Origin of the sequence: Salinibacterium sp. NK8237 (genome assembly GCF_015864955.1) — a bacterium.
Lineage (GTDB): Bacteria > Actinomycetota > Actinomycetes > Actinomycetales > Microbacteriaceae > Rhodoglobus.
Window position 1 is genome coordinate 1,251,971 of sequence record NZ_JADYWE010000001.1, and the last position, 57,671, is coordinate 1,309,641.

Genomic DNA, 57,671 nt, shown 5'->3' on the forward strand with positions numbered 1-57,671 from the left:
CCTCAAGATCAGTAATCGCCAGCGACAGCATGCCGAGCATCCCATCGGTGCCGTTAATCAACGCCAAGCCCTCTTTTTCGTGCAAAACGACCGGCGTAATGCCGGCGGCTTTCAGCGCAGCGGATGCCGGCAGCTGCTCCCCCGCAACGCGCACGTCGCCTTCGCCCATCACGGCAAGCGCGCAATGCGCGAGCGGAGCGAGGTCTCCGGAACAGCCGAGGCTGCCGTACTCACCAACGATGGGGGTGATCCCCGCGTTCAGCAGAGCCGCGTAGGTTTCCGCGACGACAGTCCGCACGCCGGTGCGCCCGGTGGCCATCGTAGAGAGTCGCAACAGCATCGTCGCCCGCACCATTTCGTCGGCGATCTCAGCCCCGGAGCTTGCGGCGTGACTGCGCACGAGTGACCGCTGCAGTTGCAGGCGCTGCTCGGGGGCGATGTGCTTCGTCGCCAGCGCACCAAAACCGGTGGAGACACCGTAGTGCGGGCGCACGTCGTCGGCCAACGCTTCAATCACCGCACGCGACGCAACCATCGCGCTCGTCGCTTCGGCCGAGATCGTGACGGGTGCACCGTGGCGCGCGACCGCCACAACATCGGAGATGCTCACGGCGCCGACGCCGATGGTCACTGTCTGGCTGGAGGCTGAGGTCATCATCCCAGTGAACGCGCATCACCCCTCCACCACGAGTGGATAACGCGATATGGTGTCTGAAATACCAGACAGGAGCCGCGTGTCCAACATTCCTGCCGCGCGCAACACCATGGCCGTGCTGCGTCACCTCGCGACCCGCAGAGGGCCTGTGCCCGCCTCCGCTTTGGCGCGCGAGCTAGCGCTCCCCCGGTCATCCGTCTACCAACTGCTCACTGTCATGATCGACGAAGGATTCGTGGTGCATTACCCCGAAGACCGCACCTATGGGTTGAGCTCCCTCGTCTCCGAGATCGGCACGTCTGCGCTGCGTAGCGAAAGACTCTCCACTCTCGCGAGCCCGCTCATGCGGAGCCTCGCGGCTGAAGCCCCGATCCCGGTCGTCGCGCACCTTGCCGTGCTCAGCGGTGCCGATGTCAGTTACGCCGCTCGAGTGCAAGGAACCCGAGCGCCCACCACTGTTTCGGCTGTCGGCGTGAAACTTCCCGCGCATTTGACCGCGACAGGGCGAGCGATGCTCGCGCAGCTCACGGCCCCGCAGGTGCGAGCCCTCTATCCCTCGCGCAGCACCCTCACTCGGCGCCAGACCGCCGGGCCGAACACGCTGGCTGAACTCGACCGGCTACTGGCTGCGACTCGTGAGCGCGGCTGGGCCAGCGAAGTGGGCGACATCACTGCGGAGTACGCCTCGGTGGGCGCTGCGGCGTTCGACCGCAACGGCTATCCTTCGGCAGCGATCGGGCTCACTTTCAGAACGGATGCCGTCGAAGACCAGTGGGACGAGCTCGGCCAGGCCACAATGGCCGCCGCTCGCGCCCTCACCTCGCGGCTCACCGGCCGCGCTGGTTAAACGACGAAGGGCCGAGCCTTTCGGCTCGACCCTCGTCGTAATTAGTTACTGAGCTTACGCCAGAACCTTGGTTACCTTACCGGCACCTACGGTACGTCCACCCTCACGGATGGCGAAGCCGAGGCCCTCTTCCATGGCGATGGGCTGAATAAGCTCAACGGTCATGTCAGTGGTGTCGCCAGGCATAACCATCTCGGTGCCCTCAGGCAACGTGATGACGCCGGTGACGTCGGTGGTGCGGAAGTAGAACTGCGGACGGTAGTTCGCGTAGAACGGGTTGTGACGCCCACCCTCATCCTTTGACAGGATGTATGCGGTTCCCTCGAAGTTCGTGTGAGGAGTAACGGAACCAGGCTTAACAACAACCTGTCCACGCTCAACATCTTCACGCTTGGTTCCACGAAGAAGCAGACCACAGTTCTCGCCAGCCCATGCTTCGTCGAGCTGCTTGTGGAACATCTCGATACCAGTGACCGTGGTCTTCTGGGTCGGACGGATTCCAACAATCTCAACGTCAGAGTTGATCGAAAGCGTTCCACGCTCGGCGCGGCCCGTAACAACGGTTCCACGACCAGTGATCGTGAAGACGTCTTCAACCGGCATCAAGAACGGCTTGTCCTTGTCGCGGATGGGGTCAGGAACGTTCTCGTCAACAGCATCCATGAGGTCGAGGATGGACTGGGTCCACTTCTCGTCGCCCTCAAGAGCCTTGAGACCTGAAACCTGGACAACAGGAACGTTGTCGCCGTCGAAGCCCTGGCTGGAGAGGAGTTCGCGAACCTCGAGCTCAACGAGCTCAAGGATCTCTTCGTCATCTACCATGTCGGACTTGTTCAGTGCAACGAGCAGGTAAGGAACACCAACCTGCTTCGCGAGCAGAACGTGCTCGCGAGTCTGAGCCATCGGTCCGTCGGTCGCTGCAACCACGAGGATTGCACCGTCCATCTGAGCTGCACCGGTGATCATGTTCTTGATGTAGTCAGCGTGGCCCGGAGCGTCTACGTGTGCGTAGTGGCGCTTGGGGGTCTCGTACTCAACGTGCGAGATGTTGATGGTGATACCGCGTTGACGTTCTTCCGGAGCCGAGTCAATCGACGAGAAGTCGCGCTGCACGTTCGTCGCCGAAGGGTACTTGTCAGCAAGTACCTTCGAGATCGCTGCCGTGAGCGTGGTCTTTCCGTGGTCAACGTGACCGATGGTTCCGATGTTTACGTGCGGCTTGGTCCGCTCGAACTTGGCCTTAGCCACTGTGGGTCCTCCTCAGGACTCGGTTGCTCTGCACCCGACGACTTTTCACTGCCGAATGTTTCGCAAGTTGGTGTGTATCTATGTTAGTTGCGCGCTGGTAGTGCGGCGATTACTCGCCCTTGTTCTTTGCAACAATCTCGTCAGCTACCGCGCGGGGAACCTCAGAGTAACTGTCGAACGTCATCGAGTACACCGCACGACCTGAAGTCTTGGACCTCAAGTCACCGACGTAGCCGAACATTTCCGACAGTGGTACGTGGGCGCGAACGACCTTTACGCCGGTCGCGTCCTCCATGGACTGGATCTGTCCGCGGCGACTGTTAAGGTCACCGATGACGTCTCCCATGTACTCCTCGGGAGTACGAACCTCGACCGCCATGAGCGGTTCGAGGAGAACTGGGTCAGCCTTGCGCGCTGCCTCTTTGAATGCCATGGTTCCCGCGATCTTGAACGCCATTTCTGACGAGTCAACATCGTGAGCAGCACCATCGAGGATGATTCCCTTGACGCCGACCATCGGGAATCCTGCGAGGATTCCGACGTTCATCGATGCCTGGAAACCCTGGTCGATTGAGCCAATGTATTCACGAGGAATACGGCCACCGGTGACCTTATTTACGAATTCGTAAATCTTGTCGCCTTCAACCTCCATCGGCTCGAGCGAGATCTGGACCTTAGCGAACTGTCCCGATCCACCCGTCTGCTTCTTGTGGGTGTAGTCGTGCTTGTCCACAATGCGGCGGATGGTCTCGCGGTACGCAACCTGCGGCTTACCAACGTTGGCTTCAACGTTGAATTCGCGCTTCATGCGGTCCACGAGGATGTCGAGGTGAAGTTCACCCATTCCCTTAATTACCGTCTGGCCAGTTTCCTGGTTCTGTTCGGTACGGAACGTGGGGTCTTCTTCAGCGAGCTTCTGAATAGCAATACCAAGCTTCTCTTGGTCAGCCTTCGTCTTCGGCTCGATCGCTACCTCGATCACGGGCTCAGGGAACGTCATCGACTCGAGAACGACCTGGTCGTTCGGGTCACACAGCGTGTCACCAGTCGTGGTGTCCTTGAGGCCAATGACGGCGTAGATGTGTCCAGCGGTGACGCTGTCGACAGGGATTTCCTTGTTAGCAGCCATCTGGAAGATCTTTCCGATGCGCTCCTTCTTGCCCTTGGTGGAGTTAGCTACAGCTCCACCAGAGTCAAGGTGTCCCGAGTACACGCGAATGTACGTGAGGCGACCGAAGAAGGGGTGCACAGCAACCTTGAAGGCCAGAGCCGAGAACGGCTCCGAAGCGTCGGGCTTGCGGATGATGATCTTGTCTTCATCGCGGGGGTCGCGTGCTTCCATGGGAGGCACGTCAACCGGCGAAGGAAGGTAGTCAATAACAGCGTCGAGCATCGGCTGAACGCCACGGTTCTTGAAAGCAGAACCACAGAGAACCGGGTAGATCTCGCTGTTGACGGTGAGCTTACGGATCGCAGCCTTGATCTCAGCAACGCTGATCTCTTCGCCGGCGAAGTAACGCTCCATGATGGCATCGTCGGTCTCAGCGACAACCTCGAGAAGAGCGGTGCGGTATTCCGCAGCCTTCTCCTTGAGGTCTTCGGGGATCTCTTCGATGGCGTACTTGGCGCCCATCTGAACGTCACCCTTGGAGTCGCCGCGCCACGTGAGTGCACGCATCTCAACGAGGTCTACAACACCCTCGAACTCAGACTCGAGTCCGATGGGGAGCTGAATAACGAGGGGACGAGCACCGAGGCGCTTCACGATGGTGTCTACCGTGTAGTAGAAGTCCGCGCCCATCTTGTCCATCTTGTTGACGAAGCAGATGCGGGGAACGTCGTACTTGTCGGCCTGGCGCCAGACAGTCTCTGACTGCGGCTCAACGCCCTCTTTACCGTCGAACACAGCGACTGCACCGTCGAGAACGCGGAGCGAACGCTCCACCTCAACCGTGAAGTCAACGTGGCCGGGGGTGTCGATGATGTTGATCTGGTTTTTGTTCCAGTAACAGGTAACAGCAGCGGACGTGATCGTGATGCCACGTTCCTGCTCCTGCTCCATCCAGTCAGTAGTCGACGCACCATCGTGAGTTTCACCAATTTTGTGGTTTACACCCGTGTAGAACAGGATGCGCTCAGTCGTAGTGGTCTTGCCGGCATCGATGTGAGCCATGATGCCAATGTTGCGGACCTTAGTCAGGTCGGTGAGCACGTCCTGTGCCACAGGTTCCTCCGAAGTTTGTTGGTGAAGCGAGAATCTCAAGAGTGAAGCGAGCCAGACAGCGTCTGACCCGCCTCACTGCGAGGTGCTGACTACCAGCGGTAGTGAGCGAATGCCTTGTTCGACTCGGCCATCTTGTGGGTGTCTTCGCGGCGCTTTACAGCGGCGCCAAGGCCATTCGATGCGTCCAAGATCTCGTTGGTGAGACGCTCAGTCATCGTCTTTTCACGACGACCCTTTGCGTAGCTCGTGAGCCAACGCAATGCGAGCGTGTTTGCGCGGTGCGACTTGACCTCAACAGGAACCTGGTAGGTCGATCCACCGACACGACGCGACTTGACCTCAAGGGTCGGGCGAACGTTGTCGAGAGCCTTCTTGAGAGTGACTACGGCGTCCTGGCCGGTCTTCTCGGTAACGCCTTCGAGTGCTCCGTAAACGATGCGCTCTGCAAGGCCCTTCTTGCCATCAAGAAGAATCTTGTTGACAAGCTGGCTGACAATGGGGGCGCCGTAAACCGGATCCGCGACTACGGGACGCTTTGGTGCTGGTCCTTTACGAGGCATTACTTCTTATCCTTCTTCGCGCCGTAGAGGCTACGAGCCTGCTTACGGTTCTTAACGGCCTGGGTGTCGAGCGCTCCGCGAACGATCTTGTAGCGAACACCGGGGAGGTCCTTTACACGACCACCGCGGATGAGCACCATCGAGTGCTCTTGAAGGTTGTGACCTTCACCGGGAATGTAGGCCGTGACCTCGGTACCGTTAGAAAGCTTGACACGAGCAACCTTGCGAAGAGCCGAGTTCGGCTTCTTCGGAGTTGTTGTGTAGACGCGCGTGCAAACGCCGCGCTGCTGCGGGTTGGACTTAAGGGCGGGAGCCTTGGTCTTTACGACCTTCGGCGTGCGTCCCTTACGCACCAACTGCTGAATGGTGGGCACTAAATTACTCCTTGATTTTGCTGCACGGTGACAGCGTCATGATGGTTAGCATTCGACGTTCTTTTCAGAACATCGAGTTCATCTGGACCCACGCGCCCACCGAACTGATCGGTTGGTTTGCGGGTATGCCGTGGGGGCCAACCGGAAGGTCGAACCCTGTGGTGTGGAGTGACTCGCACCTAAGCCCCGCGTGAACGGGAAACCTCGAGAGGCATGACTTAAGCGCACGACAAAGCGCACACCTCAGAAAGAATAGCCCCCGGGATAGGCCGGGGTCAAATGGTCACAGCCCACACGCAGCCTCCAGAACAGGGCACGCGTGCACGGCAGAGACTTTAGCGCTGAGCAGCAGTTTTCTCTGCGAGCTCGGCTTCCCACTTCGCCCGAGTATCGAGGTTGCGCTGCGTGACCTTGCGGCCACGTCTAGCGACGAGCGCGCCCGTCCACAACGAGACTTCACGGCCCAACAATCCAGCGGCAATAATCAGCGGATCAGCCAGCGCTCTGAGGAACATGGCGTGCGCCTGTTCCGGAGTGTTCTGGATAACGCCGTTGATAAGCAAGAGCGCGCCGACGGTGCCGAAGTACACGACAAGCCCGACGATGATGCTCGAAAAGACGTGTGCCGCCCATCCCGCACGATTGACAATGAGCGCAATCACGATGGCTCCGAGCGCGAAGAATGCGACCGGAACGTAGAACGATGGCGCCTGCACGAAAGCGACCGCGACTCGGCCGGATGCTGCTGCACCGATGATCACGACGGCGATCGCAAAAACAATTGCGAAGGCGAGCGTGGACGCTAGCGCGATGAAAACACCAAATCCACGGTTGCCCGCGACCTTGGGAGGCGTCGGAGCAGTGACGTACACGACGCGAGGCTCGCTGGATGCCGCGGCTCCCGTCGTCTCGGCCACTACAGGCTCGGGCTCGGCGATGATTTCGGGCTCAACAGTAAGGGGGCGCTCGACAACGGGCTCTGCCTCAGCTTCGAGCGTGACGTCGTCGTACACAGCGGACTCCGTGGATGCCGCCGGCGTCGCAGGATCCGCAATCGGATCGACAAGAGGTGTCGCAGGGTCAGACGCTGCGGGGGTCTCGTCGACAACCACAGCATCCTCAATGTTGTCGTCGTTCTCCGGTGAAGAACCACGCTCTACAGATGGATCGGTCATGACTGATGCCTCCTCGTGCACGTGACTGATCCGCCCAGTCTACCGAAGCAACTCTCAGAAACGAGAAGAACGCCACGACCGAAAGGTCGTGGCGTACTTCTCAATATGAATTGGCGTGAACGACTAGTTCACCACTTCGCCGGATACTGAAGCGCTAACAGCGCCAACGTTGCTGCTCAGAACATAGACAGATCCGAGGAGCACCATATCCGCCACCCCATCATCCGAGTCCGCGTCGACCTGGACCGAGCTGACGGAGAATGCGCGTTGATTATTCTGCACGCTTTGGAGGAACTTGTTGACGTCTTCGAATGAGCCGGTGACCTGAATACTCACGTCTAAAGCCACAAGCCCTGCCACTGACGACGTCGTTGGCGTAACAGGAGCCACAGGCTCAGCCACCTCGGTGTCAGCGTCATCAGTTTCAGATTCATCATCAGCGGCTTCCGTCGATGTGTCTACAGCCTCAGTTGGAGCGAGCGCTTCAACTGCAGTGACATACGCAATCGACTCGATCTGGACTCCCGCTGCCGCAGCAAGGCTCTCAAGTTGACTCGCAAATACTGATGAGTTGTGGCCTGAAGGAACGATCTTGTTAAATTCCTCAAGATCGGCAAACAGGCTGTCTGAATCTTCAGCCAACGCTTTAAGAGCGTCGAGTTCGGCCATTTTCACCTGGTTCGTGGCTTCAACAGTGAGGAGTTCATTGTCAGAATCTGACGCTGCCGTCAGTGCTGGCGACACCCCTACAACGTATCCAAGCAACAGAATGAGCAAGACGGCGACAACCGCAACTACATTCCACAATCGCGTCATTGTCATCAGCCAGTCTCCTCTTCGCTCGTAGATTCAGCCGTCTCGGCGTCTTCGGGAATTTCTTCAAACCTGTGAAGCAGCGCCTCGTCGCCGACAAATACTGAGACGATCGCGGCGTACGAACCATCATCTTCGTTTGCCGAAATTTGGGTGACCGAGCCATCTAACAATCCATCGATAGTTGGTGCCTTGCGCAGCCAGACATCGATAGCAGCGAGCGTCGGTGCCGTCACGCTAACCGAAAGCAAGCCGATCGAATCTGGTTCGATCGGTGACAGCGACTCAGCAAAGACCTGCAACGGGTTGGCGGTCTGAAGGCTGTATGCCGTGATCGTCATTCCGCTACTGAGCTGAGCGTCCAGCGCTTTTATCAGTGTTTCGGTTGAGATTTCAGTCGAGGTGATAAACAGCTGAGCTGCCTCTGCTGACTTCAACTGGGCGGAAGCGACACGAACTTCTTCGTACTGCCCCTGCTGTTCAATGAGCGAAAGCGTCAGCGATCGGGCATTTTCGAGTGTCGCCGCTCGCTGGAGTTGGTAGATATTGGCGCCGACGGCCACGAGTACAGCGATTCCCAGAGCGATGAGAGCGACAAATATCGCGCGCCCCCGAGCACTGGCTGCTGCCTTCCGTTCCCCGACCTCGGGAGGAAGCAGAGAAACGAGCGGCGGATAGCCGAAAGGCACCTTGACTTCGCGCCGAGTCACCGGCTTTTTCTCGCTCATGCGGAGACCCCCATAACCAATCCCAGAGCAACAGACATATCTTGAGGTTCGCCGGTTCCCCGAAGACCGCGGCCGACGGTGGTCAGGCTGAACGGATCAGGCTGCGTCGTCGGCAACTTGGTGAACTCGGCGACCGTTTCAGTAAGGCCAAGCAATCGTGATCCGCCGCCGCTCATCACAATGCGATCAATCGCGCGATTGTTGTGGGCGTTTTGGAAGTACTGGATCGTGGCTCGAATTGCCAGCAAAGTTTCGTTCACGAGTTCGAATGAGACCTCGAGTGCGGGACGCTGTTCTGCGGTGGCACGAGCAGCAACAACTCCGACTGAACGCTTAATCGCTTCAGCGTCGCGAGTCGAGATGTCTAGACGCTGCGAAATGCCCTTCGTGATGTCAGCGCCTCCGTTCGGCAACAGCCGAACGAAGTGCGGAACATGGCCGTCGAGCGCGACGAGCGCCGTTGTCGCTGCCCCAATATGAACGAGCAACGTCGTGGCGTTCGCTGTCTCTGGACTTGAGAACAAACGAGTCAATGCGAACGGAGCAAGATCAACGTTCTTCGGCTGGAGTCCCGCCGCGATCGCCGCGTTCACGTTAACGAGTACCGGTGCCTTGATCGCAGCCACCAGCATCCCCTTGAGCATGGGGCCGGTCTCGCCGGCCACTTCTGCGGACGGGTAGAAATCGAGGAGAGCGTCTACAGCAGGAACCGGAAGAAGGTCTTGCACCTGAAAAGGAAGTGACTCGCGCACCTGGTTAAGAGGAAGGCGAGGAACAGTGATGTCCCGAGCAAGAACTTTCGAATTTCCCACTCCGAGCACGACGTCTCGTGTTTTAAACCCTCCGGTCGACCACAGTTTGCGGATCGATGCAGTGACGGTCGCCGAGTCGACGACCTCGCCGGAACGCACTGCCCCCTCAGGCAGTGCCACTTCGCCGTAGCGCACGATCGTTGGTTTCTGAGTGTTTGGATTGTCGACTTCCACAGCACGAATTGCTGTAGAACCGATGTCCAGCCCCACTAATTTCTTTCCCATTTCTCCCCCTAGGACGGTGGTCAGCTAAGACCGACCGCCGCCATATATCCGTTCCAAATTTGCGCACCGAACGCGATGCCGACCCAGGCGCCCGCGATCATCCACGGCCCGAACGGAATCGCCGTTCGTCTGCCGGCTTTCTTCCTGAGCATCAGAATGATGGCAAACAAACCGCCAAGCAAGAATGCGGCGAAGGCTCCGACCGCAACAACTTCCCAACCGAGCCACCCCAAGTAGAGCCCCAGAACGGCGGAGAGTTTGACGTCTCCCATTCCCATTCCCCGCGGCGACACCAGAGCGATAATGAAGTAAAACACGAACAATGCCAGTGCGCCGAGAGCTGCAGTAGCGAGCGCGCTCCAGTTGCCTGTTCCCGCACTCGCAATGCCCAAGAGTACGAATCCAACTATCAACGACGGCAGAACAATCTTGTTCGGAAGCGTCTGGGTATCGAGATCGATGAGCGTGAGCGCGATCGAAATTGCCGCGAGGTATAAGAATGCGGGAAGCGCCCAGACCAGAGCAGTTTCTGCTCCAATTGCTGCAGCCACAACGCCGAATGCCACCGCGGTCCCCGCTTCGACGAGCGGATACCGAGCCGCGATTGGCTCTCCGCAGTCGCGGCAGCGCCCGCGGAGAATGAGCCAGCTCACGACAGGGATGTTGTCGTAAAAGCGAATCGTGTGTTCGCATCGGGGGCACGCGCTCGGCGGCGAACTTAGCTTCTCGCCTCGCGGGAGTCTCCAAATGACGACATTCAAGAACGAGCCAACAGCTAAACCGAGAAGCGCGGCAAATACAGTGACAAAAGTGGTCGCGGTCATGGGGTCGCTACGCCGGCGGAGTCGTAGGCGGAATCCACCTCAATCCACACGTTGATTCCATAAGTTGTCGTCACCGGCGAGAGGAACTTGGGCGGTGCCAAGTAACGGAAGCGGCTGTCATAGTTGTAGTCCTTGATATAGCCGCCACCGTAGCTAATGATTCCACGGAACTTCTGGGCGATCGCGCCGTTGACGGTCAGCACTCCCCTAGCGTCACCGGTTGGGTTTTGTGTTGCGAAGGTGTGAGCCACAGAGAGGATAGCGGCGTTGATCTCGCGCCCCGCGTTCTTATTGCCCAACAACGACTTATTGCTTGAGTTGACTGGATTCCAGACCCACACAGCATCGTTTCCGACGAGACCCAAAATGTCGTCATCGTCATCGTGGTATGTGATATCGCCTGTCACATAGATGTAGTGCTCGGCGGACAGCGTTGTTTGGCCATTGAGCGTGCCTTTGACGAAGAGATCGCCCGAACGGCAGCCGTACGACCCAGCGGCTGCGACCTCGCTGGTCATCGGGTAGCCGATTCCATTGCCATTGCCGTTGGAGTCTTTGCTACCCGACGCTCCGACACACGTCAGCGTCTTTTTGGGGCTCGAGGAGATCGTGGGATACGCGTTGCTCGCCCAGTAGTTGGGGTCTGTACTTACGCTCGGCACGTTCTGAATATAGATCACGTTGTTCGATGGAAGCGTAAAGGTCGCGCCACCGACAGTGTTCATCGCAGCGACATTCCCACATTCCGAGGGCGTCGAACCCGAAGTCGCGGGCGATCCTACGATCTGGGTAACCTTGGTCCAGGGCGAGTACACGGTGATTGTGCCGTTGGAGTTAAGGGTGATCGATGTCGGCCCCGTGTAGAGGCAACCGGGACGGGGAACACCATCACTCGTAAGGTCTGACCGGGTTTCCCGCAGGTGCTCAGAGTTGGTTGCGGGCATCCCAATAACGGGTGCGGTGCGAGGGTAACCGGCGAGATCGAAGGTTTGACCACTGCAATTTTGCGAGTTTGAATTCTGGGCGTTGTACTTGATCGCGGAGGTGTTTGTGGGGGAATACCCCGTGGTCACTTCACCGCGAAAACGCGCATCACAAATGCGAATCGTGTCGTTGGAATGTACCGGTCCGTCGATGTCATCATTTGATCCGAATCCGATCTCACCGCAGTTACTACCACGACCGGCCCACCAATACTTGACGCACGTGCTTGCTGCGTTGGAGAAGGCAGGATCTTGAATTTCGTAGTCAGTGAAGTAGAGGAAATCGATGAAGCCCTCTTGACGAAGATCGGCAACGATGGAACGAGTTTCGTTGCCCACTTTTCCGGTTGACCGGACACGCACAACACCGTTGTCTGCATAATCCGAGTTATCGACCTCGTAGCGATAGGAAGCTTCGCCATCACTGCCCTGAACCGTCGCCCACGGTTCCGTGGATTCCGTGTTGAAAGCCGGGTTCTCCAAGCTGACGTCGGGGAGAACAACGCTGCTGCCGGTGCTGATGGTGTAGTCAGCGTCAGGGTTTCCGTAGCGAATGTACGAAGTGTCCTCTGACAGCCGGCTCTTGTAATCTTCGATGCCGGCATAAGCCGCGCTCATGGCAGCTGACCACTGCTGCGTGGTCGTTGCCTGACGGAACCCAGTCGTCGAGTAGACGACTGCGGTGGTAACCAAGAGACCGAGCACCACTGTGATACCGATCACCATCGGCAAAGCAGCACCGCGATCTCCGCCTAGACGTGCTCTAAGTAGGGTCAGCATGGTCATTGTCCAATTCTCGAGGTGCCCAAGTTAGGGATTCCCACCGTGTTTTCGATCGTCGCGGGACTAGCCCCGCCGGTTGCGTCACTCTGCACTGTCATTACCACTTTTACGGCGGCGATTGACGGAAGCAGCGATGTGGGCACCTTGCCCGACACCGGCAAGATTTCATTGCCCGACACATCGAGATAGGTGAAGAGTGCGCCGGTCGAGGAATCGAGATTGCGTGAAATTGTTCGCTCGCTCGTGGCATAAGAGGGAAAGCTGAAGTAGCCCAAACTCGACTCCGTCGCATCCCAGCGCCGCTCGATGAGCGTGTGAGAGCTCGTTACTTCGAATTCGACTTGAAGGGGTTCAGGATCGAGAGCGTCCGTGTCTAGGTAGGTGCTGAGTCGGGCCAGATTCGGCTTGGCGACAGTGAAGACAGGAACGTTGGTGTCGGTGCCACTCTGGGTGAGCTCGGTGCCGGAACGAATAACACGGGTCAGTTCGTTCATCGCAACGCTCACCGTGTTGGAGTTGTTCGACGTCGCTTGGTCGTCGGAAAACGACCGGGTGAAGGCCACAAAGATTGTCATCACCATCGCCAAAAGCATGGTCATGAGACCCATAGTGACAATCAACTCGCTGAGAGTGACCCCTGCTTCGTCCCGTCGAATTCTTTCGACACGAGCGAAAAGTCTCTTTCGGGCGCCACGAATCATGATGCCACCCGCGGATCTACTGTGACGATGCCGGTTGTAGAGGTTCCGCCGCCGAAGATCGGGTTGAGCACGGCACTCAAGCCCGAGGAAGTCCACCCGGTGAGCGCGCCATACTTTTGAATCTGCCAGGTGCCGTAAGGCAGCGCGATGCTGTTTGTCGTTGAGGAAATAGTGCTGAAGTACAACGTGGTTCGGGCGTCACAGCCCGGATCCCCACTATTTGCGACGGGGGCAGCGGGAACTGCGCGAATCGTCGCGCCACTCATGCCAGAGACTTCAACGAGCCCCATGGGAACGACGGCAGTAACAGTGCCGCCGGGATTAGCGGCGACGGCCTCGGCAGCGGGCGAGGCATACGTGACTGTGCCCACGAGTTTGTCCGGCCACAGCGCCGTGTTCGGCGACAGACACGTTGCTACCGTGCTGGTCGGGTCGGCCGACTCCGGAATATAGGTTCCTGCCATCGACACGTAGCCTGACCGCCATGGGAAGAGCTTGACCGTTCTGCTGAAACTCGTCGAGCTCGTGCTCGTCGTATAAGTGCTGTAGGTGCTCACAAACGACGTTGCCATGTCCTTAGGCATCTGCGCTTTAGACGGTGTCGATGCGCTGACGTACTTGACGGCAAAACTTGCAGCCTCGTCATAGTTGAACGACATCGAGGATGCCGAACCCGCGGTCACCTTGGCGAGCTGGCTTGGCACCGTGGACTGGCCGGCCTCGGTGATGTAGTTCGTTTTGGAAACAGTGACGTTGTAGTTGCCCGGGGTGACCTTGAGAATAAAGGTGCAGCCTTGAACGTCAGTCGCTTTGATGGTGGTGGAAGGCGTTTGGGCTCCGGCAGACGGAGAGGCAGGTGTTGCGCTCACGGTCACTCCCGAGACACCCTCGCCGGTTCCACCCAGAACGGAAACCAAGATAGTGCCCAGGGCGGGATCGTTGATGCGCTCGGACGGAGCGAGAAGGGTGTCCGCGCTCACCGGCGAAGTACCTTCGCGCATGTTGGGCCACGATACTTCTACGTTGATTCTCTTGTAGCGCAGAGCGCCGGTACCAGTGCCACACGCGGCGGAGGCGACGTCTGAGGAGACCCACTCAGTAGTCCGCGTCACGGTGTAGTCGTCGCCGTTGATGGGCACGACGCGAGTGGCATCGAAAAGGTTGAAGACTTCGTCGGCTGCGCGAGCGAGGTCGATTTCTTCTGCAGCCAAGTTGGCGGCAACCACCCGGGCGCGATTGTCGCGCGTGGTGGAAAGAACAGTGGTGAGGGTGTGAAGCACACCCAGTGAAACAACCGCGAAAATGATGATCGCGATTAGCACCTCGAGCAGGCTCATTCCGGCTTCGGAGCTGCGCAGGCGTCGGAGAACCTTGTGCATGATGAGCCCTTTCGTTCGGGTAGTTAAGGGTGGAGCAGTGCGGGTGTTCCGAGAGGAATGGGTTTCCTCGGGAGAGCGATCACTCTCCGGGTGCGAAAACGGGGCGCCGCCGCTTGGCGACGCCCCGTCTCGTGGATTTAATTCAGACTACGGGGTCGGAGCGGTGACGCCGGTTTCGCTGTCGTACGTAAGGCTCAAATCATCGTAGAGATCGTGAGTTCCAACAATCGTGTACCCGTCGTCAGCTCCACCCGAGGCGGAACTCTGCGCGGCGATGACGAGATCTACGTTCTCGGTCGGCTGGTAACCGAAGTCCTGAGCCGTGGTCTCGGTGAGACCGTTGTAAGAGCCACCCTTCGAAATCGCATACGTCTCGGCAGCGATAACTGCGTTGGCGATGTCGGACTTGACCTGAGCTTCCCAAGCGCCCTGGCGCTGGTTCAGGAAGAAGGGGATGGCGATCGCGGCAAGGATGCCGATGATCAGTACAACAACGAGGAGCTCAACAAGGGTGAAGCCCTTCTGGTCGTTCTCGAGGTCGTTGCGCTTGGTGCGCAGTGCTTCATGCATACGTGAAATCATTTGGATTTTCCTGTCTAGTGTTCGGATCTTGGACAGGGGCCCCCAGAAAAAATTAGCTTCTCAGCCCCCCACAAAAAATACTCTCAACATGTGGGCTAGCTGAGAATCCCACAAACGGGGGTGAACTGCCCGTATTCTGCCCCCAGTCTGAGGGGGTACACGCGAGTCGCAGCAGTTTTTGCGCCCACTTCAGGGGTAGATGCCGGCTCGTTAAAGGCCAAACGGGGGCATCACGACTCGGGTCGCGACGCCCCCGCTTGGGGCTGCTAGGTGTCTATTGGCTAGGGACTACTTGATCTGATCGAAGATGGCGAAGATGGGCATATACAGAGCGATAACCATCACACCGACGATCGCACCGATAACGCCGATCATGAGCGGCTCAATGAGCGCTGTGAGCTGTTCTGTAGTTTTCAGCACCTCGTCGTCGTAGAAGTCAGCAATCTTCGAGAGCATGACTTCCATAGAACCGGAGTCTTCACCGACGGAGACCATTTGGGTCACCATCGAAGGGAACACCGACTCCCGCATGAGGGGGGCGGAGACTGATTGGCCTTGACGTACGGCGTCCGCCACGCGTCGCAGGGCTTCCTCAATCACATAGTTTCCCGAGGTCTCGCCCACGATCGAGAGAGCCTGCAGAATTGGAACGCCGGCGCCCAGCATCGTGCCGAAGTTTCGAGTAAATCGAGAGATGGAGACCTTGCGGAAAAGCGGCCCAAACACGGGCATCCGAAGCTTCCACGGGTCAAGGAACTTGCGCACGCGTTCAGTGTGCTTGTTCTTGCCCCACCACACTGAGAACGCTATCCCGCCGACCACCAGCACGGGTGCGATGAACTTCATCGCCGAGGATGCCCACACGAGCATTTGAGTGAGCAGCGGAAGCTCTCCGCCGAGGTCAGCAAACATCTGCTCAAAAACGGGAACGATGAAGAGCAACATGCCGACCACCGCGGCGATCGCCATAATCAACACCACGACCGGGTAGGTCAGTGCCGATTTGATGGTTCCACGGAGCTTCACTTCACTCTCGAAGTTGTTGGCAATCGACTCAAGCGCGTTGTCGAGGAATCCGCCGGTCTCACCCGCCCGCACCAAATGGATCATGATCGGAGGGAACACGGTCGCATGCTTAGCGAAGGCATCCGATAGCGTGCCACCGGTCTCCACCTCTACCCGGATTTCACCCAGCGCTTTGGCTAACGTCGGGTTTTCAGTCTGCTCCGACAAAATCACGAGCGCTCGGATCAACGAAAGACCTGAAGAGATCATCGTCGACATCTGACGGCTCATCACCGCGAGATCGTCAAGCCCCACGCCCTTCTGCAGGAAGGAGATGTTGATCTCCTTGTTAATACCTGTGCCACCGCCAGCCTCGGTCACGGAGATCGGGCTCACACCCATGGAGCGCAGCCGTGTCAGAACCTGGTTCTCGTTAGCGGCGTCAATGCGCCCCTTGACGACCTTGCCGGCTTGATCGCGTGCCTTGTAGTCGAATGACTTCGTCGTGGATGCTGTTGCAGCCATTAGTGACTCACTCCCGAGCTTTCGCCCATCAGGCGGTGCATTCCCTCAGGGTCGTGCGCCTTTGCCATGGCAGCCTCTTCGGTGATTGCACCCGACTTGGCCAAACCAGCGAGATGCTGATCCATGGTGTGCATTCCGGTGCCACGCCCCGCCTGCATTGCGGACGGGATCTGGTAGATCTTGCCCTCACGAATGAGGTTTCCGATAGCCGGCGTCATCGTGAGCACCTCGGTGGCCGCAACACGGCCCTTGCCGCTGGCGCGGCGCACGAGTGTCTGGCAGACGATGCCTTGGAGCACTGCTGCGAGCTGGGTGCGCACCTGGCCCTGCTGGTGCGGCGGGAAGACGTCGATGATGCGGTCAACGGTTTGCGCGGCATCCTGAGTGTGCAGGGTTGCGAACACAAGGTGACCAGTTTCTGCTGCGGTAAGAGCAATAGAGATCGTTTCGAGGTCTCGAAGCTCACCGATCAGAATCACATCGGGGTCTTGACGCAGAACGTGCTTGAGCGCCGCCGTGAACGAGTGGGTGTCACGGCCGACCTCGCGCTGGTTGACCAGCGACTTCTGGTTGCTGTGCAAAAACTCGATCGGGTCTTCGACCGTGACGATGTGGTCGGCGCGGGTGCGGTTCACAAGGTCGATCAGCGCAGCGAGCGTTGTCGACTTTCCCGAACCTGTAGGTCCCGTGACGAGAACGAGTCCACGCGGCAGGCCAGCAAACTGGCCGACCGACTCCTGAATTCCTAGATCTTTCAGTTGCTTGATCTCCGTCGGAATGATTCGGAACGCGGCACCAAGGTTTCCGCGATCCATGTAGAAGTTCACCCGAAAACGAGCAGCCTCAGAGAGTTCGAAAGCAAAGTCGAGCTCGAGCACTTCGAGGAACTGCTCTTCTTGTTTCTTGTCGAGGATGCTGAACAAAGCTTCGCGCGTGCGATCTTTATCCCACTCCCCCATGCCCTTCAGCGGCTGCAGCCCACCATCCAACCGGATCATGGGAACGGCACCGGACGAGATATGAAGGTCAGAAGCGCCGGTGTACACAACCTCTTTGAGAGCATCGAGCAGTTCAAGACTCGATCCTTCGCGTGCGGTGAGCTCCATGTCGGGGCGCACTTCGCGGGCCTCTTCAACGATCTCAGGTACAGCCAGCAGTTGCGACTCCCGAGACTGTTGAGGTTCTGCGGCACCAAAGCCACTCGTGAAGCTCAAGAGCCCCTCGTCAGATCCGGGCGGCGGGAAGTTCAGCGTGCCGTCAGCCTCGGGTGCGACATCAGGAAGATCGAGCAATCCGCCATCGGCGGCCGCCGACTGTGTCGGGAAAGCCATCGTGGGAGCATCCATCGGCATCTCAGGGAGAATCTCGGTGGGATTCTCGCCGGCACTCGACGCATCCTCGGTGAAGTACGGAACTTCTGCCGCGCTCGGCGAAGGGATGGGCGGTGCCTCAGCGACAGGCGCAGCTTCTGGCGCGGGCATCGAAGCACCCGCAGCGGAGGTTGCCGCTGATGTCTGAGACATAGCGCCGGCCGCAGCCTGGCGGAAAAGTTCGTCGAGAGAGTCGATCGAGGTGACGGGTTCGGTTGCCATGCGGCGTGCGCGACGCCCGCCCTCGGCAGCAGCATCCGCTGCTGGCGCAGCTGCGGGCTCAGCCGGAGCCTGCGCCGCGGGTGCAGGTGGTGCTGGCGGTGCCGAAGCGGCAGAAGTGTCGGTGCTCTTGATCGAGCCAGAGGGCGGCGGGATCGTCGGAAGCGGCGATGCCGGCACCGTTGCGGCCGAGGCCGATGGTGCAGCGCCCGTCTGCGCCCACTCAGGGAACGACGATGCTGCTGACGCCTGCGGGCTGCCAACACCGGGAACGCTTGTTCCGGGTGTGGGCGGTGGAGCATCCGTCGGCACACTCTGCGCCGATGGCGCACTCTGCCCCTTCGGTGTGAACAAACTTTCGTCTACTGATTGCGACGGGATGTCATAAATCCGCTTAGCCATAATTCCCCCAGGTACTTCGTCTTATGCGACGACGCGCAAAATCTCTTCGATGGACGTCAAGCCCAGCTGAGCCTTCGCCCAGCCATCCATGCGCAGAGTGCGCATCCCCTGCTCGATCGCGACGCGGCTAATTTCCGCGCTCGACGAACGAGCAACAGCGAGACGTTCGATCTCTTCGGACACTGCCATTACTTCATGCAGTGCAATACGACCGCGGTATCCCGTCTTGGAACACACGGTGCACCCCACGGGTGCGTACAGGGTCGGCATCGGACCTTCTGGGTTGAAGCCGACCTTCAAGTTCACGAGATCCTGCGGGTTATGAACCGCAGGCTGCTTGCAGCGATCGCAGAGGCGTCGCGCAAGTCGCTGAGCGACGACACAGTCGATAGCCGAACCGACCAAGAATGGCTCGATGTCCATCTCGATCAAGCGGGTGATAGCGGCAGGTGCGCCGTTGGTGTGCAGGGTGCTCAGCACGAGGTGGCCGGTGAGGGCGGCTTCGATCGCAATCTGCGCCGTCTCTTGGTCTCGGATCTCACCGATGAGAACAACATCCGGGTCAGAACGCAGAATCGAGCGCAGCGCACTAGCGAACGTGAGCCCCGCCTTCGGGTTCACCTGCACCTGGTTGATGCCCGCCATGCGGTACTCCACCGGGTCTTCGACCGTAATGACGTTGATCTCCGGGCGAGCAACGGCATTAAGGGTTGTGTACAGCGTGGTCGACTTACCGGAACCCGTAGGACCGGTAACGAGGATCATTCCGTAGGGCTTGGAGTACGCCTCTTTGTAGATTGCGGCATTGTGCTCGAGCAAGTACAGCTGGCTCAGATCGAGCGTTGTGTTCGAGTTATCGAGAATACGCATGACGACTTTTTCGCCGTACACGGTCGGCAGCGTCGCGACACGAAGGTCGATCTTCTTTTGACCATGGATGACCGAAATACGGCCATCCTGAGGCTTGCGTCGTTCGGCAATATCCATCTCAGCCATGATCTTCAGTCGCGAGATCACACCGTTCTGGATCTGACGCGGAGCGCGCTGCATCTCGTGAAGAACACCGTCGATGCGGTAGCGAACGCCGAGGTCATGCTCACCGGGTTCGATGTGAATATCCGAGGCCTTGTCTTGGATGCCTTGGCTGATGAGCAGGTTCACGAAGCGAACGATAGGTGCGTCGTCTTCGGTCGGCTCGTTGGTGGAAGCGAGGGCAACATCGGTGGATGTCGCTTCTTGCTCAAGTTCGTTGGAGAGGCTCGAGAGTTCACCGTCTGCGCGGTGGAACCGGTCGAGTGCCGTCTGCAGGTCGCTGCGCTCTGCAACAACGACTCGGATTTGGCGCCCCGTTGCCGAGCGGATGTCATCGAGCGCAAAGATATTGCCGGGATCAACCATGGCCAAGACGAGGTATCCCTCGCTGAAAGCGATGGGCAAAACCTCGTGCCGGCGGCAGATCGCAGCAGGTGCAAGCGCTACGGCTTGGTGGTCGACCGCGAAGTCGACGAGTTCTACGAACGGCACTCCGGCCTGCGCAGCACGCGCGGACGCGAGTTGTGCCGGCGAGATAGTTCCGCTGTCGAGTAGATTTCTGACGAGGGCTTCCTCATCAGAGTGTGAAGTTCCTACAGAATCAATGCTCTCAATCGGCATCATTCCGCGAAGAATCAGTACTTCAGCAAGTGTTGTCACGCGTGCCTCCCCCCAAGGTCCTAGCGGAGTCCAACGCTAATCGACTCACATCAGCATCACTAGACCCACTTGTGAGGGGTAGTCAGGTCGTTTCAGGAAGCCCATTCGCCGCGAGTCGCAGCATTGAGTGCCAAATTGATGTTCTTTTCGATGTAAACAGCCAATCGCGGCAACGCACACTCCGTCATGACGTCGGAGATGTCTTGCGCGTGACGGTGAGCACACGCTTGAACCGTGGATCGCGCAGCGGCAACACAGGTTGAGCACGGCTTTGTCGAACGCGCGTCTACGCCGCGACAGTGACGCTCCTCGTGCAACGAGATAGCGACTTGGAAGGTAACGAGCTCCAACGTCTCCACAAATGAATGGATGAGATCGTGCGGCCACTGACCGCGGCGGTCAATGACAGCGAACTCGGATTCACGGCACGCGACACAACCCGCTTCTGTGCCGGGTGCAGGGCTGCGCCACTCGGACACCATGCGATACCAACGGTGAAGAGAGCAGTCAATGAGATCATTTACAGCGTGGCGGTTCACAAGCCTTCTGCCCCCTAATTAGTCGTACAAACTGATCGTGTCACTGGGTGCCCACTTTCGACAGTCGTCACTATCAATGACACCCGTTTGGGGGACAGACAGAAAGTTCCGGTACATTTGTGCGTGGTAACTGCAATTCTTTTCCAACGAAACGCTTACCCTGATCCGAACGGGGCACCATTGACAACGCAGGACCAATCGCCCCGCACCTACCGTGTCGGGCACGTAGACGACCACGAAACAGTGCAGCTCGGCTTTGCCTCCCTGCTCGCCAACTGCGCGGACATCACCCTCCTCGCCTCCGCTTCACGAGTGGTCGAACTGGAGCCAGTCATAGGCCTACTCGACCTCGTCGTGCTCGACGTGCGCCTCTCCGACGGCAGCAACGTCGAACAGAACGTGGCGTGGCTGCGCGAGCGCGGAGTCAATGTCTTGGTGTTCACCGCAGCAGACAACGCCTCTGAAGTGCGTGCGGCATCCCGAGCGGGCGTGCTTGGCATTGTGCGCAAATCCGAATCACGCGATGCCATTGTGGATGCTGTGCGCGAAGCAGCGCTTGGCAATCCTGTCGTGACTACCGACTGGGCTGCTGCCCTCGACTCTGACCCAGAGCTTCCGGCTGCCGGCTTGAGCCCGAAAGAGCAAGAAGTGCTCGCCCACTACGCCTCCGGCGATAAATCTGTTGCGGTGGCCCACCGCGCTGGACTCTCCACGAGCACCGTTGCTGAATATGTGCGCCGCATCCGCCACAAATACGCGATGGCAGGGCGCCCCGCGCACACCAAAGTCGACCTCTATAAGCGCGCGGTAGAAGACGGCCTGCTGCCTCCTCCTGCTTCATGAACACGAGCAGCCGTGTGAACTTCCGCGTCGGGCCGCCGGCGTCGGTCGAGGGTGCCGAGCTCGGGGTTGTTCGCAGCATGACTACGGTTCTCGCGGCAGCGACCCTGCTGTTCTTGGCGCTCACGGCAAGTTCCTTTTTCGAACAAGCACAGTACGCCTACCCGTATTGGCAGTTCGTCGCGGGACTCGCCGTGTTCGGAACACCCATGCTCATGGCGGCGGTAGCTCCCTGGAGTTCGCTTCACCAACTTCGCATTCTCCACGGGGCATATGCGGTCATCTTCACGGTAGCGGTGCTCAGCTGGGTGCCCGCGTTCATCAACGGACCGATGCCACCCGAGATGGCCCCGTGGACCGTCGGCCTGACCGCGCTCGGCACTGTTCCTGCGGCCATTGCGTGGCGACCGGTCGTAGCGTGGGCTTTTTTGCTCGGCAACTCCTTTGCTATCACGCCCATCCGCATCCTCGCCGACGGCGGCGCCGATGTCTCTCTCGCCGTGCAATTCGCGTTCTTCACGATCACGGTGTGCGCCGCTTTCACCGCGGTGGCTACCGTGGCGATGGGTGCTGGGCGTGAAGTGGATGCCGCAACGGCCGCCGCTCGCACGTCGACCATGCGTGCCGCAGCGCTCACCGCTCGTGGAGAAGAACAGGCTCACCTCGATGCGCTCGTGCACGACGAAGTGATCGCCACAATCTTTGCCGCGGCCGGTGCCGGGCGCAGCGATTCTGCTTCGACCCGGCTTCAGGCGGCGCGCACCATCTCCCGCCTGAGCGAGCTCAAGCACGCCACCGCGAGTGTGCCCGAGCTGATTCATATCGACTATCTCATTCAGGGCCTCACGACATCGATCAATGAGACGACGGATGCCGCCACCTTCGCTGTCGAAGGATCACGACGAGAACCGCTCCCCTCGTCGATCGCGAGTGCGCTCATCGAAGCCACCGTCGAAGCTCTGCGCAATAGCGTTGTTCACGCGGCAGCCGCGGCTGAACCTGTCAGCCGTGCCGTACTCTTGCGACTCGCTGCCGACCGGGTGGAAATCTCCGTTACCGACGATGGCCAAGGATTCGATCCACACAGTGTTCCCGCGAACCGGCTTGGAATCGTGGTCAGCATTCTCGGTCGGGTGCAGGCACTTCCCGGCGCCTACGCCACCGTCGCGTCGCAGCCCGGCGATGGCACGCGCGTGACAGTGGGGTGGACCGAATGAAACAAGACGCGACTCAATCGCGGCGCCTAGAGCTGCCTCAAATCACTGGCCGCGGCGCCCACCTGTTGATCTGGATCTACTTCGTCACGATGTCAGCCCTCGCGCTACTCGCCCTGGATGACGTGCGGTCCCCTGTGCCCGTCTACGTATCAATCGGGATATTCGCCACCATCTGGTTCGTTCTTACGCGAGACACTCAACCCCGGGTGGGCACCGGCGTGAGCGTGTACGTCATTGTCGCGAGCGTCGCCGTTTCTGCCATCTCCTCCGACAACGCCATCACGGGAGGGTTCTCCCAGTGGTACGTGGGCGCCGGGGCCATCGCCATGTTCTACCTCAGCCTGCGCCACCGCGACCTGCTCGCGTGGATCGGCTTCGCCGCGATCGGCGCCACCGTTATCGTGTGGGGTTTTACGACTGACGACCGGCTCATCGAAGCAATCGTGCTCGTTGCCCGCCAAGCACCCTTCGTGCTGGTCGGGTCTCTCTTCTCTCTGGGCATGCGCCGCACTAGTCAGCGTTTAGACGGCATCCATGGGGCGGAAACCGCACGGGCCGCCGCTGAAGCCGCCGCTCTTGCGCGCACCGCAGAACGCTCACGCCGCCTGAGTGCTCTCGACGCCGCGGTGGGGCCCCAACTGCAGCGCATTGCGGATGGCGTCGAGTTGACGACTGCGGAACGCGACGAACTCCTCATCGCGGAAGCTCGCTTGCGAGATAGTTTGCGGGCCCGCCAGCTCGATTTGCCCGAGATCGTGGCGGCAGTGCAGCGCACCCGCCGCCGCGGGATCACCGTGGTACTCCTCGACGACCGCTACCCGCTTCCGCTTCCCTACGGCACGCTGCCCGTGATCACCGAAGCCGCAGTGCGGATTCTTGACGCCGCCACCACCGGCGCGGTCACGATCCGTTTGCTGCCCGCTGGCCGGCCACTGCTCGCCACGCTCGTGGCGGATGACGACGAGTACTCCCGCATCGAGATTCCGTCGCTCTAGCGGCCAACTTCAGTCGCACGACAAAGGGCCCCCGTCGCAATGACGAGGGCCCTTCGTGGTATCACCCTGAGGTGATGCCGAGACTACTTAGTTGTAGGTTCCCGGCGTGGAATCATTCGAGCTGAAGCTGTCGAAGTCGACGAAGCTCAAGTCGCTCTCGGTGAGGCTTGCATCATCAGCGAAGATGCGGTTGGGGTAACGTTCGGCTTTCGCCTCTTCCGTTGCCTCGACCGATACATCGCGGTAGCGCGGCAATCCCGTACCAGCCGGGATGAGCTTACCGATGATGACGTTCTCCTTGAGTCCCATGAGCGGGTCGGACTTGCCTTCCATGGCCGCCTGCGTAAGAACGCGGGTGGTCTCCTGGAACGACGCAGCCGACAGCCACGACTCGGTTGCCAGCGAAGCCTTGGTGATACCCAAGATCTCCTGACGCGCGGATGCCGTTGCCTTGCCCTCGGTGAGAACACCGCGGTTGAGCTCGTTGTACTTCGAACGGTCAACCAGCTCACCCGGAAGGAGTCCGGTGTCACCGTGGTCAACAACAGTCACCTTGCGGAGCATCTGACGAACGATGACCTCAATGTGCTTATCGTGAATCGGTACACCCTGTGAGCGGTAAACGCCCTGGACACCATCGACGAGGTGCTGCTGAACGGCACGGACACCGCGAACTCGTAGAACTTCCTTCGGGTCAACGTTTCCGACGTGCAGCTGCTTGCCGAGTTCTACGTGCTCGCCATCCTCGATGAGGAGGGTTGCGCGACGCAGGATCGGGTAAGCGATGGGCTCGTCACCATTGTCTGGCGTGAGGATCAGCTTGCGACTGCGGTCAGTGTCTTCGATCGTGACGCGACCAGCGGCTTCTGCAATGGGGCTTGCACCCTTAGGGGTACGAGCTTCGAAGAGTTCCGTTACGCGGGGAAGACCCTGCGTAATGTCGTCTGCCGAAGCAACACCACCAGTGTGGAAGGTACGCATGGTCAGCTGGGTACCGGGCTCACCGATCGACTGTGCGGCGATAATTCCGACAGCCTCACCGATGTCAACGAGAAGTCCCGTTGCGAGCGAGCGGCCGTAGCAGACTGCACACACACCAACAGCGGACTCACACGTGAGCACCGAACGAACCTTGATGCTGTGAACACCAGCAGCAACGAGCTTCTCGAGCAGAACGTCTCCGACGTCTGCACCAGCAGCAGCGACTACATCGCCCTTGTCGTTGGTGGCTTCCGCAGCAAGGCTGCGAGCGTAGACCGAGTTCTCAACGTTGTCATCGAGGATCCACTTGCCATCAGCGTTCTGCGCTGCGATCGGCATGTCGAGTCCCTTGCGGGTGCCACAGTCGTTTTCACGAATGATGACATCCTGCGACACGTCAACGAGTCGACGCGTGAGGTATCCCGAGTCTGCAGTACGCAGTGCGGTGTCAGCCAGTCCCTTACGAGCACCGTGAGTCGAGATGAAGTACTCGGCTACGGTCAGGCCCTCCTTGTAGGAGTGGACGATCGGGCGAGGAATGATCTCACCCTTCGGGTTCGATACCAGACCACGCATACCGGCGATCTGACGAACCTGCATCCAGTTACCACGAGCACCAGACGACACCATGCGGTTGATGTTGTTGTCGGTGCGGAAGTTGGACTGCATGGCAGTCGCTACTTCTGCGGTTGCCTTGTTCCAGATCTCGATGAGCTCCTGACGACGCTCGGCGTCGGTCGTGAGTCCCTTCTCGAACTGGCCCTGAACCTTGGCTGCGATCTTCTCGTAGCGGCCAATGATCTCCGGCTTAGTCGGCGGGGTCACGATGTCAGACAGCGCAACAGTTACACCGGAGCGAGTAGCCCAGTGGAATCCAGCATCCTTGATCGCGTCAAGTGCTGATGCAACATCCACCTTCACGTACCGCTCAGCGAGGTCGTTGACGATAGCCGAAATCTGGCCCTTGTCAGCGAGTGCCTCAATGTACGGGTAGTCCTTCGGAAGCGCCTCGTTGAAGAGGGCACGACCGAGGGTCGTCTCCATGAGCTTGGACTGGCCCTGAACGAAGCCCTCAGGGGCATCTTCTTCAGAGAGGTACACGTTGTCGAGACGCAGACGCACCTTGGCGTTGAGGTCAAGCGAGTGCTGATCGAACGCGAAGATCGCTTCAGCAACCGACGAGAACGCACGGCCTTCGCCAGCAACGTCTTCCTTGAGCGTGGTCAGGTGGTGCAGACCAATGATCATGTCCTGTGTGGGCAGAGTCACCGGGCGACCGTCAGACGGCTTGAGGATGTTGTTGCTTGCGAGCATCAGGATGCGAGCTTCGGCTTGTGCTTCAACCGACAGCGGAAGGTGAACAGCCATCTGGTCACCGTCGAAGTCAGCGTTGAACGCAGCACAGACGAGGGGGTGAAGCTGGATAGCCTTACCCTCAACGAGCTGAGGTTCGAATGCCTGGATGCCCAAACGGTGCAGTGTTGGTGCACGGTTCAGCAGCACGGGACGCTCGCGAATGATCTCTTCGAGTACATCCCAAACCTGCGGACGTGCACGCTCAACCATGCGCTTAGCGCTCTTGATGTTCTGGGCGTGGCTCAGGTCGATCAGGCGCTTGATAACAAACGGCTTGAACAGCTCGAGAGCCATCTGCTTCGGAAGACCACACTGGTGCAGTTTGAGCTGCGGTCCAACGATGATCACCGAACGACCGGAGTAGTCAACGCGCTTTCCGAGGAGGTTCTGGCGGAAACGACCCTGCTTACCCTTGAGCATGTCGCTCAGGGACTTGAGGGCACGGTTACCAGTACCGGTGACGGGGCGACCACGACGACCGTTGTCGAACAGTGCGTCAACGGCTTCCTGAAGCATGCGCTTCTCGTTGTTGACGATGATCTCGGGAGCACCGAGGTCAAGGAGTCGACGCAGACGGTTGTTGCGGTTGATCACACGACGGTAGAGGTCGTTGAGGTCGGAGGTCGCAAAACGGCCACCATCCAGCTGAACCATCGGGCGCAGCTCCGGAGGAATAACCGGAACAACGTCGAGCACCATCGCGGCCGGCGAGTTGCCAGTCTGAAGGAACGAGTTGACTACACGCAGGCGCTTGATGGCGCGGATCTTCTTCTGACCCTTGCCGTTAGCGATCTGGTCGTGCAGTTCAACGCTCTCGAGAGCAAGGTCGAAGGCCTGAAGGCGCTTCTTGATTGCCTCGGCACCCATGAATGCTTCGAAGTAGCTACCGAAACGGTCCTGCAGTTCCTGGAAGACAGAGTCTTCAGGCTTCAGGTCACCGATCTTGAGGGTGCGGAAGTCTTCCCACACGCGCTCAAGCTGAGCGATCTGCTCATCGATCGACTTGCGCAGCTGAGACATTTCTTTCTCAGCAGCATCCTTGACACGACGCTTCTGGTCGGCCTTCGCACCCTCTTCTTCAAGAGCGGCGAGGTCTTCCTCGAACTTGGTCAAGCGGTCGGCGATGCGGGAATCGCGCTGGCCCTCAAGCGTCTTGATTTCGAGACGGATCTCGTTCTCAAGCGCAGGCAGGTCAGCGTGACGGCCTTCTTCGTCAACCGAAATGATCATGTATGCAGCGAAGTAGATGACCTTTTCGAGGTCCTTCGGTGCCATGTCAAGCAGGTAACCGAGACGGCTCGGAACACCCTTGAAGTACCAGATGTGGGTAACCGGAGCAGCAAGCTCGATGTGGCCCATGCGCTCACGGCGCACAGCCGACTTGGTTACTTCAACACCACAGCGCTCACAAACGATGCCCTTAAAGCGGACACGCTTGTACTTGCCACAGGAGCACTCCCAGTCGCGCGAAGGTCCGAAGATCTGTTCGCCGAACAGACCATCTTTCTCCGGCTTGAGTGTGCGGTAGTTAATGGTCTCTGGCTTTTTTACTTCACCGTGCGACCAGCGACGAATGTCGTCGGCGGTAGCGAGACCGATTTTGATTTCATCAAACGCGTGAACGTCGAGCAATTTATCTTCTCTCTTCGAAAGTTCTGCAGTCGTGGTCGGTCGAGTTAAATCTCGTCAACAGACGAGGACTCGAACCGCGCGGAAATGTTGATGCCCAACTCTTCAGCGGCACGGAACGCTTCATCGTCCGTGTCGCGCAGGTTGACCGTTGAACCGTCGGCCGAAAGAACTTCGACGTTGAGGCACAGCGACTGCATTTCCTTGATAAGAACCTTGAAGCTCTCGGGGATACCGGGCTCCTGAATGTTCTCGCCCTTAACGATGGCTTCGTATACCTTGACGCGACCGAGGATGTCATCCGACTTGATCGTCAGAAGCTCCTGCAGAGCGTATGCGGCACCATAGGCCTCAAGCGCCCACACTTCCATCTCACCGAAGCGCTGTCCACCGAACTGAGCCTTACCACCGAGTGGCTGCTGAGTAATCATGGAGTACGGACCGGTTGAACGAGCGTGGATCTTGTCGTCAACGAGGTGGTGCAGCTTGAGGATGTACATGTAACCGACCGAAACGGGAGCCGGGAACGGCTCACCCGAACGACCATCGAACAACGGGGTCTTACCCGTGTGGTCGATGAGACGAACGCCGTCACGAGTAGGAGTCGTGGAGTCAAGAAGACCCGCGATTTCCTCCTCGTAAGCACCGTCGAATACAGGGGTAGCAACCTTGGTTCCTGGTGCAGCGCTGAACGCTTCCTCAGGAAGGTTCTTCGCCCACTCCGGCTTGCCTTCAACTTCCCAACCCTGCTTCGCAACCCAACCGAGGTGAGTTTCGAGAACCTGACCGAAGTTCATTCGACCGGGGATACCGAGCGGGTTCAGGATGATGTCGACCGGGGTTCCATCGGCCAAGAACGGCATGTCTTCGACAGGCAGAATCTTGGAGATAACACCCTTGTTGCCGTGACGACCAGCGAGCTTGTCACCTTCAGTGATCTTGCGCTTCTGGGCGATGTACACAACAACACGCTGGTTGACGCCAGAGCCGAGCTCGTCATCGTTGTCTGCGGAGAATTCCTTGACAGCGATGATCGTGCCCTGCTCGCCGTGGGGAACCTTCAGCGAGGTGTCGCGAACTTCGCGGCTCTTCTCGTTGAAGATGGCACGGAGCAGACGCTCTTCAGCCGAAAGCTCAGTCTCACCCTTAGGCGTGACCTTGCCAACGAGGATGTCGCCTGGGCGAACCTCAGCACCGATACGGATGATTCCACGCTCGTCGAGGTCAGCCAAAAGTTCTGGGCTGACGTTCGGCAGATCGCGCGTGATCTCTTCCTTACCGAGCTTGGTGTCGCGAGCATCCACTTCGTATTCTTCGATGTGGATCGACGACAGTACGTCATCCTTGACCAGGTTCTGGCTCAGGATGATCGCGTCCTCGAAGTTGTGACCCTCCCACGGCATGAATGCCACGAGGAGGTTCTTTCCGAGGGCAAGCTCGCCGTTCTCGGTAGCAGGACCATCAGCGATGACCTGACCAACTTCGACGCGCTCTCCGGCGCTAACGATGACACGGTGGTTGTAGCTCGTGCCCTGGTTAGAGCGGTCGAACTTGCGCAGGAAGTATTCCTGCGTTCCGCCCTCATCGAGCTGAACAACAACGACGTCTGCTGAAACCTCAGAGACAACACCAGCCTTGAGCGTGGTGACAACGTCACCAGAGTCAATTGCGGCGAAGGCTTCCATACCGGTTCCAACAAGCGGGCTCTCGCTGCGCAGCAGCGGGACAGCCTGACGCTGCATGTTGGCACCCATGAGTGCGCGGTTTGCATCGTCGTGCTCGAGGAACGGGATGATCGAGGTCGCTACCGACACCATCTGGCGCGGCGAGACATCCATGTAGGCAATGTCTTCAACGGGAACGAGGTCAACCTCGCCACCCTTCTTACGTGCAAGCACGCGAGGCTCAGCGAACTTCATGTCCTTCGTGAGCGGTGCGTTTGCCTGCGCGACGATGTAGTCGTCTTCGTCGCTTGCAGTCAGGTAGTCGATGGTCGTCGAAACAACGCCGTCAATGAGGCGACGGTACGGGGTCTCGATGAAACCGAATGCGTTAATACGTGCGAACGATGCGAGCGAACCAATCAGACCAATGTTGGGGCCTTCAGGAGTCTCAATCGGGCACATACGGCCGTAGTGAGAAGGGTGAACGTCTCGAACTTCAACACCAGCGCGCTCACGGCTCAAACCACCTGGGCCCAGCGCCGAAAGGCGACGCTTGTGGGTCAGTCCCGCGAGCGGGTTGTTCTGGTCCATGAACTGCGAGAGCTGCGACGTTCCGAAGAACTCCTTGATCGCGGCGACGACGGGGCGCACGTTGATCAGGGTCTGCGGGGTGATCGCTTCGATGTCCTGTGTGGTCATGCGCTCGCGAACAACACGCTCCATACGGCTGAGGCCGGTACGAACCTGGTTCTGGATGAGCTCACCAACAGCACGGATACGACGGTTGCCGAAGTGGTCGATGTCGTCAATGTCGAGACGAACGGCAACCTTCTTGCCATCGCGGACGCCCTTAACACTGGCTACACCGCTGTCGCTTACCGAAACGTTGGGTGCCGAAGTGTCGTGAAGCGAAACCATGTACTTGATGGTCGCGATGATGTCTTCAACGGTGAGCACCGACTCTTTAATGTCAGTGTCGAGACCGAGCTTGCGGTTGATCTTGTAACGACCAACCTTCGCGAGGTCATAACGCTTGGAGTTGAAGTAGAAGTTGTCAAGAAGCGCACGTGCGGCTTCAGCAGCAACCTGCTCGCCGGGGCGAAGCTTGCGGTAGATGTCCTTGAGGGCCTCTTCCTTGGTGAGGATGTTGTCCTTCTCCAAGGTGGCTTCGATCGACGGGAAGCCCTTGAACTCCTCGAGGATCTCTTCGCTGGACAGGCCGAGGGCCTTCAGGAAGACCGTGACCGACTGCTTGCGCTTGCGGTCGATGCGAACGCCGACCTGGTCGCGCTTGTCGATCTCGAACTCAAGCCAAGCACCGCGGCTCGGGATGATGCGAGCCGAGTAGATGTCCTTGTCGGACAGCTTCTCGGGCTGGCGGTCGAAGTACACACCAGGCGAACGAACGAGCTGCGAAACAACTACGCGCTCGGTGCCGTTGATGATGAAGGTACCGCGAGCGGTCATGAGGGGGAAGTCGCCCATGAAAACGGTCTGAGTCTTGATTTCACCGGTGAGGTGATTCATGAACTCAGCGTTTACGTAGAGAGGCGCAGCGAAAGTCTTGCCGCGCTCCTTGCACTCGTCAATCGAGTACTTGGGTTCTTCAAGCTCAGGATCAGTGAACGACAGTTGCATCGTCTCGCCGAGGTCTTCAATCGGTGAAATCTCTTCAAAGATTTCATCGAGACCACTACGAGTCGGCAGATCGGTACGACCGGCGGCAACACCGTCAGTTACACGGTTCTTCCAGATGTCGTTTCCGACGAGCCAATCAAAGCTCTCGGTCTGCAAGGCGAGCAGATCGGGAACCGTGAGCGTGTCAGTGATTTTTGCGAAAGAAAGCCGCGAAGCTGAGCGGCCGTTTTTCGGGGACTTATTGGTGGACGCATCGCGCGCAGCAGCCAAGGAACAACCTCCGTGAACCCCGTCGGGTTCGTCTGTCAAGATAATTGACGGTCGGTAATGAAATGCTCACCAGAAACACCCCGCCGCTATACTCGGGGCACCCAGCTGTCCGCAATATGACCGCTTAATTTGTCTGGGAGCGCAAGGATCTACTATAAGCCTCGATGCCGCGCCGTGTCCACTCGATTCTTGACCTAAATCGCAAATTCGACTAGGGGTTTGCTGTGAGTCCCGAATTGCGCTTCTTCGCAGCCATCGCTCCGAATGCCTCCCAGATGAGCCGGTGGGCGTTATTCACCGTGATGTCGGCGTGGTCGTAGGCCGGCGCGACCTCCATGACATCGAAACCCACGACATCCGTTTCGAGCACAATCTGGCGGATGATGCGCAGCAAATCGATGGGCGCGAAGCCGCCGGGCTCTGGCGTTCCTGTCGCTGGCGCAAAGCCGGGGTCGAGCACATCGATGTCAATCGAGATATAAACCTTGGATGCTCGAGCCTTCGCCGCCGCAATGATCTCGGGAATCATCTCCTTGACGCCGCGCTCCCAAAACTCTTGCATCATGAAGTGCTTGAGACCGTTGTCGCGCATCCACTTTTGATCTTCTTCTCCCGGCCAGTAGCCGCGCAGGCCGACCTGCAAGAAATTGGGGCCAGGGATGGCGCCCGATTCGATGAGACGCCGCATCGGGGTTCCGTGGCTGGCGAGGTTGCCCTCGAGGATGTTCGCGGTGTCGGCGTGAGCATCGAAATGAATCATGACCACATTGCCAAAACCGTGGTGCTCAGCAACCGCGGTCGCTGCCGGCCACGTGATGGAGTGATCTCCGCCAATAATGAACGGGATGATGCCACGACTGGCAACCTGCGAGACGCGATCGAAAATGGCCACCCTCGATAGCTCCCACATTCCGTGACTCGTAATGGCATCCCCGTAATCAACAACGTCGAGGTGGTCGAAGATCTCGACACCGAGATCGAGGTGATAGGTGCCGGGGTCGTAGGCGCTGGCGCGTAAAGCGCGAGGTCCGAAGCGGGCACCGGGGCGGTTTGTGGTGCTGTCATCCCACGGGGCACCGACGACCGCGACATCCGGCCTCCACGAATCAAGCTGCTCTGGCTCGCTCAGCATTGGGCGCATTCCGAACGTTGCCGGCCCGACATAGGACTGCGCGTTCAATTGCGCCTGCAGGTGCGGAGGGAGTTCACGATTCAGATCGACCATGGTTCACGGTAGCGCGCCGAGCTCGGCTCTCTCCTCAAGAAAATGAAGAAAGCATTGTTATGAGATGTTATACGTCATATGATTACGTCGTCTTGTTGAGAGGTGTTCAATAAGGAGCACTTCCTGCTGGCAGGAACTTGGAGGCAACGATGCTGTCCTGGCGAAAAAATCGTCATTCGGGAACTCGAAAGGTGTTAGTAGGGGTCGCAATCGCTACCCTCGTCACCTCATATACGGCGGTCGCGACTACCGCCGCCACGGCTGCAGACGACGACACGATGATCTACGTCGCTCCTGCAGCAGGAGACTCTGGCGCCGGAACTGCCGCTGATCCCGTCTCACTGGCCGGGGCGCGTGACATCGTGCGCACGATTAACAGCAGCATGAGCTCCGACATCGTCGTCGTGCTGGAAGATGGAACTTATCGTCTGAACGAAACTCTGGCGCTCACTGCAGAAGACTCCGGGTCCAATGGCTACGCCGTGAGGTGGACGGCAGCTGATGGTGCAACACCGGTCATATCCGGCTCCGACGCCATCACGGACTGGACCGAGTACGACGAGACCGCTGAAATCTACTCGGCGCCCGTTGACCCTGACGCCGAGTCCCGAAATCTCTACGTAAACGATGCCAGCGCGATTCGAGCGCAAACCAAGTTCACCCGCCCCAGTACCGGATCATTCGTCGACGACGGCCTCGCCATGACCGACGCAATGGCTTTTCTGCGCGATCTCACTCCCGCAGAACTGGCAGCGACCGAACTTCGGGGAATCAACTCCTTCACCGATCGCTACAGCGGAGTCGAGGGCCTGAATGACGACGGAACGACGCTCCTGATGGAGCAGCCGGGATGGAAAAACAACACGTGGGGTTGGGATACTCTCGCGACGCCGTTTCATGAGAGCGGCTTCTACGCTGAAAACGCGCTTACATTTCTGAATAGCGACAACGAATGGTTCCTCGACACCGAGGCCGACATCCTCTACTACAAGCCGGCAAGTGGAGTGGATATGACCACCGCGTCAGTGGAGCTTCCGCGACTAGAAACACTGCTGACGATCGCCGGAAGTGTCGAGAATCAAGCCCACGACATCGACATCAGCGGCCTCACGTTCTCTGGCACAACCTGGAACGACCCGACGGAGACCGGCGGCTATGCAGACCAGCAGACCGGCGGCTATCTCTCCGTCGGCGATGACTACCCCAGCGAGGGCTACATCGACTTCGAGGCGTCACGCCCATTCTGGAAGCAGATTCCGTCAGCCGTGCAGATTGCGGCCGCAACGGATGTTGCGATCAGCGACTCCCGCTTCATCGGACTTGGCGCGAGCGGCCTCGGCATCGGCAACGATGCAACCGCCAACGATTCAGGCGTCGGCCTTGCCACGCAACGGATTTCAGTGACGGGCTCGAGCTTTACGGCCACCGGCTCCAACGCGATTACGATCGGCGGCATCGAACAGCAAGCCCATCACCCGGGAACGCTGGCCGACGGCACCCGCGACCCCAACGTCAGCGACGACACGGTGGCGCGCATGACGGTGTCCGAGATTGAAGTGTCGAACAACCGCATCTGGAACGCTTCTGACACGTACACGAGCGGCGTGGGCATCCTCATGACCTATGCCCAAGAATCGGTGATTGCGCACAACGATGTCACCGATATGCCCTACGGCGGCATCAATACCGGCTACGGCTGGGGTGCAAACGACGCCGGTGGAAGTTCCGAGTACGAGTCACGTGGCCTCTACGACCACCAGCCGCTTTTCTCGACACCGACTACCGCGAAGAACAATACGATCTCCGCAAACTACGTAGCCCGGTTCGGCCAGCGCCACACCGACCTCGGCGCGTTCTACAACCTGTCGGCAAACTTCGGCACCGTCTACGACGGCAACTACATCGTCGAAGAACGCAACCGAGCGTTTTATCCCGACGAAGGTTCGCGCGGCATGGAATTCAACAACAACGTCGCCATCAACGGCGATTGGTGGGGAGCAAACTTTCGGGCGCCGAACACAAGTGAACTTCACGGTACGGGCAATTGGATCAGTGAGGGGAACACGATCATGCGCGCAAACCGTGACACCCTCGTGGAAGCAACGACCTTCGAGCCAGCAGACGTCGTGGGCTGCGAGATCACAGCGATTCGGTACAACGCCGGCATCGCACCAGATATGCGCACCGCGGATGACACTGATCGTCCGTCAAGCGCGTGCCTCGATGTCTCACCCGAAACAAGCAACGGCGACACCGTGATTACGGCGACCTTTGAAGATATCGCCAACGACGTCACTGGCTTTTCCCTCGCCGCCGAGGTCGATGCTGGCTGGGTCGCTACCCCGACCGGTGACGCTGCACCCGCAACGCTCACCGCTGGCACGCCCGTGTCGGCAAGCTGGGCGATTTCGGCATCCGGCGCTCTGGAATCGGCGATCGAGACAACCAACGTCACTCTGGCCGCGCACTGGGATGGCGGCACCGGCGAAGCACGCATCGGAGTGTCGGTGGGCGGCGAGATCCAGTCGCCGTTCCGCGACACCGGCAATGGTGCCTATTTGGCTGGACAGCTGGGCGATGACTATGCCCTCTGGGAAGCCGGAGCCGACATGTGGGGCGTCAACCAGCACGATGACGACTACGCCTCCATTTATGCCGCCGACTCGTTCGGAGACGGATCGACCGTCAGCGCCACAGTCACGGCGCAAGAGCGCGTCGACGACTGGACGAAGAGTGGGCTCGTCGTGCGCAACGATCTGGCAACGCCGTTCTCTCCCGGCGGCTACGTCATTCTCGTTGTCACTCCAGGCAAGGGAGTCATCATGAGCGCCGACAGAGACAACGATGGCTTGCTCGACAAGAACGTGATCGCTGGCGGAGTTACCGCTCCAGTCACGCTCAAGATGACTCGCACCGACGACGTTGTTGAAGGTAGCTACTCAACCGACGACGGCGAAACTTGGACGAGCGTTGGCTTCGAAACCCTTTTCGGCGCCGATAACATGCTCGATACCGGACTCGTTCACGTCTCACATGGAGCAACAACGTTCAGCCGCGCTGACTTCACCAACTTCTCGATAACGCCCGAGCCGGCTCCAGCGACGCTAGCGTCGATCGAGGTCAGCGCCGCTCCAGCTGAGGCTACGGCCGGGCAATCAGTGCAGCTCACGGTGACCGGCACCGATTCCCGCGGGGCTTCGGTGGATGTCGATTCAGACGACGTTGTCGTTACAAGCGACATCGCATCGGATGCTGTTGCCGGCACATCGGTCGGTGTGAAGGACGCGGGCATCCACACCTTCACAGTACGGGCGGGTGAGCTCACTGCCACTACACAAGTCGAGGTCTCCAGTGCGGAGCTAACGGAGCTCTCGCTTGGCCTCCTGAGCGAGACCGTGCGGGCAGGTAACGCCGTTAGCTTCATCGTCACCGGCAAAGACTCCTTTGGCAATGCGATTGCGGTGCCCGCCGGTTCAGCAACTCTGTCGAGTGATGTGGAGTCGGATGCTGTGAGTGGAACGATGATCACGATGACCGAAGCCGGAAAGCGCACGATCACGGCAACGTGGGGAGGCATCACCACGACAGCGGAGGTTACCGTGACTGCCGCGGCCGCGGCCGAGTTGCAGATTTCTGTGCCAAGCGCATCGGTCGACCAAGGCGGCTCCGTCACTCTGAGCGTGACAGGACAGGATGAATTCGGCAACGCGGCGACTATCGATCCAGACGATGTGACGGTCACTAGCAACGTCGACACCGACGAGGTGGACGGGCTCACCGTGAGGTTCCCCCACGCGAGCCCGCACACGTTGACCATCACGGTCGGTGCGGTATCGACGACATTGCTCATCGAGGTCATCCCGGCCGCGGATTCCGCTGACGACACAGCCGCCGAGGCCAGCACAGGGCCTCTCGCGTACACGGGCCAAGGAGGGACAGGACTACTGGCTTTGATCGCTGGCCTGCTACTACTTATCGGCACTGGCGCGATAGTTGCCAAGCGGGTGAGAACACAGCGCAACTAATCACGGCTACCCCGAAGGCGTTGGGCAGGACCTGTTGTGGTCCTGTCCGACGCCTTCGTCGTTGCCTCCAGCCATTCCACCATTTCTGTTTCACACGAAACGACTGGCTGCAGCCGTTGCTCAGGTGTGGCAAAGTCAATGCCATGGCCGAGCACCCCAGCACCACCCTGAAACTAAGCGGCCACTATGCAGAAATTGCACCAGACAAGTGGATAGACGGCGCGTACACCCTCACGGTTGATGGCACCCCGCAATCCCACGTCAACATGGATGACCCCAGCGAGCTGTTCTTCGAATACGTGCAGCGCATGGGGCACGTCATCGATCAGCTCTCCGAGCCTGGCGCCCCGATCACCGCCGTCCACCTCGGTGGCGGCGCCCTCACCCTTCCCCGCTATGTCGAGGCCACGCGCCCAGGCTCACGCCAACAGGTCGTGGAGCTGGAATCGGATCTCGTGGACTTTGTTCGTAAGGAACTTCCATGGTCGAAGCGGGCATCCATCCGCGTTCGTCACGGCGATGCGCGTGAAGTGCTCGCGAAGTTTCCGGCGGGGATGCGCGGCGCCGTTGATCTTCTTGTCGTCGACGTCTTCAGCGGAGCCCGCACGCCAGCTCACGTCACGAGTGTCGAGTTCTATACCGAAGCGATGACTCTTCTCGCTCCCGACGGAATCGTTGTCGTGAATGTTGCCGATGGTCCGGGCCTCGCTTTTGCGCGTAGCCAAGCTGCCACCCTCAAGCACACGGTCGGTCATGTTGCAGCGTTGGCCGAGACCCAAATTCTCAAAGGACGCCGTTTTGGCAACATCGTGCTCGTGGGATCACCATCAGCACTGCCCCTGCATTGGATGCCGCGCCTTCTTGCGAGCGGTCCGCACCCCTCGAAAGTGATCGCCGGGGTCGAACTTTTCGACTTCATTGGCAGCTCTCCGGTGGTCACAGATGCCACTGCGGTGAAATCTCCACCCCCATCGAAAAATATTTTTCAGGTCAAACCGGGTAGAGGATAGACAGATCTGTCCCCTTGTACCCCGAATTTTCTGACACTTTCGGGGTACAAGCGTTGTACCCTTTCCGCGGGTTTTGATCGAAAACCCCGCAAAATCGGGGTATTTCGTCCCCCAAACGGGACGGTCTAGTCCCCCATGGTGCGGACAAGGGTTGCCCCCCATTACTGGGGCCTGTCCTCCATAGTGCGGACATGTAGGTTCGTCTTAGGAAGTTGAGCGCGAGCCCAAATAACTCGCGTTTGCTCAGTCCGAGATGCAGGAACCCGAAACCAGCAGACAGCTTCTGATAACCCGAACCACCCGAACCACACTCGTCCCGGCCTGCTTTGCTGCGCCGCGAAAGGAAATCATGAACAAGCTCGTTAAAGGCTCCATCGCAGGTGCAGCAGGAATCGCTCTTCTCCTCGGCGGTGCAGGAACGCTCGCTACATGGAACTCGATCGCAACCGTAAGCGCCGGAACAAACCAGAGCATCAACGCCGGAACGCTCGACATCGTTGCAGCACCCGGAACGATCACCGGAGATGGCTGGAAGCTCGGCACCAAGGCAACCGTGACATCACCCACGTTCAAGATCGTTCCCGGCGATACTTTCACGTACACCAAGACCTTCAACGTGACAGCAACCGGCGACAACCTCTCCGCAGCAATCGCCGTTGCACCCGCATCCGTCGCAGCTGTCAGCACCAGCGTTGACGCCGACGTCAAGCTCGCCGCTGCGATCGTCGCCACTGCGACCTTTACCGTCAACGGTTCACCTGCGACTTCGATCAGCCCAACAACCGGCACGCAGCCAGTAGTCGTGACCGTAACGATGAACTACCCGAAGAGCACGACTGCCGGAGCCGAGAACCTCTCGAAGCTCGGCGCTGTCTCGCTGAGCAACTTCGCCATCACGCTCACGCAAAACTAGTTTTACCCTGCGGGGTGTGCGGCCTGGGGGGACGCACACCCGGCAATCCTCTTCACATTTCATAGCAAGTTTCTCTCATCGAAAGGCGGTGCACCATGAACTCTTCAACAGTTCGCGGATCGCACCGCCTTGACATGGTTAACGGTCGTCACCAGCGCCGCGCAGCATCGCCCCTCGCCGCCTTCGGTGGAGGAGCCTGGGGCGTTATGAAAGCACTCACCGTCCTCGCCATCGCCGTCTCGCTCGGTCTCGTTGGCACCGGTGGAACCTACGCCTACCTCAACTCGTCCGTTACCACGACGCCCGGTTCGACCATCAGCGCCGGAACAGCAGCGCTCACCGTAGGAAACCAAACACTGGACTGGTCGGCGCTCGCTCCCGGCAAATCAGTCACCGGCACTTTCACCATCACCAACACCGGTGACGTGCCCCTCACACTTTCCGCAGCAATCGCTGCGAAGATGACTCCGTCATCCACAGCGAACCCGTTCACAATCTCAGTAGCGAACGGCGCTTGCCCCACATCGGGCACTCCCACAGGAACGCTGAACAGCACTGTTGCGGCAGGCGCCAGCACCAGCGCATGCCTCGTCGTCACCCTTCCCGCGGATGCACTCGCAACGGCGCAATCGGCGAGCGCCGCTATTACCGCCACCATCACGGGGGTGCAGCCGTGATCCGCATCGCTCACCGCTTTCGGGCCGATCGCTACTCCGGGATGACGCGCTCCACTCGCTTCGCGATGATCGCGGGCATCGCGGTATTTCTCACTCTCGTATCCAGCGTCAGCTTCGCAGCGTGGACCGCGACATCCACCAAGTCCGCGACAGCCTCAACCGGAGCTGTCGCGTTATCGACAGCCACCACCGCTGGCGCTTCGACCATCACCGCACTCGGCCCTTACACCTACACGGCAACCAACCAGACAGTTACCAAGCCGATCACAGTGCGCAACACCGGTTCTGTCGATGCCTCCGTCACAAGCATCGTCATCTCCCGCTCGGGCACTCTCGGCGGAGCCCAAGTCACCGTGAAATTCTGGGTGGGCACGAGTTCAGCCTGCGCGGCATCTACTCCAGTGGTCTCCACCACGTTGAGCGGCGGAACCGTCTCTCTCAGCACCCTCAATCTGTCAGTGGCCGCAACCGGCAGCGCGATTCTGTGCGCATCGACCACCTTCACTGGCAGCATGACGACTCAAGCTGGCCGCACGACCGACGTATCGTTCGCCCTCAACTCGAGCGCAGGCACAAACTGGAACACCACTGATTCACTCGCGCTGTCAGGGCGCTCGTTCACGCAATCCATCTTTATCACCACAGCACCGAACGCACCCACGAACCTGCAGTGCACCAACGGTTCCGATGAAGATCGAGTGACCATCGCTTGGTCGACACCATCAGGATTCACCACCCCCAACGGTGGCTACAACATCTACTACAACGGCTCTCTTCTCGGAAACGTCACCACAACATCCGCAGGACTTACAGGTAGCAACGTATCCGGAACGATCACCGTGCGGGCCGTCGCTTCGGACGGTACCGAATCGGCTGACTCATCAAGCGTCACTCTCGAGCCTCGGTCGTACGACCGACGAGGTCAGGGATCGGGCATCGCATGCGGATAGCACTTCGCCGGGCATCCGGAATCGCAGCAGCGGCCGCTCTCTGCGCGCTAATCGGGACTACTCCCGCCAGCGCAGCTACCGGCGTTGGCGTCGTTGAACTCAGCGACGACGGCGTCTCGTTCGCCCGCACCTACCCCGGAGCCATTTTCGATAGCATCGCGCTGCTGAGCCCGGGCGACAGCCAGAGCGAAACAATTTACGTGCGCAACACCGGCACGGCAACGGGCTACCTCCGCATCACGATGCAGGACGTAACCTACTCCGACTCGACCTACGCGAATGCGTTGACGGTCACCACAAGCACGCCGAGCCTCACTGGTTCGAGGCAGGCCATTAGCGGAGCCTCGCCCTGCCTCGTCACCCACGAAGGCCTGACTGTGTCTCCCGGGCAGACCGTGCCCGTGACCGCAACGCTGAACCTCGGTGACTTGAGCGGTTCGCAAGGCCAGGGCGCGACAGCATCCGTCTCGCTGCGGTTCACCCTGTCGGACACGACGCCGGGAACCCTGCCCGCAACGCAGTGTGAGAACTCGGGCTCAACGGTCCCGCTGACTCCGACAACCCCTGATTCGACAGACACCAACGGCACCACGAACGTCGTCACACGCAATAGCAGCACCGGCACAGCGGCAGGGCTTGCAGGCGCAACGCCGGCACCTCTGGCGACTCCGACCCCGAGTCCGAGTCCCTCCGTTGTCGACACCGGGTCGGGCCTCGCCCCCACTTTCCCGACGGGATTCACTCTTGACCCCAACTCGTGGCGGCTGTACCAGGAGTACCTTGTACTCATCCTGTTCTTGGCTGCACTGATCGGCGCCGGTATTTCTTGGCTCGTTGGTCGTCGCACACGAAAGGAGACTGACGATGTCTAACATTTCAACTCGCGCAGATGCTCGCAATAGTTCTAGCACCAACACCGACGACGAAAAGTCGCGGGGCATTCTCTACTACTTGGGCATGGGCATCAGCGGAGGACTATTCGCTTTGGTATTGCTCGTCGGCGCCCTCGTCATCGTCGTGCCGAACCTTGCCGGCGCGCTCCCGCTCACCGTGCTGACCAGCTCGATGGAGCCGAGCCTGCCCCCGGGAACGCTGATCGTGGTCAAGCCCATCGACACCAACGAGATCGTCATCGGGGATGTCATCACCTACCAAATCGAGTCAGGCAAGGCTGGTGTGATTACCCACCGCGTCACCGGAATCACCAACTCCAGCGACGGCACCCGCACCTTCACTCTGCAGGGTGACAACAACGACGTCGCCGACGAACTTCAGGTTCTTCCCGTTCAGGTGCAGGGCAAGCTCTGGTACAGCGTCCCGTGGATTGGCTACGTCAGCAATTTCGTCAACGGCAGCGCCAAGTCGTGGCTTGTTCCCATCATCGCTATTGCCCTCTTTATTTATGCCGGCTTCATGATCACAACCGGAACCATCTCGAGCGCCCGCAAACGCAAGCGTCGCCGTGCTCGTGCCGAGCGTGAAGCCGAGCGTGCCGCATCCATTGAAGCCGTCACTGCAGCGGATGCCGTCGACCCCATCGACAACCGCGTGCGACTCGGCTGACACACGCATCGATTAGCCTCAACAGGTGGCTGAACTTTCCCGAGTGCGCGTGTGGGCTGATGCTCTCATTCGATTGCACTTGGATGACAGTTGGCAGTTCACCTTCGATAACGCCAAAACACGGGCTGGGCTCTGCAATTTCACGCACAAGCGCATCTCGGTGTCACGGTATTTGGCGGCGCGGTACGAGGATGACGAGATCCACCAAATCCTGCTGCACGAGATCGCGCACGCGATGGCTGGCCCCGGTGCCGGCCATGGAGCACAGTGGAAGGTCATTGCGAAGGAGCTCGGCTATGAGGGCAAACGCCTGCACGGCGGAGCCATCGCCGACGAGTTCGCCCCTTGGGTTGGCACCTGCCCGGCAGGCCACAAGCACTTTCGCTACCGCAAACCGACCCGGCCGCTGGCATGCGGGTTGTGCTCGCGTCGCTTCAGCACGGCCAACCGCATCGACTGGGTGCACCGAGTCGTGTCGCGGCCTCGAGGCTAAGGCGCGACTCGCCACTCGCCAGCGGGCTGGCCGCGAGCGCACCCGGTCACGGGGTGTCGCGTAACCAGCGATAATGGTTAGGTGCAGCATCCCGAAACCACCACTCCTACTGGCACGCCCGCAGCCACGGCCACAGCCACGCCCGCAAGCGACAACGCCGGCGGTGCGACTGGCCAATGGTTTACGTCGCGCACGTCACGTCAGTGGTGGTTCGATTCGGGTGCCCGCGCACTCGACTTCGCCTACACGGGCGCGATGGGCAACAATCCCGAGTGGGAGCGCCTGCGCACCCCGGCCGATCTTGCGACGTGGCTCGAGGGCCGCTTTGAAGCCTGCGATGGCACCGTCACCGATCGTGACCTCACCGACGCTAGAGGGTTGCGCGAAGCAATTGCGACGATCGCAACAGCACTGAGCGTGAACGGTCAGCCTGATCCGAAGCAGATCGACATCATCAATCTGTTCGCTGCGACGCCGGATGTTCCCCCGCGGCTAGCCGGCGGAAGCTTGCAGGCCGGCCGCACGCGCGTTCGCACCGGTCAGGCGCTCGCCACGATGGCGCGTGAAGCCGTCTTCCTGTTCGGTGAAGAGCAGCACGAACGCATCCGCGAGTGCGCTGCCGACGACTGTGCCCTCGTGTTCTACGACGAATCACGCTCCAACAACCGCCGCTGGTGCTCGATGCAGCGCTGCGGCAACCGCGCAAAAGTGCGCAGCCACCGTGCCCGCACTGCGGCACGCTAACTGCGCACTAGAGATAGTTGTCGGTTATTCGACGAACTGAACCTCTTTCCAGAAGGTGACGTAGTTGGAGAAGTCTTTGCCCACGCGCTCTGCGGCGCCGGGGAGGATGTTCGGGTAGCTGAAAGCGCGGTCCTGGAACTTCTGACCATTGGCGCTGACGATGAAGTACTGGCAGTCACCCTTCCACGGGCAGTGGTACGGGGTGGGGCTCTTCTCGAGCAGCTCGTGGTTCACGCTGGCCGGCGGGAAGTACCAGTTGCCCTCAATCTTGAGGAGATCTTCCTTGGGTGCTTCTGCGATGACGGTGTCGCCGATTACTGCCTTCATACTGTCCTCCATTGAGTCGGTCGTTAGTGAGTCAATGACGGGGTGCTCAGTCAGTGACTACTCGGTTCAACGCTCACGGAGCAAGCGTCATTCCCGAACAAGTTCCCGACTGTTGCGAACGATCGCAAAAGTGGCTGCGGAGTTACTGGCGATCGCGGCATCGAGGGCGCCGCGTCCGGCATCCTGAATCAGCTGCTGGCCCGCGCTGCTCGCTGACAACAAGTGGTTGTGAGCAGACTTGAGCCCTGTGAACGCAGCGACAGCGGATGCCGCTTCCGGAGAAATGTAGTCAATGCCGGCATCGGCGAGAGCGTCTACGATCGCACCCGCCGCGAGGAGGTCGTCGACGGTGAACCCGCCGTCCGCGTTTCCGGCAGCGATGACGGCGACGGTGAAGCGGTCACCTTTGAGTTCTTGTTGCGCGATGACCCACTCGGCGACGGCCGTGGCGGCCCCGGTGCCGGCGCTGAGAATCGAGAACGTTCCTGGCAGCTCGGGGGCGGGCGTGGAACCGTCTGCGAGAGCATCCGCCCACACGACAACGTCGGCGCCGGCGCTCAGCTCGAGCGCTTGGGCGCGACCGAGGCCAAAGCGGACTTGGTACTGGGGTTGGGTGCGGGGATCGTTCACTTCTTGAGGCTAAACGCGGCGGTCGCCTCGGTCACGTTGGGTTACAGAATGTGACATCAGACGCGGGCGGTCGGATGCTGGCTGCCGCATCGCTACAACGGCGAGATCACGCCGCTATTCGCCAGCGTTCGGAGCCCCACCCGGCACGACAGCAACCTTGCCCCTGCCGTGGCTGGAGGCGATCTGGTCGATGGCGTCGACGACTCCGTCGAGTCCGACTACGCGTTCAATCGCGGGAACGAGCTGGCCCGAAGCCAGGAGTTCGGCAAGGTAGTTGAGGTCGTCGGGCGTGGGTGCAGCGGTGAACTGGTGGAAGGAGATATCCGACCCCTTGAAGGCCCGCCCCATGCGCATGAGGTGGAAGACGGGGCCGACCCACCGGTTAATCATGGGGCCGCTGACGCCCACGAAACGGGCACCGGGAGCGAGGATGGTGCGCAGCTCGACTGCGGTTCGATTGCCCATAAGGTCGAAGACCACGTCGTACTGACCGCCGACCGCGATGTAGTCCTCGGTTTCGTAGTCAATGACGCGCGTAGCGCCCAAGGCCCGCGATTGCTCCGCGTTGCGACCGCTGCACACCGCGGTCACCTCGGTCGCCCCGAGAATGCGCGCGAGTTGAACGGCGAAGGTGCCGACTCCACCCGCGGCACCGTTGATGAGCACGCGGTCACCGGGCTGCACTGCGGCTTCGCGTCGCAAACCCTGCAGGGCGGTGAGGCCCGCAACGGGAGTGGCACCGGCGGCCACAAAGTCGATGCCCGCCGGCAGGACGACAAAGTTCTTGGCGGTGACGGACGCATACTCGGCGAATGCTCCGCCGGCTGCCTCGCCAAAGACAGCGTCTCCGATCGAGAAGCCGGTGACGCCCTCGCCCACCGCAAGCACGCGCCCCGCGATATCCGCTCCCGGGCTGAGACGCTTGGGTTTACGCAGCCCCATGACCAATCGAACGAACAGCGGCGTGCCACTCAGGATGCGCCAGTCGAGAGCGTTCGCGGAAGAGCCAAGCACCTGCACGAGCAGCTTTCCCGGCGCGACAGCGGGCGTCGGAATGGTCTCGATCGCCAGAACGTCTGTGTCGCCATAGCGCCGAGCAGTCACGGCCGTCATCGTCTCGGGAATCGCCCCGGCGGTGCTCGGATTCGAACTCGTGTGGGGAGGAATGGGCATCGCGGCTCCTGCCGAATCGGTGCCCACAGTTTAGGACGAGCGTGCGCCACGTAGTTCTTTTGTGTTCCACTCTGGATTACTGCATCACACTGGTGGAAACTATGACTATGCGCGTTCTGTTGAAGCTCGTACTCGATTGTGACCCCGACGATGCGTGGCGTGCGATCCGCAGCCCGCAGGTGTTTCAGGAAGTTTCGGCTCCGCTGACGACTTTTAAGTCGTTGGAGATTGGTGGCTTTCCTGAGTTGTGGGAGGCGGGCGAGCATCCGGTCAACATGTCTGCCTTAGGACTATTCACGGTTGGCCAGCAAGTGATCGACATTTCGTTCGCCGAGAAGCCCGATGGGGTTCGCCTCGTGCGCGACCGTGGTCGAGGCCTCAGCGGCCCTCTCGCTCTCGTCACCGAGTGGGAACACACGATGGCCGTCAGCCCCGCTCCCGGGGGAAAAACTCTGTATCGCGACCAATTGGTTTTCAGCGCTGGCATTCTCACTCCCCTGCTGTGGCCGCTCTATTGGGCTTTCTGGCAGTGGCGTGGAACAGCGCTTCAGCGACTCGCCCCAACTTGGAGTTGGGGCACAACTAGGAGAACTAATCTCAACCTTTAGGTTGACCGTTGTGGCTTCAGCCGTCGGCGTGAGCCGAATCGTGGGCGCGAAAGGAACACGCGGTGCCTCGACTGCGGCGAAGCAATACAACAGGGCGCGGCTACTCGCGCGTGCGATCAGGCCGGGGATTCAGCTACCGTGACCCTGATGGCGCAACGGTAACCAAGCCCGATCTCAAGGCGCGGTTTGGCTCGCTGGGCATCCCGCCGGCATGGACCGACGTGTGGATCTGCCCCTACGAGAACGGTCACGTGCTTGCGACCGGTTTCGACGAGGCCGGCCGCCGCCAATACATCTACCACCCCGCTTGGCGTGAGCGTCAAGATCGCGTGAAGTTCGACCGGGCCCTTGAACTCGCGGCAGTGCTCCCCGGTGCCCGCGGTGTCGTCACCCGCACTTTGCGCTCCAGCGACGACCCCCGCGAGCGCACTCTTGCCGCCGCATTCCGGATGCTCGACACCGGCTCATTGCGGGTCGGCAGCGAACGCTACGCCGAAGAGCACGGCAGCCACGGCCTCTCCACTCTGCTGTGCGACCACGTCACCGTCATCGGCGACAGGGTGCAACTCTGCTTCCCTGCCAAGAGCGGTCAACAGTGGGAGAGCGAAATTGTGGATGCCGACCTCGCCGAATTCATCCGGCGACGCCTGCGCAGTGCTCCCGATGCTTCAGTTCTCTCCTGGCGGGAGGGCCGCGAGCGCCGCTCTCTGACTGCTGCAGACATCAACGACTACGTTCGCGAACGCACCGGTGGTGACTTCACGGCTAAGGACTTTCGCACGCTGCGCGGCACAGTTGCTGCCGCGTCAAGTCTGGCGGTGAGTGCGGCTGCTGCCGAGTTCGCGGTGCCGAAACTGAGCCAGCGGGCGCGATTGCGGGCGATCCGCGAGGCAATGGAGGCCGCCGCTGAGGTGCTTGGCAACACCCCGGCGATCGCAAAGAAAAGCTACGTCGATCCCCGCATCGTTGACCTGTTCTCGGCGGGTGAGACCATCGATCCGCACCGGCTCGCCTCCGCGGAAAGTGAAGTGCGTCAGTTGCTCTCCCGCGACTGAGTCACACGCTGGCCTTGTGTGGCGAGTGGTTTGAGCGCATTCTGAACGGATGGCGCACTCACGGCAGGCCATCACCATCGACGGCCACTCCCTCACCCTGAGCAGTCTCGACAAGGTGCTCTACCCAGAAACGGGAACCACCAAAGCCGACGTGCTCGATTACTACGACGCCGTCGCCGACCTGATCATCGCGCACGCCCACGACCGCCCTGCCACCCGAAAACGATGGGTGGATGGGGTGGGCACTGCTGAGAACCCGGGAAAGGTCTTCTTTCAGAAGAACCTCGAAAGCTTCGCGCCCAACTGGATCGCTCGCCGCACGATGAAACACACAGACCACTCCAACGTGTACCCGCTCGTCAACGATCGCGCGACTCTCGCCTGGTTCGCTCAGGTGGCTGCCCTCGAGGTTCATGTTCCGCAGTGGCGATTCGGCAAGAACGGCCAGCCGAAGAATCCCGATCGGCTGGTGCTCGACCTTGACCCCGGCGAGGGCGTCGGGCTGCCCGAGTGCGCCGAAGTCGCGCGCTACGCTCGCGCGCTATTGGAAGATATGGATCTGAAACCGGTGCCGGTGACCAGCGGGAGCAAGGGCATCCACGTGTATGTAGGCCTCGATGGCCGCTCCAACTCTCAGAAGATGTCAGCGCTGGCACACGAGCTCGCGCGAGCGTTAGAGGCCGATCATCCCGACCTCGTCGTCAGCGACATGAAGCGTTCGCTGCGCCCCGGTAAAGTGCTCGTCGACTGGAGTCAAAACAGTGCCGCCAAGACTACGGTGGCGCCGTATTCGTTGCGCGGGCGCCTTCACCCCACCGTGGCAACTCCGCGCACGTGGCACGAACTTGCCGACCCTGCGATTGCGCAGCTGGGGTACCGCGAGGTGATGAAACGCGTGACGCAGCTCGAGGATCCACTCGCCGCACTGTCGGCTGCGCGAGATAACCTGAAACCATGACCGCTCTTCAGGTAGCCGACTGGCGCCGCCGCAACTTTGCTCTCTACGCCGCTATCCGCGAGAACCCGGATACCGCGAGCGCCCACGCCGACTGGCGTGCGGGACGAGATGAGATGTTCGCCACACATCCAGCTTCGCCGCTATTGCCGGAGGACCTGCGCGGCTTTAAGGGGCTGCCGTTTGAGTCGTACAATCCCGATTGGCGCTTCGAGGCATCCATTGTTCCGGGTGACGGTCGCCGCATGAATGTGGAGACGGGAACGGATGGCGTGGTGCCGTTTGACCTGCTGGGCACGGTCGAGATTGACTCGGTTGGCTCTCTCGATGTGTGGCGCTTGGCGTCGTATGGCGGCGGCATCTTCATCCCGGTGAAGGATGCTCTCTCGCGCGTGAAGGGCGGCACCTACGGTGGTGGCCGCTACCTCATCGACACCGTGAAGGGTGCCGACCTCGGACCGGGTAGTACCCCCGAGTTGCTCGTGCTCGACTTCAACTTTGCCTACAACCCGTCGTGCGCCTATGACCCGGCGTGGGCGTGCCCGCTCGCGCAGGCCGGCAACACTCTGGCTGGGCAAGTGCCGGTAGGCGAGCGCTACTAGGGGCATAACTGCTACGCTGGGGTTACTTGCGAAACAATTGTGTTTCCCTGCGTCGTAGAACGCTTCCCTCTTCTCGCCCACGTCAATCAGAAACGTGCGGCTCGTAGAAAACTTTCTCCGGCGAACTGGAGTAATCCGCGCCGAACGAAAGTTCGAGATCTGACCTGTGTGCCGCACCCGTGCGAAACGCCTGATTGGGTCGGTGTAGATCAGCACTGCCACGTTCATTGCGAACTGTGCCCGTGTGCCTCCGGTGTAACGCCCATCTGTTACTTATGCCTGAAAGGCACCATTACTTTGACTGAACAAACTTTTAGCTCGCTCGGCGTACCCGCCCCGCTGGTTGCAGCCCTTGCAGCCGACGGCAAGACCACGCCGTTCCCCATCCAGCTTGACACCCTGCCTGACACCCTCAACGGTCGCGACGTTCTCGGCCGCGGAAAGACTGGCTCGGGCAAGACCCTCGCCTTCTCCCTTCCGATGGTTGCTCGCCTCGGCGGCAAGCTTTCCGGTGGCAAGCGTCGCCCGGGTCGCCCGCTGGGTCTCGTGCTCGCACCGACCCGTGAACTCGCCACACAGATCTCTGCTGTAATCGAACCTCTCGCTGCCGCGTATGGCCTCAACACCACCACGATCTTCGGTGGCGTCAGCCAGAACCGCCAGGTCGCTGCCCTCAAGGCCGGCGTCGACATCGTCGTTGCCTGCCCCGGTCGCCTCGAAGACCTCATGAAGCAAGGCTTCGTGAACCTCGATGCCGTCGAGATCACTGTGCTTGACGAGGCCGACCACATGGCCGACCTTGGATTCTTGCCCGTCGTGACCCGCATCCTCGACAAGACCCCCAGCGATGGACAGCGGATGCTGTTCAGCGCCACCCTCGACAACGGTGTAGACAAGCTGGTTCGCCGCTTCCTCCACAACGAGGTACTGCACTCGGTTGACGAAGCGAACTCGCACGTCTCCGCCATGACCCACCACGTCTTCGAAACCGAGAGCGTCGAATCCAAGCGCGTTCTCATCGAGAAGCTTGCTTCGGGCACTGGCCGCCGCATCCTCTTCATGCGCACCAAGCACCACGCCAAGAAGCTGGCACGCCAGTTGACGGATGCCGGAATCCCCGCCGTTGACCTCCACGGAAACCTCTCGCAGGTTGCCCGTGACCGTAACCTCGCCGCGTTCTCCGCTGGCGACGTGAAGGTGCTTGTTGCTACTGACGTTGCAGCGCGAGGCGTGCACGTCGACAACATTGAGCTGGTCATCCACGTTGACCCGCCCGCCGAGCACAAGGCATACCTGCACCGCAGTGGCCGTACCGCTCGTGCTGGTGAAGAGGGCGACGTTGTGACGATCGTTCTTCCTACCCAGCGCAAAGACACCGCAGCGCTGTTGCGTAAGGCCGCCATCACGGTGACCCCGCAGCACGTGAACGCTAAGTCGGAGGCCGTAGTGGCCCTGACCGGCGAAGTAGCCGAATACGTCAAGCCTGCGCCTCGTGCAGCAGTCCCCGCCCGTGGCCAGTCACAGGGTGGACGCTCGCAGGGCGCAAACGCCCAGCGCAAGCGTTCACGTCGTGACGGCGAAGGCGGATTCCACGAAGGCGAACGCGATGGTGCCCGTGAGGGTGGCCGTGGCGGAGCCGGTGGACGTGGCGGCAACGGAGGCAACTCTCGTGGTGGCCGTAACGGTGCCGCTCGCGATGGCGCCCGTGATGGTGCTCGCGATGGCGCTCGTGGCGGCCAGCAGCGTAACGATCGTCAGGGCTCCGGCCGTGGCGCCGTCGTTGCGGGATCAGGCTCAAGCGAACAGCGCTCAACCCAGCAGCCGCGCCAGCAGCAGGCTGAAGCTCCCACGCGTCCGCGTGGTGGCAAGGGCCGCGCTCAGGCCGGAAGCGGACCCGTTCGCGTTGGCCAGGTAGTGCGACCCAACCGTCGCGCATCGAGCAGCGGGCGCTAAGGCTCAGGCCCAGCGCAACACAGTTTTACCGTCGAGGGCGGCGAATTTCACCCAGCAGTGCTGGGTTGGGGTTCGTCGCCCTTCGGCGTTTAAGGGCGAACGGTGGCTAGCGGCTGGCGGCTGGCGGCTGGCGGCTGGCGGCTGGCGGCTGGCGGCTGGCGGCTCAGCATCACGGAAATTCAGGAGATTCTGTTTCGCACCGCGCGAACCTGTCTCAGCATCCCCGGGTTTTGGGGCATCCGCACTGGCACCGTCCGCGCCCAAACCAATTTTCCTGAGTTTCCAACGTTGCGCAGCAGCGACCTACGCGCACAGCGTTGCGCACAGCGCACAGCGCACAGCGCACAGCGCACAGCTACTCTCCGACCGCGAGCGCGGTCACGCTGCACTACGGAAATTCAGGAGATTCTGTCGAGCACGTCGTTCGCACGGCATTGCTCCCGCAGGCTTCCGCCCTTTTCATCACCGGGCGCGAACACGCACCCGGTTTTTCCTGAATTTCCGAAGTCTGCACACAGAAGACCGACGGGCAGGAGCTAGCTCGCAGTTACGGTAGAACGCCGACGGAGGCGAGAGCTGCGCGCAGCAGTGCTCCGCGGCCGCCTTCCATGTCGGCGGTCACTGCTTCGGAGACCGCTGCTGCTGGGCTCAGCCAAGTGAGCTCGAGCGCATCCTGACGCGGTTCGCACGTGCCGGTGACGGGAACGACGTAGGCCATCGAGACGGCATGCTGGCGGGTATCCGTGAACTGGCTTTCGCCCGGCCACGGGAAGTATTCGGCGACCATGAACGGGGTCGGGCTTGCCGGCAGGAGCGGGAAGGCCATCGGGCCCAGATCCTTTTCCAGATGACGGAACAGGGCGTCGCGCAACGTCTCGCCAAACATGACACGACCAGAGACCAGAGTGCGGGTGATCTCACCATCGTTGCCGCGCACCAGAGTGCCGACCTCAGTGACGCGACCCAGCCCATCCACACGAACCGGCACAGCCTCAACATAGAGCAGCGGCAGTCGCCTGCGGGTCTCCGCAAGCTCTTCATCTGAAAGCCAAGACGAATTGGGATCTGGTGTGCCGACGGAGCTCATGCTCCATTGTCACCCATCGTGCGGGTTTGGCGTGCACTCCAAGGCGGGGCGGATGCCGCGGCGGGCTGCCCAGGCCTGTGACTAGTCATCCACAATCCCACTTTCATTCGCGCAGTGCACAGCTCGCGCAACCCCCGCTGGAGGCAACAACCCTCGAATTAGCGTTCCTATCTCAGGCACTCGCCTGTCACGCGAAAGGGAACCATGACCGAGAAAAACCCCTCCTCTGCGCCGTCGAGTGCTGAGTCGTCGAGTGCTGAGTCGTCGAGTGCTGAGTCGTCGAGTGCTGAGTCGTCGAGCGGGGAACTGCCCGCGTCTGATGCGCAGGAATTTGAGCCCTCCATTACACCGCCACGGGAACAGCCCGATCCGGCTGCCGCCATTGCAGCACCGGCAACCCGCCGCCGTTGGCCATGGTGGGCTTGGGCACTCCTCTTCGTAGTGCCGTTCATGTTAATTTCAGGTATGGGGGCAGCACTCATTGCCAACGTTCTGGTTAGCCAAGCGACGAGCGCTCTCATCTGTTATGCCGATGGGTACTGCAGCCTCGGGGGCAGCTCGGAGTCGACGCCGAGAGCCACTGTGGATCCGGTCGACTCGGTTGATCCGACGAACCGAGTTCCACTCGACGAAAAGGCGGTTTTCGATGGTCAGCCCGTGTGGACGCTCGCTCTCGAGTCGACGTGGCAGCCACTCACCGTCGGTCACGATGGCACCAATATCTTTCACGAAGAGGCCACCGGATGTCAGCTCATTACTTCGCAGCGCACAGCTTTTCCCAACCCCGACTCTTTAGGAGACGACTATCTTTCCTATGCGCTGGTCGATCAGGAGCTTAGGGGCCTCACAGCAAGGAATCCGAACCTGTCGATTCGAAGCCCTCTGGGGGCCACCGACCTCCCCGTCGCGGCCGCAAACAGCGACTCCACAATCGAATTCGTCACGGCAATTCTCGAACAGACCGATGCCGACGGGGTGCCCACGACAACAGCGATTGCGGCGCGATCAATGCCAAGCTCGGAGAGCGAACTTGTCGCGACGCTGACGTGCAGCACTGCTGCGTTCGAGACGTTCGGCGAGGAATTCGAATTCTTCTCGACAGCACTCGCGGTCGCCGTCGGCCCCTAGCCGCGGCGCGTAGGCTTTGGGTCATGCAGATCGATTCCTCCGCAGTGCTCTGGTCGGCCCCTGAACGCGAACGGGCCGGCCGCCCGCTCATCGTGTTGTTACACGGGTATGGGTCTCACGAGGGCGATCTGTTCTCGCTCGCTCCCGCCCTGCCCCTCGGCCCCGTGATCGCCTCGCTGCGCGCGCCGATCCCCGAGAGCGGTGGGTTCTCGTGGTTCCCCATCGACCTCAGTGGTGGCGGTCTCCCCCAGGTTTCTGGTGTGGATGACGCAGCCAACGCCGTGCTCGAATGGCTTGATGCCCAGCAGTACACGAGTGTGAGCCTCCTCGGTTTCTCGCAAGGGGCGGCCATGTCGCTCCAGCTATTGCGGCTCGCCCCGGAACGCTTCACGAGTGCCGTCGCACTCTCCGGGTTCGTGGCCAGTGCCGAGCACCCCGGAGATGCGGCGCTCACGAGCATCCGTCCACCCGTGTTTTGGGGCCGTGGCACCGACGACCCGGTTATTCCGACCGCCGCAATCGAGCGCACCGAGGAATGGCTTGTTGGTCACACGCGTGCCGAGACCCGCATCTATGAGGGGCTCGCGCACGCAATCTCGACCGACGAGCTCAACGACTTCGTGAGCTTTCTGCACACGCACTCGTAACGAGTTGGCGCCCTTTACGAAAACTGAGACCGCCACACACGGTAGGAGCACACACTGTCCGGACGATTCTCTCTAAGCGCCGACAAGATAGTAGTCGCGAGTTTCTCTTTAGCAATTGCCATCGGGATTTTGGCAATCGCAGCAATGCTTCTCGCTGCGATTGCTTTCAGCAACGGAACGACGATCAGCATCCCGTTCCTTGCGACATTCGATGGATTTCGAGGAACGTCCACCTCTCCTTCGGTAACGATCTCCGGCTCATGGATCGCAGCAGCGGTTGTCGCAGTGATTCTTACTCTGCCGCTCAGCGTCGTCGCCTTCCGGACGAACCGCGAAACAGCCGAGTAGTCGTGCATGCCTCCTAGCTTGCTGTAGCGCGGGTCGGCACTCCCGCTGCACGCCTACGGCGAAATCCGTAGGGCACTGTCAGGGGTTGCGACGAAGATAGAACAATGAGCGATGTGCTCGGCAAATTTTCGCCCGCCACCCGAGAGTGGTTCCAGGGCGCGTTCGATGCTGCCACCCCGGCCCAACTCGGCGCCTGGGATGCCGTCTCGTCCGGAGCCAACGCGCTCGTCGTTGCGCCCACCGGTTCCGGTAAGACGCTCGCCGCATTCCTCTGGGCGATCGACCAACTTGCGTCGAGCCCTCCCCCCGCCAACCCGAAACAGCGCACTCGCGTTCTCTACATTTCTCCGCTGAAAGCTCTCGGCGTTGACGTCGAACGCAACCTTCGCGCCCCTCTCGTCGGCGTCACGCAAACCGCTCGGCGGCTCGGGCTCGGCGAGACCGACATCACTGTGGGCGTGCGATCGGGAGACACCACCGCGCAAGACCGCCGGCTGCTCGCAAGGCTCCCTCCCGATATCCTCATCACGACCCCTGAGTCGCTGTATTTGATGCTCACCTCGGCGGCCCGCGAGACCCTCAAGAACGTCGACACCGTCATCATCGATGAGGTGCACGCCGTTGCGGCCACCAAACGTGGCGCGCATCTGGCGTTGTCGCTCGAGCGGTTGGATGCTCTGCTCGCGAAACCCGTGCAGCGCATCGGCCTCTCCGCCACCGTGCGTCCGATCGAAGAAGTTGCTCGGTTCCTGGGCGGACGCGCCCCGGTCACGATCGTGCATCCGCCATCGGCGAAGACCTTCGAGTTGAGCGTCGTTGTTCCCGTTCCCGACATGACCATCCCCGGCACCGTGGCCTCCGCGCGCGGCAAGGCCGGCGGCGGCGATGGCAGCGACGACGAGGCGACTCCGGAATCAGCGGCATCCCTGTGGCCGCACGTCGAAGAACGCATTGTCGATGCGATTCTCGAGCACCGGTCGACGATTGTGTTTGCGAATTCGCGGAGGTTGGCCGAACGGTTGACCGCCCGTCTCAACGAGATCTACGACGAACGGCTCAGCGACGGCGCCACGAGTGGTGACGGTGGTGAAGGGGCTGGTGCTGACGGTGGCACCGGAAATGCTGCAGCCGTTCTCGAGCGCTCCCAAGCCAGCGCGGATGCCGCCGCCTACGCCGCCCCGCAGCAACCGTGGAAGCCGCCCGCTCAGATGATGGCGCAGGGCGGATCCACGATGGGCGCCGCCCCGCTGCTGGCCCGCGCGCATCACGGCTCGGTCAGCAAAGATCAACGCGCGATCATCGAAGACGATCTCAAGACGGGCGTGCTGCGCTGCGTCGTTGCGACGAGCTCGCTCGAACTCGGAATCGACATGGGTGCCGTCGATCTGGTCATCCAGGTGGAGTCGCCGCCGTCGGTCGCGAGTGGGCTTCAGCGCATTGGACGAGCCGGGCATCAGGTCGGGGAGATTTCCAAGGGTGTGCTGTTTCCGAAGCACCGCACCGACCTCATCCACACGTCTGTCGCCGTTGAGCGGATGCGCAGCGGGCAGATCGAAGCCCTCTCGGTTCCGACAAACCCGCTTGACGTACTCGCGCAGCAGACCGTCGCCGCCGTCGCCCTCGACGAGATCGACATCGAAGAGTGGTTCGACACCGTGCGCCGCAGCGCCCCGTTCTCGACCCTGCCGCGCAGTGCCTTCGACGCGACCCTCGACCTGCTGAGCGGGCTCTACCCGAGCGACGAATTCTCCGAACTGCGACCGCGTGTGGTGTGGGATCGCGTGGCCGGCACCCTCAGCGGTCGCCCCGGAGCCCAACGTCTCGCCGTCACCTCGGGCGGCACCATCCCCGACCGCGGCCTCTTCGGCGTCTTCATGATCGGCGGCGAAGCGGGAGCTCCCGGCCGTCGCGTCGGTGAACTCGACGAAGAGATGGTCTACGAATCACGCGTCGGCGACGTCTTCGCCCTCGGCACCACGAGCTGGCGCATCGAAGACATCACCCACGATCAAGTGCTCGTCTCCCCCGCCTTTGGCCAGCCCGGCCGCGTTCCGTTCTGGAAGGGTGATGGCCTGGGCCGCCCGGCAGAACTGGGCGAAGCTATCGGAGCGTTCACTAAGGAAATTGCTACGGCATCCGCTGACGATGCACGCGCGCGGGCAGAGTCGATCGGGCTCGATGAGCACGCCGTCACCAACCTGATCGCCCTCGTGACCGAGCAGAAGGCATCCACCGGTCACGTGCCGAGCGACACCACCCTCGTCGTCGAACGCTTTCGGGATGAGCTGGGCGACTGGCGCGTGATCTTGCATTCCCCGTACGGCATGCCCGTGCACGCACCGTGGGCGTTGGCGATTACGGCGCGCATCCGCGAACAGCTGGGCGTGGATGGCGCGGCCATGGCCGGTGACGATGGCATCGTCGTGCGCATCCCCGACACCGATGCCGCGCCGCCCGGCGCCGACCTGTTTGTGTTCGACGCTGACGAGCTCGAGCAGATTGTCACGGAAGAAGTCGGTGGATCGGCGCTGTTCGCCGCACGGTTTAGGGAGTGCGCCGCTCGCGCGCTGCTGTTGCCGCGCCGCGACCCCGGCAAGCGTTCGCCGCTGTGGCAACAACGCCAGCGGGCCTCGCAGCTGCTGGATGTCGCGCGCAAGTACCCGAGCTTTCCGATCGTGCTCGAGACCGTGCGCGAAGTGCTGCAAGACGTGTACGACCTGCCGGCGCTCACGACGCTGACGAAGCGCATCGCCAGCCGCGGCATCCGCGTGATGGAGACTGAGACAGATGTGCCGTCGCCGTTCGCGCGCAGCCTACTGTTCGGCTATATGGCCGCTTTCGTATACGAGGGCGATTCGCCGCTGGCCGAGCGTCGTGCCGCCGCGCTCTCGCTCGACCCAGCGCTGCTCGCCGAGCTTCTCGGTCGGGCCGAACTTCGCGAACTGCTCGACCCCGACGTGATCGCCCAGACTGAGAACGAGTTGCAGCGGCTGGTGCCCGAGCGTCATGCTCGGGATGCTGAGGGCATCGTCGATCTGCTGCGCGTGCTTGGCCCGCAGACTGTCGCCGAGATCGAGGCCCGCTCGCTCGTGACCGGTGCCGCCCTCGCCACTGACTTGGCTGGCCTCGCGAAAGCGAACCGGGTTCTCGAAGTGACCATTGCGGGCGAACGCCGCTGGGCTGGCATCGAAGACTCCGCGCGGCTGCGGGATGCCCTCGGGGTTCCGCTGCCGATTGGTGTGCCCGCCGCGTTTATCGAGCCCGTTGATGATCCCGTCGGCGACCTTGTCAGTCGCTACGCCCGCACCCACGGACCCTTCACACTGGCGGATGCCGCAGCCCGCTTCGGTCTCGGAACCGCCGTCGTGCACGACACCCTGCGTCGGCTCGCGGCCGACCGTCGCGTCGTCGACGGCGAGTTTCGCCCCGGCGCGAGCGGCACCGAGTGGTGCTCGGTGGATGTGCTGCGTCGCCTGCGCAGTCGCTCGCTTGCGGCACTGCGGCAAGAGGTCGAGCCGGTGTCCCACGCGACTCTTGGACGGTTCCTACCCGCGTGGCAACACGTGTCCGCTGCCGGTGACTCACTGCGCGGGATTGATGGTCTGGCCCAAGTGATCGACCAACTGGCTGGATACTCGGCTCCGGCATCCGCGTGGGAGAACTTCATTCTGAGTGCCCGCATTCGCGACTATTCGCCCGCGTGGCTCGACGAGCTGACGACGTCGGGCGAAGTGGTGTGGGCCGGGCAAGGTGCGCTGGCGGGTAACGATGGCTGGATCAGTTTGCACCCCGCGGCGACCGCAGCGCTGACGCTGCCCGAGCCTGATCGCGATGGGCTGAGTGAGCTGCAGCAGAGCATTCTCGAGGCGTTGGCCGGTGGCGGTGCGTTCTTCTTTAGGCAGCTGTCGAATCAGGTGGGCAGCACGGATGACAAGGTTCTGCTGAAGGAATTGTGGGATTTGGTGTGGCGCTCGCTCATCACGAACGACAGCTTTGCGCCCCTGCGCGCGCACCTCGGAGGAACCGTGCGGGCCACTCGGGCACCGCGTCCGGCACGGGCTCGCGCCTATCGCGGACGTGTTTCGACGGTCGCGCAGGCGGGGCCGCCGAGTGCGTCCGGCCGGTGGGCGCTGCTCGAAACTGCCGAGGGTGAGACGACGGTGCGCGCCAAGTCGACTGCCGAGTTGATGCTCGAACGGCACGCTGTCGTCACGCGCGGCGCGGTCGTGAGCGAGGGCATCCGCGGTGGCTTCGCCCTGACCTACCGCGTGCTGAGCGGCTTCGAAGAGACCGGTCGCGCCCG

The 57,671-nt window shown here is 60.7% G+C and carries 46 protein-coding genes and 1 pseudogene (2 of these 47 running past the window's edge); 22 read left to right on the forward strand and 25 right to left on the reverse strand.

From position 1 onward, the window contains the following. Positions 1-655 carry the start of a histidine ammonia-lyase gene (hutH, locus tag I6E56_RS06115; RefSeq protein ID WP_197136724.1) on the reverse strand. 890 nt of this gene lie to the left of the window's left edge, so only the first 655 of its 1,545 coding nucleotides appear in the window; its start codon is at positions 653-655; its stop codon lies beyond the left edge, outside the window. Positions 656-734: 79 nt separating this feature from the next. Between hutH and I6E56_RS06120 the strand changes: the two genes are divergently transcribed. Next, positions 735-1,502, forward strand: a complete 768-nt coding sequence (locus I6E56_RS06120; RefSeq protein WP_197136725.1) for an IclR family transcriptional regulator — start codon at positions 735-737, stop codon at positions 1,500-1,502. 54 nt (positions 1,503-1,556) lie between these two features. Here the strand turns inward: I6E56_RS06120 and tuf are convergent, their stop codons facing one another. The 17 genes from tuf to I6E56_RS06205 form a co-directional block, all read right to left on the reverse strand. Then, positions 1,557-2,750 carry an elongation factor Tu gene (gene tuf / locus I6E56_RS06125; protein WP_197106468.1) on the reverse strand — a complete coding sequence of 398 codons (1,194 nt, stop codon included), beginning with the start codon at positions 2,748-2,750 and terminating at the stop codon, positions 1,557-1,559. A gap of 109 nt (positions 2,751-2,859) precedes the next feature. Continuing rightward, positions 2,860-4,974 (reverse strand): elongation factor G, encoded by a 2,115-nt coding sequence (gene fusA / locus I6E56_RS06130; RefSeq protein ID WP_197106469.1) that lies wholly within the window; start codon positions 4,972-4,974, stop codon positions 2,860-2,862. A gap of 89 nt (positions 4,975-5,063) precedes the next feature. Next, positions 5,064-5,534 carry a 30S ribosomal protein S7 gene (gene rpsG, locus I6E56_RS06135; RefSeq protein ID WP_009773140.1) on the reverse strand — a complete coding sequence of 157 codons (471 nt, stop codon included), beginning with the start codon at positions 5,532-5,534 and terminating at the stop codon, positions 5,064-5,066. Beyond that, complete coding sequence (rpsL, locus tag I6E56_RS06140; protein ID WP_197106470.1) at positions 5,534-5,908, reverse strand: 30S ribosomal protein S12; 375 nt, start codon at positions 5,906-5,908, stop codon at positions 5,534-5,536. The genes rpsG and rpsL overlap by 1 nt, the downstream gene beginning before the upstream one ends. Before the next feature lie 335 nt (positions 5,909-6,243). Beyond that, the gene (locus I6E56_RS06145; protein ID WP_197136726.1) at positions 6,244-7,083 is read right to left on the reverse strand and encodes a hypothetical protein; all 840 of its coding nucleotides are present in this window, start codon (positions 7,081-7,083) and stop codon (positions 6,244-6,246) included. Positions 7,084-7,206: 123 nt separating this feature from the next. Then, complete coding sequence (locus I6E56_RS06150; protein ID WP_197136727.1) at positions 7,207-7,905, reverse strand: hypothetical protein; 699 nt, start codon at positions 7,903-7,905, stop codon at positions 7,207-7,209. Next, complete coding sequence (locus I6E56_RS06155; RefSeq protein ID WP_197136728.1) at positions 7,905-8,624, reverse strand: fimbrial assembly protein; 720 nt, start codon at positions 8,622-8,624, stop codon at positions 7,905-7,907. Before I6E56_RS06155 ends, I6E56_RS06150 begins: the two co-directional genes overlap by 1 nt. Continuing rightward, positions 8,621-9,661, reverse strand: a complete 1,041-nt coding sequence (gene pilM, locus I6E56_RS06160; RefSeq protein WP_197136729.1) for a type IV pilus assembly protein PilM — start codon at positions 9,659-9,661, stop codon at positions 8,621-8,623. The genes I6E56_RS06155 and pilM overlap by 4 nt, the downstream gene beginning before the upstream one ends. Before the next feature lie 20 nt (positions 9,662-9,681). Next, a complete protein-coding gene (locus tag I6E56_RS06165; protein WP_197136731.1) occupies positions 9,682-10,485 on the reverse strand; it encodes an A24 family peptidase in 804 nt (267 codons plus the stop codon). Then, entirely contained in the window at positions 10,482-12,254 is a 1,773-nt protein-coding gene (locus I6E56_RS06170) for a hypothetical protein (RefSeq protein WP_231606257.1), read from the reverse strand. The genes I6E56_RS06165 and I6E56_RS06170 overlap by 4 nt, the downstream gene beginning before the upstream one ends. After that, a complete protein-coding gene (locus I6E56_RS06175) occupies positions 12,251-12,859 on the reverse strand; it encodes a type II secretion system protein (protein ID WP_231606258.1) in 609 nt (202 codons plus the stop codon). Before I6E56_RS06175 ends, I6E56_RS06170 begins: the two co-directional genes overlap by 4 nt. Before the next feature lie 89 nt (positions 12,860-12,948). Beyond that, entirely contained in the window at positions 12,949-14,331 is a 1,383-nt protein-coding gene (locus I6E56_RS06180; RefSeq protein WP_197136735.1) for a prepilin-type N-terminal cleavage/methylation domain-containing protein, read from the reverse strand. 147 nt (positions 14,332-14,478) lie between these two features. Then, a complete protein-coding gene (locus I6E56_RS15255) occupies positions 14,479-14,901 on the reverse strand; it encodes a prepilin-type N-terminal cleavage/methylation domain-containing protein (protein ID WP_197136737.1) in 423 nt (140 codons plus the stop codon). Positions 14,902-15,201: 300 nt separating this feature from the next. Continuing rightward, positions 15,202-16,443 carry a type II secretion system F family protein gene (locus tag I6E56_RS06190; RefSeq protein ID WP_197136739.1) on the reverse strand — a complete coding sequence of 414 codons (1,242 nt, stop codon included), beginning with the start codon at positions 16,441-16,443 and terminating at the stop codon, positions 15,202-15,204. Next, positions 16,443-18,434, reverse strand: a complete 1,992-nt coding sequence (locus tag I6E56_RS15260; RefSeq protein ID WP_304611011.1) for a PilT/PilU family type 4a pilus ATPase — start codon at positions 18,432-18,434, stop codon at positions 16,443-16,445. The genes I6E56_RS06190 and I6E56_RS15260 overlap by 1 nt, the downstream gene beginning before the upstream one ends. A gap of 21 nt (positions 18,435-18,455) precedes the next feature. Further along, a complete protein-coding gene (locus I6E56_RS06200) occupies positions 18,456-20,126 on the reverse strand; it encodes a GspE/PulE family protein (protein WP_197136741.1) in 1,671 nt (556 codons plus the stop codon). Between the two features lie 92 nt (positions 20,127-20,218). Continuing rightward, complete coding sequence (locus I6E56_RS06205; RefSeq protein WP_197136743.1) at positions 20,219-20,605, reverse strand: hypothetical protein; 387 nt, start codon at positions 20,603-20,605, stop codon at positions 20,219-20,221. A gap of 240 nt (positions 20,606-20,845) precedes the next feature. Between I6E56_RS06205 and I6E56_RS06210 the strand changes: the two genes are divergently transcribed. From I6E56_RS06210 to I6E56_RS06220, 3 genes are read left to right on the forward strand one after another with little or no spacing between them, the layout of a single operon-like run. Further along, on the forward strand, positions 20,846-21,508 hold the full coding sequence (locus I6E56_RS06210) for a response regulator transcription factor (RefSeq protein WP_197136745.1): 663 nt from the start codon (positions 20,846-20,848) through the stop codon (positions 21,506-21,508). After that, positions 21,505-22,722, forward strand: coding sequence for a sensor histidine kinase (locus I6E56_RS06215; protein ID WP_197136747.1), 1,218 nt, complete (start codon positions 21,505-21,507; stop codon positions 22,720-22,722). The genes I6E56_RS06210 and I6E56_RS06215 overlap by 4 nt, the downstream gene beginning before the upstream one ends. Continuing rightward, entirely contained in the window at positions 22,719-23,717 is a 999-nt protein-coding gene (locus I6E56_RS06220; protein ID WP_197136749.1) for a hypothetical protein, read from the forward strand. Before I6E56_RS06215 ends, I6E56_RS06220 begins: the two co-directional genes overlap by 4 nt. 87 nt (positions 23,718-23,804) lie before the next feature. Here I6E56_RS06220 and I6E56_RS06225 read toward each other — a convergent pair whose 3' ends face one another. The 3 genes from I6E56_RS06225 to speB form a co-directional block, all read right to left on the reverse strand. Further along, positions 23,805-27,686 (reverse strand): DNA-directed RNA polymerase subunit beta', encoded by a 3,882-nt coding sequence (locus tag I6E56_RS06225; RefSeq protein ID WP_197136751.1) that lies wholly within the window; start codon positions 27,684-27,686, stop codon positions 23,805-23,807. Between the two features lie 44 nt (positions 27,687-27,730). After that, positions 27,731-31,255: a DNA-directed RNA polymerase subunit beta gene (gene rpoB / locus I6E56_RS06230; RefSeq protein WP_197106487.1), complete on the reverse strand. Its 3,525-nt coding sequence runs from the start codon at positions 31,253-31,255 to the stop codon at positions 27,731-27,733. A gap of 211 nt (positions 31,256-31,466) precedes the next feature. Beyond that, positions 31,467-32,480, reverse strand: coding sequence for an agmatinase (speB, locus tag I6E56_RS06235; RefSeq protein WP_197136753.1), 1,014 nt, complete (start codon positions 32,478-32,480; stop codon positions 31,467-31,469). 191 nt (positions 32,481-32,671) lie between these two features. On the opposite strand from speB, the gene I6E56_RS06240 reads away from it, so the two are divergent. The 9 genes from I6E56_RS06240 to I6E56_RS15300 all read left to right on the forward strand — a co-directional run bounded on the left by I6E56_RS06240 (position 32,672) and on the right by I6E56_RS15300 (position 42,855). Then, on the forward strand, positions 32,672-36,505 hold the full coding sequence (locus I6E56_RS06240) for a hypothetical protein (protein ID WP_197136755.1): 3,834 nt from the start codon (positions 32,672-32,674) through the stop codon (positions 36,503-36,505). A 143-nt stretch (positions 36,506-36,648) separates the two neighbouring features. Next, positions 36,649-37,515, forward strand: coding sequence for a spermidine synthase (locus I6E56_RS06245; RefSeq protein ID WP_197136756.1), 867 nt, complete (start codon positions 36,649-36,651; stop codon positions 37,513-37,515). Positions 37,516-37,864: 349 nt separating this feature from the next. After that, positions 37,865-38,428, forward strand: coding sequence for an alternate-type signal peptide domain-containing protein (locus I6E56_RS06250; protein ID WP_197136757.1), 564 nt, complete (start codon positions 37,865-37,867; stop codon positions 38,426-38,428). 95 nt (positions 38,429-38,523) lie between these two features. After that, positions 38,524-39,105: a TasA family protein gene (locus tag I6E56_RS06255; protein WP_197136758.1), complete on the forward strand. Its 582-nt coding sequence runs from the start codon at positions 38,524-38,526 to the stop codon at positions 39,103-39,105. Continuing rightward, on the forward strand, positions 39,102-40,055 hold the full coding sequence (locus I6E56_RS06260; RefSeq protein WP_197136759.1) for a fibronectin type III domain-containing protein: 954 nt from the start codon (positions 39,102-39,104) through the stop codon (positions 40,053-40,055). The genes I6E56_RS06255 and I6E56_RS06260 overlap by 4 nt, the downstream gene beginning before the upstream one ends. Then, on the forward strand, positions 40,046-40,927 hold the full coding sequence (locus I6E56_RS06265) for a hypothetical protein (RefSeq protein ID WP_197136760.1): 882 nt from the start codon (positions 40,046-40,048) through the stop codon (positions 40,925-40,927). The genes I6E56_RS06260 and I6E56_RS06265 overlap by 10 nt, the downstream gene beginning before the upstream one ends. Beyond that, positions 40,920-41,618: a signal peptidase I gene (locus I6E56_RS06270; RefSeq protein WP_197136761.1), complete on the forward strand. Its 699-nt coding sequence runs from the start codon at positions 40,920-40,922 to the stop codon at positions 41,616-41,618. The genes I6E56_RS06265 and I6E56_RS06270 overlap by 8 nt, the downstream gene beginning before the upstream one ends. A gap of 25 nt (positions 41,619-41,643) precedes the next feature. Beyond that, positions 41,644-42,111, forward strand: coding sequence for a SprT-like domain-containing protein (locus tag I6E56_RS06275; protein WP_197136762.1), 468 nt, complete (start codon positions 41,644-41,646; stop codon positions 42,109-42,111). Between the two features lie 81 nt (positions 42,112-42,192). Next, positions 42,193-42,855, forward strand: coding sequence for a CGNR zinc finger domain-containing protein (locus tag I6E56_RS15300; RefSeq protein ID WP_197136764.1), 663 nt, complete (start codon positions 42,193-42,195; stop codon positions 42,853-42,855). Between the two features lie 24 nt (positions 42,856-42,879). Here I6E56_RS15300 and I6E56_RS06285 read toward each other — a convergent pair whose 3' ends face one another. The 3 genes from I6E56_RS06285 to I6E56_RS06295 form a co-directional block, all read right to left on the reverse strand. Continuing rightward, positions 42,880-43,182 (reverse strand): DUF427 domain-containing protein, encoded by a 303-nt coding sequence (locus I6E56_RS06285; RefSeq protein ID WP_197136766.1) that lies wholly within the window; start codon positions 43,180-43,182, stop codon positions 42,880-42,882. An 87-nt stretch (positions 43,183-43,269) separates the two neighbouring features. Further along, positions 43,270-43,812 (reverse strand): 2-phosphosulfolactate phosphatase, encoded by a 543-nt coding sequence (locus tag I6E56_RS06290; RefSeq protein ID WP_197136767.1) that lies wholly within the window; start codon positions 43,810-43,812, stop codon positions 43,270-43,272. Positions 43,813-43,926: 114 nt separating this feature from the next. Next, entirely contained in the window at positions 43,927-44,985 is a 1,059-nt protein-coding gene (locus I6E56_RS06295) for an NAD(P)-dependent alcohol dehydrogenase (RefSeq protein WP_197136769.1), read from the reverse strand. A gap of 107 nt (positions 44,986-45,092) precedes the next feature. Here I6E56_RS06295 and I6E56_RS06300 point away from each other — a divergent pair, with 107 nt between their 5' ends. From I6E56_RS06300 to I6E56_RS06320, 5 genes and pseudogenes are all read left to right on the forward strand, one after another. Continuing rightward, entirely contained in the window at positions 45,093-45,593 is a 501-nt protein-coding gene (locus I6E56_RS06300; RefSeq protein ID WP_197136771.1) for a hypothetical protein, read from the forward strand. A gap of 62 nt (positions 45,594-45,655) precedes the next feature. Next, complete coding sequence (locus I6E56_RS06305) at positions 45,656-46,648, forward strand: DNA topoisomerase IB (RefSeq protein WP_197136773.1); 993 nt, start codon at positions 45,656-45,658, stop codon at positions 46,646-46,648. Positions 46,649-46,697: 49 nt separating this feature from the next. Then, positions 46,698-47,582, forward strand: a pseudogene (gene ligD, locus I6E56_RS06310) (non-homologous end-joining DNA ligase); the annotation flags it as partial. Positions 47,583-47,602: 20 nt separating this feature from the next. Next, positions 47,603-48,205, forward strand: coding sequence for a DUF1684 domain-containing protein (locus I6E56_RS06315; protein ID WP_197136777.1), 603 nt, complete (start codon positions 47,603-47,605; stop codon positions 48,203-48,205). A 297-nt stretch (positions 48,206-48,502) separates the two neighbouring features. Continuing rightward, a complete protein-coding gene (locus I6E56_RS06320) occupies positions 48,503-50,158 on the forward strand; it encodes a DEAD/DEAH box helicase (RefSeq protein ID WP_197136779.1) in 1,656 nt (551 codons plus the stop codon). Between the two features lie 547 nt (positions 50,159-50,705). Here the strand turns inward: I6E56_RS06320 and I6E56_RS06325 are convergent. Continuing rightward, on the reverse strand, positions 50,706-51,245 hold the full coding sequence (locus I6E56_RS06325) for an NUDIX hydrolase family protein (RefSeq protein ID WP_197136782.1): 540 nt from the start codon (positions 51,243-51,245) through the stop codon (positions 50,706-50,708). Positions 51,246-51,449: 204 nt separating this feature from the next. Between I6E56_RS06325 and I6E56_RS06330 the strand changes: the two genes are divergently transcribed. The 4 genes from I6E56_RS06330 to I6E56_RS06345 form a co-directional block, all read left to right on the forward strand. Further along, a complete protein-coding gene (locus I6E56_RS06330) occupies positions 51,450-52,373 on the forward strand; it encodes a hypothetical protein (RefSeq protein WP_197136784.1) in 924 nt (307 codons plus the stop codon). A 23-nt stretch (positions 52,374-52,396) separates the two neighbouring features. Then, complete coding sequence (locus I6E56_RS06335) at positions 52,397-53,020, forward strand: alpha/beta hydrolase (RefSeq protein WP_197136786.1); 624 nt, start codon at positions 52,397-52,399, stop codon at positions 53,018-53,020. A 129-nt stretch (positions 53,021-53,149) separates the two neighbouring features. Beyond that, positions 53,150-53,368 carry a hypothetical protein gene (locus I6E56_RS06340; protein ID WP_197136788.1) on the forward strand — a complete coding sequence of 73 codons (219 nt, stop codon included), beginning with the start codon at positions 53,150-53,152 and terminating at the stop codon, positions 53,366-53,368. 104 nt (positions 53,369-53,472) lie between these two features. Then, positions 53,473-57,671, forward strand: the 5' portion of a protein-coding gene (locus I6E56_RS06345) for an ATP-dependent helicase (RefSeq protein WP_197136790.1). It continues 649 nt past the right edge of the window; only the first 4,199 of its 4,848 coding nucleotides appear in the window; the start codon lies at positions 53,473-53,475; its stop codon lies off the right edge, out of view.

Coding starts and splice junctions, on each gene's coding strand:
- rpsG (WP_009773140.1), bottom strand. CDS start 5,534: ATGCCTCGTAAAGGACCAGCACCAAAGCGTCCCGTAGTCGCGGATCCG.
- I6E56_RS06145 (WP_197136726.1), bottom strand. CDS start 7,083: ATGACCGATCCATCTGTAGAGCGTGGTTCTTCACCGGAGAACGACGAC.
- I6E56_RS06150 (WP_197136727.1), bottom strand. CDS start 7,905: ATGACAATGACGCGATTGTGGAATGTAGTTGCGGTTGTCGCCGTCTTG.
- I6E56_RS06155 (WP_197136728.1), bottom strand. CDS start 8,624: ATGAGCGAGAAAAAGCCGGTGACTCGGCGCGAAGTCAAGGTGCCTTTC.
- pilM (WP_197136729.1), bottom strand. CDS start 9,661: ATGGGAAAGAAATTAGTGGGGCTGGACATCGGTTCTACAGCAATTCGT.
- I6E56_RS06165 (WP_197136731.1), bottom strand. CDS start 10,485: ATGACCGCGACCACTTTTGTCACTGTATTTGCCGCGCTTCTCGGTTTA.
- I6E56_RS06170 (WP_231606257.1), bottom strand. CDS start 12,254: ATGACCATGCTGACCCTACTTAGAGCACGTCTAGGCGGAGATCGCGGT.
- I6E56_RS06175 (WP_231606258.1), bottom strand. CDS start 12,859: ATGGGTCTCATGACCATGCTTTTGGCGATGGTGATGACAATCTTTGTG.
- I6E56_RS06180 (WP_197136735.1), bottom strand. CDS start 14,331: ATGCACAAGGTTCTCCGACGCCTGCGCAGCTCCGAAGCCGGAATGAGC.
- I6E56_RS15255 (WP_197136737.1), bottom strand. CDS start 14,901: ATGCATGAAGCACTGCGCACCAAGCGCAACGACCTCGAGAACGACCAG.
- I6E56_RS06190 (WP_197136739.1), bottom strand. CDS start 16,443: ATGGCTGCAACAGCATCCACGACGAAGTCATTCGACTACAAGGCACGC.
- I6E56_RS15260 (WP_304611011.1), bottom strand. CDS start 18,434: ATGGCTAAGCGGATTTATGACATCCCGTCGCAATCAGTAGACGAAAGT.
- I6E56_RS06215 (WP_197136747.1), top strand. CDS start 21,505: ATGAACACGAGCAGCCGTGTGAACTTCCGCGTCGGGCCGCCGGCGTCG.
- I6E56_RS06220 (WP_197136749.1), top strand. CDS start 22,719: ATGAAACAAGACGCGACTCAATCGCGGCGCCTAGAGCTGCCTCAAATC.
- speB (WP_197136753.1), bottom strand. CDS start 32,480: ATGGTCGATCTGAATCGTGAACTCCCTCCGCACCTGCAGGCGCAATTG.
- I6E56_RS06245 (WP_197136756.1), top strand. CDS start 36,649: ATGGCCGAGCACCCCAGCACCACCCTGAAACTAAGCGGCCACTATGCA.
- I6E56_RS06250 (WP_197136757.1), top strand. CDS start 37,865: ATGAACAAGCTCGTTAAAGGCTCCATCGCAGGTGCAGCAGGAATCGCT.
- I6E56_RS06255 (WP_197136758.1), top strand. CDS start 38,524: ATGAACTCTTCAACAGTTCGCGGATCGCACCGCCTTGACATGGTTAAC.
- I6E56_RS06265 (WP_197136760.1), top strand. CDS start 40,046: ATGCGGATAGCACTTCGCCGGGCATCCGGAATCGCAGCAGCGGCCGCT.
- I6E56_RS06270 (WP_197136761.1), top strand. CDS start 40,920: ATGTCTAACATTTCAACTCGCGCAGATGCTCGCAATAGTTCTAGCACC.
- I6E56_RS06285 (WP_197136766.1), bottom strand. CDS start 43,182: ATGAAGGCAGTAATCGGCGACACCGTCATCGCAGAAGCACCCAAGGAA.
- I6E56_RS06295 (WP_197136769.1), bottom strand. CDS start 44,985: ATGCCCATTCCTCCCCACACGAGTTCGAATCCGAGCACCGCCGGGGCG.
- I6E56_RS06300 (WP_197136771.1), top strand. CDS start 45,093: ATGCGCGTTCTGTTGAAGCTCGTACTCGATTGTGACCCCGACGATGCG.
- I6E56_RS06315 (WP_197136777.1), top strand. CDS start 47,603: ATGACCGCTCTTCAGGTAGCCGACTGGCGCCGCCGCAACTTTGCTCTC.
- I6E56_RS06325 (WP_197136782.1), bottom strand. CDS start 51,245: ATGAGCTCCGTCGGCACACCAGATCCCAATTCGTCTTGGCTTTCAGAT.
- I6E56_RS06330 (WP_197136784.1), top strand. CDS start 51,450: ATGACCGAGAAAAACCCCTCCTCTGCGCCGTCGAGTGCTGAGTCGTCG.
- I6E56_RS06335 (WP_197136786.1), top strand. CDS start 52,397: ATGCAGATCGATTCCTCCGCAGTGCTCTGGTCGGCCCCTGAACGCGAA.